Origin of the sequence: Pseudomonas sp. IT-196MI5, assembly GCF_949767415.1 — a bacterium.
In the GTDB taxonomy this organism is placed as follows: domain Bacteria; phylum Pseudomonadota; class Gammaproteobacteria; order Pseudomonadales; family Pseudomonadaceae; genus Aquipseudomonas.
Map to the genome: position 1 here is coordinate 115,343 of NZ_CATKPZ010000003.1, position 57,671 is coordinate 173,013.

The window sequence follows — 57,671 nt, forward strand, 5'->3', positions numbered from 1 at the left end:
CCTGGGCAGCATCGACATCTGCGCCCGGGACTCGATCTGGAACACGCCGATGGTGTCGGCCCGACCGATCATTTCGTAGGTGGCCGCATCTTCGGACGGGATGGTCGCCAGACTCAGGTCCAGGCCCCGGTGTCGGCGCAGCAGATCGAAACATCGGCGAATCGCGCTGAGCATGCCCAGTGCCAGGATATCGACCTTGAGCAGGCCCACGGCATCGAGGTCATCCTTGTCCCACTGGATGATGGTGCGCTCGGCCATGGCGGCGTTTTCCACCGGCACCAGACTGTCCAGCGGCTGCTCGGAAATCACGAAACCGCCGGGGTGCTGGGACAAATGCCGGGGGAAGCCGATCAGTTGCCCCGTCAGGCTCAACACCCGGCGCAGCACCGGGCTTTCAGGGTCGAACCCGCCCTCGCGCAGACGCTCCACGGGCGGTGTCTCATCGCTCCAGTGACCGCAGCAATCGGCCAGGGCGTTGATCTGGTCCGGCGGCAAGCCCAGTGCCTTGGCTACATCCCGTACCGCACCGGCCGCATGATAGGTGCTGACCACTGCCGTCAGCGCGGCGCGGGCCCGGCCATAACGCTGGAACACGTACTGCAAGACTTCCTCGCGACGTTCATGCTCGAAATCGACGTCGATGTCCGGCGGTTCGTTACGCTCCCTGGACAGAAAGCGCTCGAACAGCAACGTGGTGCGATCCGGGTCGATTTCGGTGATGCCCAGGGCAAAACACACCGCCGAGTTGGCGGCAGAACCACGACCCTGACAAAGAATCTGTTGCTGGCGGGCAAAGCGGACGATGTCGTGGACCGTCAGGAAATAGCTTTCATAGCCCAGCTCCGCGATCAGTTGCAGCTCCTTGTCGATCTGCGCCAGCACTTCGCTTTTCGGCCCTTTTGGCCAGCGCCACTCGATGCCCTCCTCGGTCAAATGACGCAGCCACGAGGTGGCCGAGTGCCCTTGCGGCACCAGTTCGCGGGGGTACTGGTAACGCAACTGACCAAGATCAAAGGTGCAGCGCCGGGCGATGTTCAACGTTTCTGCCAGCAAGGCTGGCGGGTACAGCGCCTGCAGCACATCGAGGCTGCGCAGATGGCGTTCGCCGTTGGGGTGCAGGCGCAACCCGGCATCGGCCACCGGCAGGTGATGACGGATCGCGGTCATGGTGTCCTGCAAGGCGCGCCGGCCGCGAGCGTGCATGTGCACATCGCCGCAAGCGACTGCAGGAATACGCAACTCCCTGGCCAGGTTCAGCAGATCGTCCAGGCGCCGCGCATCGTCCTGGCCGCGATGCAACTGCACGGCCAGCCACAGGCGCTCGGCGAAGACCTGCTTGAGCCAGCGGCCCTGTGCAAAGGCATCGACAGCGTCCGGCACCCACAACGCCAACAATCCCGGCAACGGTTCGCTGAAGTCTTCGCGCAACACCTGATACTGGCCTTTCTGCGTGCGACGCCGGGCGCGGGTGATCAATCGGCACAGCGCCTGATAGCCCTCGAGGTTCGCCACCAGCAGCACCAGTTTCGGACCGTTCTCGATGCGTATCTCGCTGCCGATGATCAGCGGCAACTCCAAGGACTTCGCCGCTTGCCAGGCGCGAACGATGCCCGCCAGGGTGCATTCGTCGGTGATCGCCAGGGCTTGATAACCCAGCTTTTTCGCGCGCTGGAACAGCTCGAGGGCACTGGAAGCACCGCGCTGGAAACTGAAGTTCGACAGGCAATGCAGTTCGGCATAGTCGATGCTCATGCGAACCACCCCTGCAACCACAACGGGCCGTCCTCACCGACCGCCCGGTAGGCCCAGCCCTGTTGGCCGGCACGGGTTTCGATCAGGTAATAGTCACGGCGTACGTCGTTGCCGTCCCACCAGCCGGACTCGATACGCTCCGGCCCCATGAGGATGCGCGCCGAGCCCTGATGCACGGCCAGCGGTTCAGTCAGCAGCCAGCCCGGCCGTTTCACCGCGGCCGGCACCGCGCAGGGCTGACTATCGGCACTGGTCTGCCACGCACACTCGGGGCGGTGATCGGCCTGGAAGCGCAGGCCATGCACCGCGTCATCCCCCAGCCGTGCACGCAGGCGTTCACGCAGTTGCTCCCAGGGTAAGGACTGCTGCGGGCGATCGTCGAAAAGCTCCTGATGCTGGGGCACGAAGGTCGGCAAATCCTCGGCGCGCAGACGAAAGCCGCGCACCGGCGCCTCGACCTGGACTTGCTCCAGTCGCCCCCGGGCCAGTTCGAAGAGCATCGCCGGATCGCGCTCGGCGCTGAGCAGGCCGACCTTGATGAGCGTGTCCGGTAACCCGGCGTGCTCCAGATGCAGGTCAAAACGCTGTACGCCGCTGTCGCGACCGCAGAGGAACGCCGACAGGTCGCCGGTCAACCGGCGCAACGGAAACAACAAGGCCTGATGGGATTGCACATCGAAATTGAGCTCGATGCGCACATCGAAGCGGTCCGGCGGCAGGTAAAACGCCAGCGCCAACCGCCGCAAACCCAAGAGGCCATCCAGATGCTTGAGCACCTGGGCCTCGAAACGCCGGGCCAGGCTATGCCGGGGCAGCGCCTGCACCTGGTTCAAGGTGCGCAGGCCCATGCGCGACAAGGCCGTGGCGACCGGTGCTTCGAGGCCGATCCGGTCGACGGGCATTTGCCCCAGGTGATGCTGCAAGGCTTGATCGTCCGGAACCACCAGACCGTCATAGGCGTTGGCCAACACCCGCGCCGCCACCGGGTTGGGTGCGGCCACGATGCGGTGCCGAAACCCCAGTTCGCCGAGCTCACGGCGCAGAAGCGCTTCGAATTGCGCCCAGGCGCCGAACAGACCGAGGCTGGATTCGATCTCGAACACCAGGGCCCGGGGGTAATGCACGCTGACCTGGGAACTGAAGCGATAGGCCCAGGCGGCGAGAAACTGCTGCCAGTGTTCGATTTCAGCGGCGTCGTATTCGGCCGTGACAAAGCCTTTGCTCAAGGCCTGGGCCGCGCTCATGGACTGCCCGGGACGCAAACCCAGCGCCCGCGCCGCACCGTTGACGGCCTGCAGCACCCGGCGCTGAGCCGGGCCGGTCAGCAACGCCAGGGGTTCATCGGGATCGGCGCGCTGACGCAGTACCGCGTCCAGCGCCAATTGCGGGAAAACAATGCAGACCCAGCGCATGGCAACCTCAATGTCCCACGGCAAAGGCAATCGGCGCCGAACGGGCCAGGCCGCCACGGCACTTGAGCACGCGCAGTTGTGCCGGTCGGGCATCGATGGCAATGCGCAGGGCCGCCGGCGAAGGGTTGATCGCTTCACCGAGGGGACGATAGGCGAAGGCCAGGGTCTGGCCGGTTTCCGCCGCCACCTGCAAGCGGCGCAAGGCGCGGTCATCGGCCTTGTGCGGCCAGCACAGCACCGCGCCGCAACTGCCCGAGCGCAGGCATTGTTCCGCGGCCCACAGCGCATCGCGCTCGCCGGCCTGGATGATCGACAACTGTCGCAGATCGACCCCGGCGCCCTGCCACGCCTGGGGGTACGGCACATACGGTGGCGCCACCAGCACGATGCGCTCGCCCGCCGCCGACAGCCGTGCCAGCGTCGGCCACACCAGTTGCAACTCGCCCACACCCTGCCCGGCCAACAGGATTTCCGTCAGCGCCGCCTCCGGCCAGCCACCGCTGGGCAACGCGGCGTCCAGCGCGGCATGCCCGGTGGGCTGCGGGCTGGCGGCCGGTGGCGCAGGCCGGCCCCTCCAGACCTGGCCGCCATTGAACAGCGTATCCAGCGCAACGACGGCACCCATCAGCCTTGCCTCACCAAGCCACAGAACACGCCTTCGATGGCCAGGTCCCGGTCGGCCTCGACAATGATCGGCTGGTAGGCCGGGTTGCGAGGCAGCAGGCGAACAACATCGCCGAGCCGCTCGAAGCGCTTGATGGTGACTTCGCCGTCGAGCCGCGCCACGACGATCTGGCCATTAACGGCCTCGGGGCTGCGGTGCACGCCCACCAGGTCGCCGTCGAAAATGCCGTCCTCGATCATCGAGTCACCGCGCACCCGCAACATGTAGTCCGGTACCCGCGAGAAGATCGACGGGTCGAGCAGCAAGCGGCTATGGATTTGCGCATCGACACCAATCGGCGCACCAGCCGCCACCCGGCCGAGCACCGGGATGTCCAGCAACTCGGGACGCGGCGGCTGCCCGAGCAGGCGAATGCCCCGGGCCTGATGCGGGTTGACCTCGATAAACCCGGCTTCGGTCAACGCCAGCACATGCTTGCGCGCCACGCTGCGGGAGGCAAAACCGAACGCCTCGCTGATTTCAGCGAGGCTCGGAGGCTGACCGTGCTCGGCGATGCGATCGCGAATAAAGGTCAGGATGGCGGTACGGCGGGGAGTCAGAGTCGTCATGGAGTACATTTGTACTCTTTTGGCTTTTTCCTGGCAAGGGCCGTCAATCATCTGCCGGGCAGATTACCTGTGGGAGCGAGCCTGCTCGCGAAGGCGTCATGTCAGTGATGTCAAAGTTGACTGACACACTGCATTCGCGAGCAGGCTCGCCCCCACATTTAGATTGGGGCAACTTCGGGGGTGAGTTGCGCCAGGTAGGCCCACGGATAAATCCCCCGCTCATGCCCATCGCTGAAGACCAGTTGCAGGCCATACCCCGGGCGTGAAACTCGATAGCCCGCTGATGTAAAACCAAGCACTCCTTACTCGAACAAAACGGACGATCAAAAAGCAAGGCCTACCGTTCGTCGCCTTTCTAAAAAAATAAACATCTGAAGAAAATAAAAATTCATAAAAAAAGTACAAAACGCACATTTACTCCTACAGAAATATTTTACTCAACATAGCAAGATCATTTCTACTTGCCGAAAACTAAAATACAGATTCAAAAAGGAATTCCACAGTCCCGCGCTGTAAACCATCCACACTGAAAAAAAACCAAACCGCCAAGGCTCCTAACATCATGTAGGACGCATCTTAAAAAGATGTAGGAACACCCCTACATCACAAAATCCTCTCACTTGCACCCAACACTAAAATCAACTAATCCTTGCAGCACCACTTAATATCAAGTGGCAAACACAACGAGTAAAAACAAAATGAAAAACAACGAACTTGGAAAAGTGCTATTCAATTTTAGAAATGATGTTGGATCGAGCCCCAATCCGCAAGTCGCTGGTGGCTCCGGAAGTGCAGGAGGTTGCGGGGGCAGCGGTGGATGTGGTGGGGGTGGCGGATGCAGCGGTGGTAGTGGTGGGGGAAATGGTGGCTGTGGCGGTGCAGGAGGCACTGGCGGTGGTGGCACCGGTGGCTGTAGAGGTATGTAGTTGAAACAGATAGTAAAACTCTCTGCTAACTTTCAAAGTTAAAAGGATCTTTCAAAGTGAAAGGTCCTTTAGGAGGAGATAAATGCAACTGATATTTTCAGAATTTGACATTATAAACCTACCAAATGAATCACTAATAATATCTACCGATGGAGCATCAAAAACCGATTCAAAAAAACTATTAATCGTACTGCAAGAGCTAAAAAAACAACAATCACCAAAAATATCAAAAGCACTATTCGACAAGGTGGTATCCGCTCAGAAACTACCACTAAAAGAAACTTATTCGTTCTTGAATTTCGCCATTGGACTAAAAAATCAACCATCGGAGATATACTTCAAAAAAGTATTAATAGCACATGACTGGAGCAACCGAGAAGAATTCGAAGCGATCATTGATCAAGAGGTAAAATTCGATCACGAAATAGTGAACGATATAGATTCCTTAATCGACCGAGCCAGAGGCAATGCACTTCTAATTAAAATAATTTGCATGCAATACAACTACTCAAAACTTAAAGATCTATACTTTTGTTTAGCAGACTCGTCTCCGAGCAGTGCCATCTCAATAGCGTACTTAAGCGGAGATGTTTTTCGTATAAGTCAACCATACATCCCAAGCATTGGAAATCCCTGCCATTTTTGCCTTGTAGAAAGGCAATTGAATTATGAAAAAATCAACGAAAGTCGAAATTCCTGGTCTGCCTTATTGAATTTTTGTGTTGACCGAAACATTACGATACCTGCGCCAAACCTAAGCTTGTTGCAGAGAAATCTTGCATTAGGTGCTCTGACAAAAAAAATCAAACTCCATACGGAACATAATCAAGGCTTCAGATACCAAGACAACTCTCTTTCATCAATGACTGTAGATTTAAACAGCGGACTGATTACGGAAGAATTGAGTCCTCACTGGCATTCCTGTACCTGCCTGAGATCTAAGAATGAAAAATATTCCACATGATTACTATCTGAAATTCCTCGATCAGAAAGTCATCGAGGACACCCTGGAATTCCACAACAAAGGCAACTTCACCATCCATGACTGCGTTCAAAACATTTCCTTACTGCACAACCTTCCACCACAGCTACTTTCAGATCTAACAGGTAACGAACTGCAATTATATCCCGATATGGATATCACTACGAAAGGGGTGACACTCGAAGCACTAGAGCCTACAAGCCCTTTACATCGAAATCAATCATGCGATTTCTTCGACGATCGAGACATAACATTCGAGTCAATAAAGCAATTAATCAGCCCACTATTAAGAATTGGCGGAAACACTTATAAAAGAGGATACCCTAGTGCAGGAGCACTATATTCAGTAGAGATATTCTGTTGCTCCCTATCATCTAAAAATACATGGCCATGTCCTGAAAAAATACTACACCTACTACCACATTCAAGAAAATTTGAAATAGTCCAGGGAAGTTACGACGCCAGTTTAATAAAAGAGGCTATTTTGCCCTCAGGGGGCAAAATTGGAAACCCCAGCTTAGCTATAATTTATGTAATGTATATGCCAAAAACGTTAGTCAAATATCGTTATCGTGGGTACAGATTAGCGTTAATGGAAACCGGATCAATATATATGCTAGTAGATCTTCAGTGCAAACATTTAAATATCAAAAGCCGTCAATGGTCTGGGTACACCGACAACATGCTGTGTAAGGCCATCGGGTTGAATCCAACTCTATTTTTTCCTGCATGTGTACACTTGATAGGAGGCTAAATTGAAAATTTCAAGTTACAGCAATGATCCCTCACTACCCGCGGAAATGTGGTGCCAGCCCCCATGTATTTTCGACTTCCCTTTTTGCACGGAGATTGGTGATCAATGGAACTCAATAGGCTCAGGGATTGGCACAAGTTCAACATCAATAAAAACAGCTCTAGGCGAATACTTCGAGAGGCGTCACTTCTATTTAGAAATATTACCCGACAGTTTTTCGACCTTAGAGAATTCTCTCTCGCCAAAAGAGGCCGAAAAATTCATTATAGCTTTCAACCAAACCGCCATAAAAAACATAGACTTAGCGAATCTTTCAAGTCGCAAATTCGACATGAATTCAGCCATACGCATTTCTGATTTTTCATGCTGCTCAATTCCGACTGTATGTATCTCTCTGACCCACCACAACAGCGACGACGACAACATTTATCCAAGCCGCGACACTTGTGGATGCAGCTTTCACTGGAATCCCGAACTCGCCGTACTTGGATCAATTAAAGAATCACTAGAACGCCAATTTCTCACTCGATTCTGGCTAACCAAGCAATGTACAGGAACAATCAAACCGGCCGAGATATCATCTACAATAAAAACACTCCCCTCATATGGTCTATTCAACGCACTTATAAAATCAGGGCAACTAATAACAATTGATATTTCTGATGAAAATTTCCCAGGAGTTTGCCTATTAACAGTTTATGGAAACAATGACCCGGATAGAAATGTTCACTACTGCGCGGGAATGTCTTACTCAGAAAGTCGAGCAGAAGCATTGAACAAGTCTATTCTAGAGCTATGGCAAACATTTCGATTCATGAATTTATTCAGCGTTTTACACGGCAACCCGGATTCTCTTAAGGACCCCTATATCCGCCACTTCGTAAAGTGCAATCACTATAAAACGTTCGAAGAAATCACATCACAATTAAATTACTACCCACATACCTCACGCAACAAAAGCCCACCCTGCAAATTAGATACTGAAAATCTGATTAAATGCTTGAGAAACAAAAACCTCGAAGGATACCTCTATATAAAAACAACGAAAATAGATGGAGCCAACTACACATTCTGCAAATTCACTTCGCCATCATTATTTATGCATATGAATAATTCAGCAGACATAAACCTAATCAACGATTATTCGAACTCCTTTCGCTTCGCAGTAAACAATGAAAGAAAAAAAACAATGGTTCCATTCCCATAGAGAATTCAATCATGCCTAAAAATACTCTGCCCAGGGTTTTCGCCCTAACGTCCATATTCATGAAAGAACAATTAAAAGAACCCATTGCCTTTTTTTGGATCATGATATCACCTTGCGCGATGTTCTATTTTTTTGCAACAACCAGGCAGGATCCGAACTACTTTTCCAGCAATTACATTACGATTTCAGCATGGTTTTATGCCTACATCTCTTCAAGTGTCGCATTATTCGGATTCGCCTTTTATATAATAGGAAGAAGGGAAAGCGGATTCACCCGATCATTTATTTACTCCAGGGAATCGAAACTGATTTTTCTTCTATCGCACTTCATTGCCTACTCGTTAATATCGATATCTTATTGCACAAGCTTTTACTTAACAACCAAACTCCCATTCGGAAACTACGACCTCAATGAACTACTGAATATCGCAATACGCTTTTACATCTGCTTTATCATGTTTTGCACTTTTGGGGCTGCATTCTCATTGCTGCCGATCAACTTTCAGAACTCGAATACTTTGCTTTCCATTTTTTCGTTCTGCATGTTGATCCTCGGAGTTATGAGTGCCAGCAGATCAAACCCCATCACCGACGCTTTGAACCTCGTAAACCCACTGACACTTGCAAGCCAGATAATGGAACAAGGCCTTGAATCCAACAAACTAACAACAACAGCAATAATCCTTTTATTTATTTTAGTACTGCACAGAACATTCAAACACCTAAGAATCAATCCCGTATGGAGCCGATACTGATGAAAAAATTCACGGCGCAGAGCATCGATTTCTCCTATTCAGACAAACCACTCTTGACCCAGGCATCTCTTGAGGTTGCTCAAGGCGACATTGTTGGCATTCTGGGGCCCAACGGGTCTGGAAAAACAACTTTTTTCGATATCGTCTGCGAGCTTAAAAAAGCAAAGTCCGGCTGCATAAAAAACGACTTCAGTCATTTTTTATACCTTTCTCAGATAATCACCACTCCCCCACCGTTGCGCATGCGCGACATTTTCAAGATGGTGGCTGCGCTGTCATCAAGCGAGCCCATGACACAAGATAAAACCCTGAAAAAACTAAGTGTGTGGAGCCCTGCGATAGTTGAGCGATACCAAGACATATGGAACAAAAAATCATCGCTGTGCAGCTACGGAGAGACACGCTGGTTCTTTACTCTCTCTCTTCTTTCAATTTCTGCAGACTTCGTGATTCTTGACGAACCTACCGCCGGTGTAGATCCAGAGTTTCGTAGCTATATTTGGCAATGCCTTCACGGCGCCGCCAGGGAGGGCACCGCCATTCTGGTTTCCTCGCATAATGTTGATGAAGTCATTAACCACTGTGATTATTTTTACATGATTAACCAGCAACGCTTCAATCGCTTTGCCAATGGTAGTGAGTTCATGCATCGGTATGGCGTAACGACTGTGGACGATGCGTTTATCCGAGCCGTTACTGAACCTGTATTCACAGCATAAAGCCGGTCGACTGCTCGCGAAAACCGTCCACGCGCACCGATTCCTCCAACTGTATCGTTTTATCGTTCACGTCCATCGCGAGCAGGCTCGCTCCTACAGGGATCAGGTCAGGCTGGAGAGATACGCCCACGGATAAATCCCCCGCTCATGCCCATCGCTGAAGACCAGTTGCAGGCCATACCCTTGCGGATTCAGTTCGATCACCTGAACCCGCTCATCCACCATCGGCGCCATCCCCCGCAACCGAAACGCCCGGCACTGCGAACACGGACACTGCCGACGCAATTCGGCGTGTCCGAACACCTGTTCGCGACCATCCGGCCAGTTCAGACGCAACTGCCGTTTGCTGCGGGAATTGCCAATCGCCAGCGGGTTCATTGCAGTTGGCTCAAGGCAATGCGCACGGCCTTGCGCACTTCAGGGTCGCCGTCGTCCTGCGCGGCCTGCAATGCCGCAATGGCCCCTGGGTCGTTCAATTCGCCGAGGGCCAACGCGGCTTCCTTGCGCAGGTTGCTGATGCGGTGGCCGAGGGTGTCGATCAGCGCTTCGAGCGCCGGTACAAAACGCAAGCGACCGAGGCTGCGGGTGGCGCGCAGGCGCACTTGCCAGTAATCGTCGTCCAAGGCGTCGATCAAGGCCGGGCCGGCGTCGGGGTGGCCGACCTTGCCCAGGGTGGTGGCGGCTTCTTCGCGGACTTGCCAGGCAGCGTCCCGCAAGGCCTGGCGCAGGGCCGGCAGCACTTGCGCGTCAGACGCCAGGCCCAAGGCCCCGGTGGCGGCACGCCGAACTTCAGTGTCCGGGTCAGCGCTGGCCAGCCGCGCCAGTGCCGGCAAGGCATCGAGCTGTTTGAGCCAGCCGAGTACGCCCACCGCCTCGCGGCGCACGCTGGCGCGTTCATCAATCAGTGCCCGGGCCGCCGCATCGGCGGCATCGGGGCAACGCAACTCGCGCAACGCCCTGAACGCGGCGATGCGCACACCGCTGTCGGCGTGCCCGGTCCACGGCAGAATGACCCGGCCCGCCGCTTCACTCTTGAGCAGGCTGAGGCTTTGCGCAGCGGCTACCTGCACCGCCGGCGATGGATCCGTCAGCGCCTGGCACAACGCTTCGACCACGGGCGCGTCCTCCCAGGCTTCCAGCAACCGCGCGGCTTCGGCGCGAACCTCTGCAATCGGGTCTTCGGCCAGTCGATTGATCAACCACTGCAGGCCTTCCGGCTCCTCGAGATCGGCCAGTTCGATCAGTGCGATCCGGCGCACACCGGGGTCGTCATCGGTCAGGCGTGGTTGCAGGGCCAGAATGTCGTCGTTATCGGTTACATCGAATAGTGAGTTCATAGGGCAAATCGCGGCAGTTTGTTTTCAGGGGGAAGTCCGAGCGGGTTCAGGCGCGGCAGTTGCCGACCGTCTTCGTGCCGCAGGAGTTCGAGGCAATGGCGCTTGAGGTGGGAAAATTCAGGGCGGGTCATCAGTTCCGTGCTGCGCGGCCGGGGGAAATCCAGGCGCAGGTCTTCGATGATTCGCCCGGGGCGCGAGCTCATGACCAGCAAGCGATCGGCGAGGAACAGCGCTTCGTCGATGTCATGGGTGACAAACACCACGGTGGTGCGGATGCGCGTCCAGATGTCCAGCAGCAGTTCCTGCATGTTCAATCGGGTCAGGGCATCGAGGGCCCCGAAGGGTTCGTCCATCAGCAACAGGCGCGGACGGTTGACCAGCACCCGGGCAATTTCCACCCGTTGCTGCATGCCGCCGGAGAGCTGGTCGGGCCAGCGTTCGGCAAAGCCTTCGAGGCCCACCAGGGCGAGGATTTCATCCGCTGCTTTGTGCCGTTCAGCCTTGCCGACGCCCCGCATTTTCAAGCCGAACGCCACGTTGTCGCGCACCGTGCGCCACGGAAACAATGTGTGCTGCTGGAACACCATGCCACGCTGGGGCGATGGGCCCGACACCGCTGCACCATCGACATTCAGCGTGCCGGTGCGCGGTTGCAGGTGGCCGGCCAGTGCGCCGAGCAAGGTGGACTTGCCGCAACCGGACGGCCCGAGGATGCACACGAACTGCCCCGGCTCGATCTGGCAGTCGAGGCCCTGCACCGCTTCGAAAGCCTCGAGACCCTCGCCCAGGCTGATCGACAGCCCGCGAATGTCGATACGGCCTTCCAGGTGTTGAAAAACGCTCATCAGGCTTTTCCTCGCGGTCGATGCCAGGGCGTGAACAGCCCGCCCAGACGCTTGATCAACAGGCTGCTGCCCATCCCGAGTACGCCGATCAGCAACATGCCGACGACGATGTCGGCGTAGTTCTGGATGGTGTAGGACTCCCAGGTGTAATAGCCGATGCCGAATTGGCCGGAGATCATTTCCGCCGTCACCAGACAGAACCACGAGGTGCCCATGCCGATGGCCAGGCCGGTGATGATGCTCGGCGCAGCCCCCGGCAGAACGACCTCCAGCAGGATGGCCCGGCGCCCTGCCCCGAGGCTTTTTGCCGAGGCGATCAGCCGTGGGTCGACGCCTTCGACGCCGTGCACGGTGTTGAGCAGGATCGGGAACAGTGCACCGGTGAAGGTGATGAACACCATCGACAGCTCCGACGAGGGAAACATCAGGATCGCCAGGGGAATCCATGCCACCGCCGGGATCGGCCGCAGCACTTCCAGGGGTGGCAGCAACAGATCTTCGGCCCACTTCGAGCGGCCGATGGCCAAGCCCAGGGCCACACCAATGATCAGCGCCGCGAGGTAACCGGCGAACACCCGGCCGAGGCTGCTGCCCAGGTGCTGCGCGAGCTTGCCCGAGTCACCGAGGCCGAGGGCGGCTTCAATGACCGCCAAGGGGGTCGGGACGTTGGCGAAGGTCACCAGGCCAAGGTTCCAGTGGTGGCTGGCGGCGAGTTGCCAGAATGCGAGGCAGAGCAGCAGTGAGGCGACTCTGGGGATCCAGCGTGAATATGATCGGTACACAATTATTCCTCTCAACCAAGATCCCTGTGGGAGCGAGCCTGCTCGCGATGGCGGCAGGTCAGGCGACTTCAATGTTGAATGTGAAACCGCTATCGCGAGCAAGCTCGCTCCCACAGGGGCTGTGGTGTTTCGGCTGTTAGCGAACGGCCACGGCTTGCGCGGTAGCATCGGTGAAATCCAAGACCTTGCCGCCCTGCGTCGTGGCGAACTGCTGGGCCTGACCTTTGAGCAGGAACGCACTCAGCCGCCCTTTCCCGTCGGTGGCAAACCACGCCTGATCCGCCAGCAACTTGATCCCGCTGTCGCTGGCCTGGGCGTACACCGCGCGGATGTTTTTGCCTTCCTGCTTGAGGGCTGCCAGCGCGGCAAACGCTGCTTGCGCCGAGGCGTACTGGCGAACTTTCGGCTCACCGCGCACCCAGATTTCCGCCACGTGGCTGAAGTCGGTGATGGCTTGGCCGCTGGCGGCATCGACGGCCTTGAGCGGCGCCTGCTGGTAATTCGCAAGCTGCGCGCTGTAGTCCAGGTTCGAGGCCTTGAAGGCGGCGCGGATGTACTGGTCGTCGATGAAGGTGTCGAGATCCAGACCGCGATCGGCCTTCTTCAACAACTTGAGGGTATCGATGGCGGTGCCCACGGCCTGACGGTATTCCGGCTTCCAGCTCAGGTCGCGGGTCTGCACACCGAGGGGGCCATGGAACAGGTAATTGACCTCGGCATCGACCCCGGTGACCTTGGCGATCAGCTCGCTGTATTTCTCCGGTTCAGCCGCCAGCAGCTGGTTGGCTTCGATACTCGCCCGCAGGTAAGCAACGACGATTTCCGGGTACTTCTGCGCATAGGCCTGATCGACCAGCGCACCGTGGAAGGTCGGCGCGCTGGCCTGGGCGCCGTCATAAATCTTGCGCGCGAAGCCACGGCTCGGGAACAGTTCGGCGAAGGGCACGAAGTCAGCGTGAGCATCGATCTTGCCGGCCTGCAAGGCGGAGCCGGCGACCTCCGGCGGCTGGGCGATGATGTTCACGTCCTTGAGCGGGTCCCAGCCCTGGGCCGCGACGGCGCGCAGCAGCATGCCATGGGCGGTGGAAGCGAACGGTACGGAGATGGTCTTGCCTTTCAGCTCTGCCAGCGACTGCACGCCCGATGCGCTGGGCACCACGATGCCGTTGCCGCTGCCCTTGATGCTGCCCGACAGCACGCTGATGAACAGGCTGTGCTTGCCCGCCGTTTCGAACGCCACGCCGTTGAACGCGCCGGGGAAGTCGGCCATGGCGCCGAAGTCGAGTTTGCCGGCCACCATCTCGTTGGTCAGGGGAGCGCCGCTGGTGAAGTTTTTCCACTGCACCTCGTATTGGGCATCTTTGTAGGGGCCATCGTGGGGCAGGTATTTGTCCAGCAGGCCGAGTTCGCGAATCAACAGACCGCCGGCGGCGCAGTTGATGGTGGTGTCCTGGGTGCCGATGGCTATGCGGATGGTTTCGGCCGAGGCCGACAGGGTGAATGAAGCCAGTACCAGACCGGCCAAAGCTGCACGCAACATCATGAGTGTTTCCCCTCGAATCATTTATTGGATGTTCGTCTCCGCCACGATCAGGGCGCGGTGGGAAACGAGGGGTGTCTTGAATCAGGCGTCCGGTGGTGCCGGATGGCGTTTTGGGTTGTCTGTTCTGACGTCTTCGCTGGCAAGCCAGCTCCTACAAAAGCGGTTACCGCAATAAGTAGGGGATCTCGACTTTCACCGCCCCGGTCGGGCAGTCCTTTTCACAGGGCATGCAGTACCAGCATTCATCGAAGGCCATATAGGCCTTTTGCGTGGCCGGGTTGATCGCCAGCAGGTCCATCGGGCAAACGTCGACGCACACGGTGCAGCCTTTGTGGGCGATGCATTTGTCCTCATCAACCGTGACCGGTGCGTTGGAGCGAAAGAAGATTTCCTGGGGTTGGTAAGCCATGTTCGGTCTCTCTTTTGTTGTCGACATCAAGCCGCATCGGCACCGACCCGCAACCGGTCGTAGGCCTGCATCTCGTCGGCATCCAGCGGGATGATGTAAGGCTCGACGGCTTTCCTGAAACTGCTCATCAAACCGTTTTCGTCTTTCTTCAGGTGGCAATGGCAGAACCAGTCGCGGTCGTTGCGTTGCGGGTGATCGACGCGATAGTGGTAAAGCCCCCAGCGGCTTTCGGCGCGGAACAATGAAGCGCGGGCGGCCATTTCGGCGCAGTCGCGGATCATGCTGACTTCCATGGCGCGCATCAGCTCGTGGGCGTTGTGGGCCTTGATCTGGTCGAGATCGCGCTGGATGTCGCTGAAGCGTTGCAGGCCGATTTGCATCTTCCTGGTCACTTTCGGCGGTTGCAGGTAGTCGTTGACGAAGCGCCGCAGCTTGTACTCGACCTGGGCCGGTGGCAGGCCGTGTTCGCGGTCCAGCGGCGCGTAGACCCGTTGTTTTTCGATTTCGATCTGCGCAGCATCCAGCGCAGAAAACTCACGCCCGGCGACAAAATCCGCTGCGTTGTGGCCGGCGAACCAGCCGTAGGTGAACGCGCCGAGCATGTAGTTGTGCGGCACGGCGGCCATGTCACCGGCCGAGTACAAGCCCTTGACCGAGGTCTCGGCCTTCTCGTTGACCCACACCCCCGACGCCGAATGCCCGCTGCAAAAACCGATCTCGGAGATGTGCATCTCGACCATCTGCGTGCGGTAGTCAGTGCCGCGATTGGCATGGAACTGGCCGCGACTCGGACGCTCGTTGCTGTGCAGGATCTGCTCGATGTTCTGGATGGTTTCCTCGGCCAGGTGATCGAGTTTGAGGAACACCGGGCCATTGCCGCTTTCCAGCTCCTGGTGGAATTCCCACATCATCTGCCCGCTCCAGTAGTCGCACTCGATGAAGCGCTCACCCTTGTTGTTGGCGGTGTAGCCGCCCAAGGGACCAGTGACGTAGGCGCAGGCCGGACCGTTGTAATCCTTGATCAGCGGGTTGATCTGGAAGCATTCCAGGTTCGCCAGCTCGGCTCCGGCGTGGTAGGCCATCGAGAAGCCGTCGCCGGCATTGGTCGGATTCTCGTAGGTGCCCATCAGGTAGCCCGAGGATGGCAACCCCAAGCGTCCAGCGGCACCGCAGGCGAGGATCACCGCCTTGGCCTTGATCACATGGAAGTCCGCGGTGCGGCAGTCGAAGCCCATCACGCCGTTGACTGCGCCCTCTTCGTCCGTCAGCAATCGGGTGCAGACCAGGCGATTGGTGATGCTCACCCGCGCGCGCTTCAACTGCCGATACAGGACTTTCTTGATGTCGTGCCCTTCCGGCATCGGCAACACGTAGGCGCCCATGTGGTGAACCTTTTTCACTGCATAGTCGCCGGTTTCGTCCTTCTCGAATTTCACACCCCAGCGGTCCAGTTGCTCGATGGTTTCGAAGCTGTGGGTGGCATAGGCGTACACCGCAGCCTGATTGACGATGCCGTCGTTGGCGATGGTGATTTCCTTGGTGTATTGCTCCGGCGTCGAGTGGCCGGGAATGATCGCGTTGTTCAGGCCGTCCATGCCCATGCTGATCGCGCCGCTGCGCTTGACGTTGGCCTTGTCGATCAACAACACCCGCAGGTCGCGGTTGCGTTCCTTGGCCTTGATCGCCGCCATGGGGCCGGCAGTGCCGCCGCCGATCACGACGATGTCGTATTCCTGCTCCAACGTACTGCGCGTCATGCCTGCTCCCCTTTTTGCCGGTCGATCCGCAGGCGGTACTGGAAGGCATCGCCACGGTAGTAAAGGTGTTCGAAGTCCAGCGGCCAACCTTCGGCATCGTGGGTCAAGCGTTCGATGTGCATGATCGGCGAGCCGGGTTCGACGTTCAGCGCCCGGGTCAGGTCGCTGTTGGCCAGTACTGCATCGATGGCCAGGTCGGCGTGCCCCAGGGTCAGACCGCAGTCGTTTTCCAGAATCTGGAAAATGTCGCGGGTGACCAGGTCGGCTTTTTCCAGGCGCTCGCCAATGGCCTTGGGCAGGTAAGTGATTTCCAGGGAAATCGGCTCTCGATTGATCAGGCGCACCCGTTTGATCTGCGCCACGACCTCGCCTTCGGCCACCTGCAGACGCTCGGCGACGAGCTTGTTGGCGGCAATGAACTTGAAGCTGCGCAGGCGGTTGATCACCTCATAGCCGCGACCGGTCATGGACTCGGCCAGGCCTTGCAGGGTGCTGACGTTCTGGAAGGTTTTCGGTTTGGCGACGAAGGTGCCTTTGCCGTGAATCTTGAAGATCAGCCCTTCCTTCTGCAGGTCACCCAAGGCCTGGCGCACGGTGATGCGGCTGACCTTGAACAACGCGCCAAGCTCGCTTTCGGAAGGCATCTGGCTGTCTTGCGGATATTTACCGTCGAGGATGCGGGTACGCAGCACGTCTCGCAGCTGAGTGTGCAACGGAACGCTGCTCAGGGATAGAACGTTATCGGTCATGGCAGATCACTTGTTATAACGAGTTATGACGTGATCTTAGAGAGGCTATGACACGCTTGAGAAATACCGAATGCGCATAAGGTTAGATTCACCACAGCCCCTGTGGGAGCGAGCTTGCTCCCACAGGGGCTGTGGTCTGAGGGATCAGCCAATGCGCAAAGCGCGCAAGTCCAGTCGACCGTCCTTGAGCGGCGGGCACCAGTAGTAGCCACCGGTGACCGGACGGCTGATGCGGTACAAACCGTCGGTGATGCCGTCTTCCAGGCCACTCATGCGGCGCAGTTGGGCTTCGAAGGCGTCGAGGGAAAAACCGAAGGCCAGGAACATCAGCCCGGCACGGTCGCCTTCGATCCACGGCATCGAACGGCGCACCACGAAGGCTTCAGGCGCAAAGCTTTCCTGGGCGGTGCGTTTGACGTGGGCGCAAACCGGCGCGTCGTCGATCTCTTCGTTATCGCTCAAACGCCGACCTATGATGTTGTCCTTTTCATCCGCCGACAGCCCATGGAAACCTTTCAAGTCATGCTGCCACTGCTGGATCGCGGCAAAGCTGCCACCGACCAGCCCCTCGGCACCTTCACCCACCAGGGCGGCGGCGACAGCGGCTTCGTCTTGGGGATTCTCGGTGCCATCTTCGTAGCCGGTCAGGTCATGACCGGTCATGTGGCGGAAGGTTTCGTTCATCTGCACCAGACGCAACGCCGGGGCCACTGCCGCTTCGATGGCGTTACTGCGATTGAGCAGCTCACCACGGTCTTCACCGTGCAGCCAGCACCAGAGCGCGTGCTGGGTCGACGGATTGTCGACGCCCACACCGGTCAACGCCGGAAAGGTTCGCAGGCCATCGATCTGAGCGTGCAGCGCATTGACCAGCGATTCACCGAAGCCGACGACAGCCGATTTCCCGTCCACCAGTTGCATCAAGTTGTCGAGCGCGACCGGCAATGCCTCGATGGATTCGAGGACGAAGAACATATGGCGGGCTTGAGGCGGAACGGGGGCGGCGAGAATGCCCGGCTGGTAATAGCTCATATGAACTCCTTGAAAAAGAGCATGGAGTTTAACCGCAGTACGAGGATTTGTGTGCCGTCAGAGGCCAGCAACGCCGCAAAGACGCACCCCACCAAGGCCAAACAAAGGCTAGGCTTTTCAGTTGATCGGGTTGAGGGCATCGGGGGCCAACAAGCAGCACTTCCGAGACCATGACTGCAGGGGTCGATGAATCCGCGATCCTTCACGCTGTGCGGCAAACGCTGAAATGAGTCATGACAAGGGTTGCTGAGGTCTGCTAAAACGATTCATCAGTGCATTATCCAATCCAGAGGGGTAGCGACATGACCACAGCCAATATTCTCCAGAACCTGTTCCCGAGCCCCGCCGACATCCCGGAAAAGTACCGCCTTGACGGCCAGTCCGAGCAGCGTGAGTACCTGGTTGATGGCGCACTGAGAATCTGGAACGGGCCACTGGCCCAGGTCCGCAGCCCGGTGTACCTGACCGGCGCCAATGGCGACGAACAAGTGATCCTCGGCAGCACGCCGCTGCTCGATGCCGAGACCGCGCTGACCGCCCTCGACGCTGCCGTCCGTGCTTATGACCGGGGCCAGGGATTGTGGCCGACCATGCGCGTGGCCGAACGCATCCAGCACGTCGAAACCTTCCTGGGGCGCATGCGCGAGCAGCGCGAGGCCGTGGTCAAGTTGCTGATGTGGGAAATCGGCAAGAACCTCAAGGATTCGGAAAAGGAGTTCGACCGCACCTGCGACTACATCGTCGACACCATCAACGCGCTGAAAGAACTCGACCGCCGCTCCAGCCGTTTCGAACTGGAACAGGACACCCTCGGCCAGATCCGTCGCGTGCCGATGGGCGTGGCCCTGTGCATGGGGCCTTACAACTACCCGTTGAACGAAACCTTCACCACGCTGATCCCGGCGCTGATCATGGGCAATACCGTGGTGTTCAAGCCGGCCAAGCTCGGCGTGCTGCTGATTCGTCCGCTGCTGGAAGCCTTCCGCGACAGCTTTCCGGCCGGGGTGATCAACGTCATCTACGGCAGCGGCCGCGAGACGGTCAGTGCGCTGATGGCCAGCGGCAAGATCGACATCTTTGCCTTCATTGGCACCAACAAAGCCGCCAGCGACCTGAAAAAACTCCATCCCAGACCTCACCGCTTGCGCGCAGCGCTGGGCCTGGATGCGAAAAACCCAGGCATCGTCCTGCCGGAAGTGGATCTGGACAATGCGGTCAGTGAGGCGGTGACCGGCTCGCTCTCATTCAATGGTCAGCGCTGCACCGCGCTGAAGATCCTGTTTGTCCACGAAGACGTGGTCGAGTCCTTCATCGACAAATTCAATGCCAGGCTCGCCAACCTCAAACCCGGCATGCCCTGGGAAAATGGCGTAGCCCTGACGCCACTACCGGAGTCGAGCAAGGTCGGCTATCTGCGTGCACTGGTGGCGGACGCCGAGAGCAAAGGCGCCAGGGTGGTCAACCCCAATGGCGGCGAGGTTCGTGCGTCGTTCTTCTACCCGGCGGTGTTGTACCCGGTCACGCCGCAGATGCGCGTTTATCAGGAAGAGCAGTTCGGCCCGGTCATCCCCATCGTGCCGTACCGTCATCTGGATACCGTGATCGACTACGTGCTGGAGTCGGACTTCGGCCAACAGTTGAGCATCTTCGGCACCAACCCGGTGGCGGTCGGCCGGCTGGTGGACACCTTCGCCAATCAGGTCGGGCGCATCAACCTCAACGCCCAATGCCAGCGCGGCCCGGACACCTACCCCTTCAATGGTCGCAAGAACTCCGCCGAAGGCACCTTGTCAGTCCATGACGCACTGCGGGTGTTTTCGATCCGTACCCTGGTCGCCACCAAATTCCAGGAGACCAACAAGGACCTGATCAGCGAGATCATCAGCGGCCGCAGTTCGAGCTTCCTGACCACCGACTACATCTTCTGAGGAGAGCCGGCCTGAATACATCCAGAACCCATCGACTGCCACCGCTGCTGCGCCGACTGCTGCGTCCGTTGCTGGACCCGTACCGGCGCTACCGCCATGCCCGGGTGATCCATGCGGTGCGGGTGTCGCTCGGGTTGCTGGCGACCATCCTGCTGACCACCGGCATCCATCTGCCCCACGGTGAGTGGGCGTCGGTGACGATGCTGGTGGTGATCGGCGGCTTGCAGCATCACGGCAACATCGGCAAAAAAGCCGCCGAGCGTGCCATTGGCACCTTGATTGGCGCCGGTGTCGGCCTGGCGTTGGTGGCACAACAGGCCTGGCTCGGGATGCCGTGGCTGACCTATTTCGCGATGTCGGTGGTCTGCGGTTTTTTCTCGTATCACGCCATCGGCAAGGGTGGTTACACCGCGCTGCTGTCGGCGATCACCGTGTTCATCGTCGCAGGGCACGGCGACAACCCGGTCACCGATGGCCTGTGGCGCGGGGTGGATATCCTGATCGGCATTGCCCTGGCCCTGGCGTTTTCCTTCGCCCTGCCGCTGTACGCGGTGTATTCCTGGCGCTACAACCTGGCCGATGCGCTGCGTGATTGCGCGAAAATCTACGGGCGCATCATTGACGGCCAGGCCATCACTGCCGACGAACACCTCAAGCTCATGACCCGCCTGAACGCGGTGATGGTGCAACTTCGCTCGTTGATGCCATCGGTGTCCAAGGAGGTGAAGATTTCCATGACCGAGCTGGATGCCATCCAGCGCAATCTGCGCATGTGCGTCAGTACCCTGGAAATCCTCGGCAACACCCGCCCGGATGCCAATGATCTCGAGGCGATGTCGCTGATGCAAACGGCATTGAAAGCCGAGCATCGACAGATTCGCGTGCAATTGATCGGCATGGCCCGGGCGTTGAAATCCGGTGCGGTCCAGCGGCTCAGTCGCCCTGTGGATGTACCGCTGGTCAGCCTCGATGCGCCGGTCTACAACACGCTGGACGGTTATCGCCTGCTGACTCAACAACTGGCCGCCAACATCGGCCAGATGCGCCAGCGACTGGCCGGTAATGCGCCGCGCTGGAACATCTGACGCCTGGCCAGCGGGTTACGGCGTCACCGTGCGCCGAAACTTCAACGACCAGCCTTGTTGCATGCCGGCAGCGGCCAGCAGAATCGCCGCGACGCCGATCCATTGCAGCGGTTCCAGGCGATGGCCGAAAGCAAACCAGTCGACGAAAATCGCCGCGATCGGGTAAATGAAGGACAGCGCCCCCGTCAGCGCAGTCGGCAGCTTTTGAATCGCACCGTACAGCAACACGTACATCACACCGGTGTGCAGCATGCCCAGCGTCACCAGGCTGGCCCACGCGCTCGGTGCCTGGGGCAGTGCCGAAAAATGCGCGAATGGCGCGAGCAACAACACGCCAGTGCTGACCTGGATCAGCGCGATCAAATGCGGCGGGGTGCCGGTCAGACGCTTGATGATCAACGCGGCAATCGCATAGAGAAACGCCGCACCCAAGGCCAGGGCAATGCCCAACAAGTAATCGCTGCCGCTCTCGCCCCCGCCGCCATGGGCGCTGACAATCGCCAGCATCCCGAGAAACGACACGCCCAGCCAGGCCAGCTTCTGCGCGGTGATCTTTTCGTTGAGGAACAACGCCGCCAGCCCGACCAACATGAACGGCTGGACGTTATAGACGGCAGTGCCGATGGCAATCGACGCCCGGGAATAGGACGCGAACAACAGCACCCAGTTGCCGACAATCGCCACACCGCTGAGCACCGCCAGCAGGAAGGTCGTACGGGTCAGAATGTCGGGGCGCAGAAAGCCGAAGCCTGCACAAATCAGCAGCAAGGTGCCGGCACCGAACAGGCAGCGCCAGAACACCACATCCAGCACCGGTTGCCCGGACACCAGCACGAACCAGCCGATGGTGCCGGAGATCAGCATGGCGGCCGTCATTTCGAACGAACCGCGGCGTAGGGATTTGTCCATCATCAGACTCCTGTGTTTGTGGCCAAAGTATGCCAATGCACCCTGGGGCTACTCCAGAGCAAAAAGCAGGCTAAACTCGAGATCTGCCTTTTTTATAAAGGCCATTTCGAAAAAATGCCTAACAGAGGATTTCGCCATGACCGATGACATCGACCAGGTGCTGATCACGGCGCTGATGGAAGACTCGCGACGCTCGCTCAAGGCCCTGGCGCAAATCAGCGGCCTGTCCTCCCCCAGCGTCGCCGAGCGTCTGCGCCGCCTGGAAGAGCGTGGCGTGCTCAAGGGCTACACCGTTGAAATCGACCCGAAATGTTTTGGCTATCAGCTCCAGGCCATCGTGCGAATTCGCCCGTTGCCTGGTCAATTGCAGGAAGTGGAACGGCAAATCATGGCCATTCCCGAATTCACCGAGTGCGACAAGGTCACCGGCGACGACTGCTTCATCGCGCGCCTGCATGTGCGCTCGATGGAACAACTGGACACCCTGCTCGACCGCCTCAACACCCACGCTGAAACCAATACGGCGATCGTCAAGAAAACCCCGGTCAAGCGCCGGTTGCCACCCATGGCGTGAGTGATATCTGCTTCAGACTTAAGTAGATTGGCGGTTTCCGGCGAAGGATTGACGGTATGAAAATTCAGGCGATGCTACTCGTGGCGATGCTGCTGGCGGGTTGCGGCACGATTCAAACGGTTGTACGCGGTGACGAAGTGGCTGCAAAAAGCCTCAGGGACCACAAGAGTTATTGCGGCGCGGTACCGCGAATCTACAGCGGCGTGACCTACGACTTCTGCACGCTGAATGCCCCCCTGGAAAAAGGCCGCGATGCGCAGGTGCATGATAGTGCCCCCGCCATTGTGCTGATCGACGTGGTCATCTCCGGCGCGCTCGACACCTTGTTGCTGCCCTACACCATCTACCGCCAGCAAGCCGACGGCAGCATCGTCATTGTGGAGTGACCCTGAATTCCAGATCATAAAAAACCCGCCGAAGCGGGTTTTTCATTTAATGCCGACGATCAATCATCGCGGCCCATGATGCCGAACAGCTGCAACAGGCTGATGAACAGGTTGTAGATCGATACATACAGGCTGATGGTGGCCATGATGTAGTTACGCTCGCCGCCATGAATGATGGCGCTGGTCTGGAACAGAATGCAGACCGAGGAGAACAGCACGAAACCTGCGCTGATCGCCAGTTGCAGGCCGCTGATCTGGAAGAACATGCCCGCCAGCGTCGCACCCAGCAGCACGAAGAAGCCTGCCGTGATGAAGCCGCCGAGGAAGCTCATGTCCTTGCGGGTGATCAGCACATACGCCGACAGACCGCCAAACACCAGCGCAGTCATCGCGAAAGCCGAGCTGACCACTTCAGCGCCGCCCTGCATACCCAGGTAACGGTTGAGGATCGGGCCCAGCAGGAAACCCATGAAACCGGTCAGGGCAAATGCCGACACCAGGCCCCAGGCCGAATCACGGAGTTTGTTGGTGAGGAAGAAAAGACCGTAGAAGCCGATCAGCACCACGAAAATGTTCGGGTAGCCAACACGCATCTGCTGGGCAACGTAGGCCGTCACACCGCTGAATGCCAGGGTCAGGGCGAGCAAGCCGTATGTGTTGCGCAGGACGCGGCTAACCTCTAGCTGCTCAGCCTGCACGCTGTTATTAACTGCGTAATCCTGTTCGCGCATGGCGACACTCCTGTTGGTTTGAAACGTTCAGTCGCAAAGATCATAACAGACGCTCTGTAACAAGCTACGCAGAGAGTTTGACAGTGTGTTTCATTCAGGTATTATGGCGCCCGCAACGCAAACGGAGGTGTGGCCGAGTGGTTTAAGGCAACGGTCTTGAAAACCGTCGACTGTAACAGGTCCATGAGTTCGAATCCCATCGCCTCCGCCATCTTTATACGACAAAGCCCTGATTATTCAGGGCTTTGTCGTTTCTTGGGTTTGGAAAAACCTGCCAGCCCATACCTTGGCTCTTGGCTTTCCATAACTGTACGTGGAGCGCCTTGATACGGGCCAAGTGCGTCGATGGGGAACCCTGCCAGGCGCCGTCGCGACCTATCACCGGCATTTACCAATATCGAGGGGGGCAACAGGCAAGTCCACCCATTGCGCCCCAATCCAGTTCGCCCTGGTTATCTCTACGAGAAGGGCTATGGCGTGCCGGTCAACCAGCAGCCGCAAGGACCCGAATCTGATAGAGGCTTGCGTCTACTACTTCTTCCAGCGTCCTCCCATTGCGCCACGCATATATCCTCGCCGATTGTTCAAGCGGCCTAATTGATACGGCAGCGAACCGGCAACCTGTTCGGGGGGAAAAGCTGTCCATAGCCGACGCCAGCACATCCAGGAAATGGGCACATTTCGGTGCCAGCCATAATTACAATAACGACCGTTGCGTTAAATAAACCTGGCTGCTAGGATCAATCTCACCTTAGTAAAGTTTCGTGGGAGAAAGCCGCTATGCAAGACTCTCTGCGCAAGGCATTCCTGGAAGATGGGGCAGTCCTGATCAAAGGGCTTCTGAACGAGGAGCAACTAGCTCAGTGTCGGACTGCCTATGACTGGGCAGTCGAGAACCACGGCCCCAACGCGTTTCGAATGTTCGACGGGACCTTGCAACAGTCACACGTCGACAACGCTAATCCGCTCGCCAAGGAGCGCTTGGATGAGTTGGTGTCTTCCCTCCCCTTTGGCCAGTTGTTCGCACACCTCTGGGGTTGCGAAAACGTCTGGTATTTCGCCGAGGAAGTGTTCCTCAAGGCCGGCGGACGCGGTTCGCGCACACTCTGGCATCAGGACACCTCTTATTTGCCCTGGGCCGGCATGCATTGGGGCAATGCATGGATCAGCTTCGAATCCGTTCCCAAGCAGAATGCATTGGAGATCATTCGGGGCTCACACCGCGGAACGCGTTTTGATGGCACCACCTTCCTCGACCCGAACGACCCAACCCAACCCTTGCATGGAGGCGGCATTCTGCCTCGCCTTCCCGATATCGAGGCTGAGCGCGAGCAGGCGCCCGATGCGTACGAAATTCTGTCGTGGGCAACGGAGCCCGGGGATGTGGTCGTGCTCCATCCCGGCTCGCTACACGGCGGAGCGCCGGTCGACGAAGCCTTCCCGGATCGACACACCTTTGTTTTCCGCTTCTTTGGTGACGATGCAACCTTCACCCCCCTGCCGGAGCACAGCGACGCGGGTTATCCGAAGGAAGGCGTTCTCTTCACCGAAGAATTGATGACTTTGAAGCCGGGAGAACCCTTCCGTCACCCCACCTTCCGCCAGCTCGTATGATCGGAGATCAAGCAATGAGTACCCAGAACCTGAAACGGCAAACCATCACCCCTCCCCAATCCCAAGTGTTCTACGATAACTATCACTTTCCGCAAGCGACGCGTGTCGGGGACATGATCTGGGTTTCCGGCCAGGTCGGAATCGACGCCACAATGACACCGGGCAATGGTATCGAAGAGCAGGCGCACCTAGCCTTCCAAGGCTTGAAAATCGCCCTTGAGGCGGCGGGCGCGACCCTGGCGGATGTTGTCGAGCTGATGACATTTCATACTGAGCTTCAAGCTGACACGCACGCATTCATCCAGGTCAAGCACCAGTACTTCCCCGACCGGTATCCGTCATGGACCGCCATCGGCATCTCGCAGCTGGCCCTTCCCGGGCTTCGCGTGGAAATTCGCGCCGTTGCGGTCGTGGGTTGCGGCGAAAGCTGATTTCACAAAAACACCGCGCCTCAGGTTGCCGAGGCGCGCGTCATGCCCTCTCTACCCCATCACAACAAGAGCAAGGACTACCCATGGCTACCCTTATCGTGAGCTACCCCCTAACCGAAGATGCGAAATTCGACCGGGAGTACTACCTTTCCACCCACATCCCGCTTGCGCGCTCCGCATGGGGTGAGTTTGGACTGCAATCGGCCGAGATCCTGTTTCCGGCCGTCGGTCCGCAGCCCTTGGCAGGCCTGGTGATTCTGCGCTTCAACAATCAGGCCGCAATCGATGCCGCGCTTACCTCCCCCAGGACGGCTGAGGTTCTCGGCGACGTGGCGAATTTCACCAATATCGCTCCAGTGATCTTCCGTGCGGACGATTGATGCATCGCGCGGCTGCCCGAAGGCCGCTGATGCGCCCTTCGGGAGAGCCCCGGTATCGAGTCTTGCATGGGTGCTTTCTTCAAATAAATTCCATATGCTGAGCCGCTAATAGCAAGTTGCAGCTTTTTCACTGCAACTGTTACTCCGATCAATTGAGCCAGCGAAAATTACCCATTTCCTATGCCTGATTCACGACCCCAGCCTCCCATGAACAAAAGCTCTCAAGCGATTGATAGCGAATCCGAACCGGTCTCCCGCCGGGGTCGGCCCGTAGGCGACCACAAGGCGAAACGGGCCGAGTTGCTGGCGGCGGCGATCGCGGTGATCGCACGCGAGGGCTATGCCGGAGCTTCGATGCGCAAAGTGGCGCAGCACGCCGGGTGCACGACGGGAGCGGTGACCTACTACTTCGCAAACAAGGAGGAGATGATCACCGCTGTCGCACAGAGCCTGTTCGACCAGATCGACACTTTGCTGGAGAACAACCAGGAGCGGATCGATATCAAGGCTCTCATCGAACAATGGCTCGACTGGACGAACACCGACGAGCCGGACGCATGGCTCGCATGGCTCCAATTGCTTGGCTACGCAAGGCACGAACCGGCTTTCGCCGGCGTCATCAAGCAACGATATGCAAGGTTCCGCCAGGTGTTTACATCGGTACTGGAGAGAGGGCAAAACCAAGGCATAATCCGCGACGATATCCCCGCCGAGCTGCTCGCCGATCAGCTCAGCGCGATCAGCGATGGATGGATGATGATGTTGCCGATCGAACCTGAACGGTTCGGTTCGAGCCGAGGTCAATCCCTTCTCGATGCCCTCATGACCTTGATCACTCCACCCCAACCGCAAAAGCCATCTTCCAAGCGAAAGGCTGTCGCCAAGTAAAGCAGTTGACGCGCGCAGCCGAGTTGGCCTTCACGAGCCGCGCGCTTCTCCAGGATTATTAGGTCGGAGCTGCGCACCGCGCTTTCTTGCAATGGCCACTACATGGCACCGGCTGCCTTGTTCTGACCGCTCTATCCAGCAGGACACCTGCCCTTATCATGCCGCGGCCCATCTCACAGGCGCCGGGGCCTGCGTCCTCCTCCCCCCTCAAAACCAAAACGCCCTCCTATTCTGCTTTGCACGCTTTCAAATGTGCTGTATTTTTACATAACAATCGTTATGCAAAACATACAATAGATATGACAGAGGCGAAGATGAATTCAGATAACGATGAATTGTCGCTGCCAGCGCGCCAGCGACGCTTGCTGCTTCAGGCGATTGGAAGCGCCACCTTGATCGGAGGGATCGCGCTGAGCGGGCGGGCCACGGCTCAGGTGCTACATGCTGGCCAGGACGACATCCTTGACGTAGCCATCATCGGGGCAGGACTGGCCGGCCTGACTTCGGCGCGGGACCTGCGCCGCGCTGGCTGCGAGTCCTTCGTCGTACTTGAGGCCCGGGACCGTGTCGGTGGGCGCACCTACAACCACGACCTGGGCAAAGGCGTTGTGTCGGAAGCCGGCGGCGAGTGGATCGGCCCCGGCCAGACGGCCATCTTCGACCTGGCCCGTGAACTCGAGATCGACACCTTCCCGACCTGGTACCAGGGCAAAAACGTCTACCTGGTGGGTGACGCCAAATTCGAGCAGGACCTGACCAAAGGCCAGAACCCCAATGCCTCGATAGTCGAGAAGCTGAATGAACTGGCACGGGGAGTGCCCAGCAAGGAGCCATGGACCGCGACGGATGCGGCCGCCCTGGACAAACTGTCGGTCGGCGAGTGGCTGAAGCAGCAGGGGGTCAGCAATGGGAGCAAGCTCGGCTTCGATACCTCCATAGGCCTGACAACTGGAACCCCTCCCTCAGTCCTGGCGCTGTTGCACTACCTGTCCCTCATCAATTCCGCCGATTGCCGCATGGAAAAACTCGAGGGGTTCAAGGGCGGCGCCCAGGAAACTCGCTTCGTCGGTGGCTCGCAGGTCCTCAGTATCAAGATGGCAGAGGCTCTGGGTGACAAGGTCAAATTGTCCTGCCCGGTACGCAAGATCGTCGGTTGGGACCGAGATGTGGTCGAACTGCATACCGACCAGGGCGTCATTCGCGCCCGGCAGGTCATCGCTGCGCTGCATCCGGCCTTGTGCAATCAGATCAGCTTCGATCCGCCCCTCCCCAGCGGACGCGCGCAATTACAGCACCTCTGGCCGTCCCATGCCCCCATGCGCAAGACCGTGCATGTCTACGAGCGTCCGTTCTGGCGGGACAAGGGCCTGAACGGCCAGATCACGCAAGCCGACGGACCGCTGATCCTGTCCTATGACAACTCGCCCCCGGATGGCAGCGTCGGTGTCCTCAGCGCCTTCGTCAGAAGCGGCCAATTGCCCCACGATGCCAACGCCGCTCAAAGCGCCCTGTCAGCCATCTATGCGCAAGCAATGGGCGATGAAGCGCTGCACCCCATCCAGTTCCACGACCACGACTGGGGCAAGGTCGATCCCTGGACCCTCACCTGCGTCGCGTCGATACCCCCCGGTTTTCTGACCCAATGGGGTCAGTATCTGAAACCGTCGGTTGGCCGCCTGATCTGGTCCGGCACTGAAACAGCCGATCTCTGGGCCAGTTCGATGGATGGTGCTATCCGTGCCGGCCACCGGGCAGCACTCGAGGCGCTCCAGGCGTTGGTTCAACGTCGGAGGAACGTGTGATGAAGCGAGCATTTGTGATGGGGGCGGTCGTAACAGTGGCGGCCTTGGCGGTATCGAGCGCGATATATGGCCCGGAGATGGTGGCTGGCTATCGCTTCATGGACGCCCTCGACCAGCATTATGCCAACTACGAGGCCAATGGCGGCGCCTGGCCACAGGTCCAGGACTCCTGCGCACTCTGCCACGGCGCCAATGGCCAGCCCCGGGACGCGCAGTACGCTTCCCTCGCCGGTCTATCCGCGCCATACATCGAAGCCCAGTTGCACGCCTTCGCCGAAGGGCGTCGACACAGCCCGCAAATGAGCCCGCTCGCGGCACATCTGACTACAGATCAAATCAAGTCCCTGGCGGGCTATTTCGCGCGTCAGCAGCCGGAAAGGACAGAGGCCCCGAGCCGCGATGAAGCGCTGGAACAACGCGGACAAGTCACAATCGCGACTAGAGGATGCACCGCCTGCCATGGCGAGGGTCTGTCGGGTAGCCCGCTCGCTCCCCGCATTGCGGGCCAGGGCGAACGCTATTTGATAAACCAGCTCACCGCCTTCAAGCAGGGGCAACGCAAGGACCCCAGCCAGACCATGAACGCCATCACCAGCACACTCTCGGAGGAGGAGATCAGGGCCACGGCCCACTTCCTGGCCAACCAGACACCAACCTCGAATCCGGTAACCAGGTAATCGGTTATTCGTGGAGGTGGGCATGGAGGCTCACCTACCCCACATCCCCGTGCGAGAGACAGAACTCCCCCGGATCATTGCTGCCAACTCGGGCATTGCTCCGAAACAAGTAAGCCGCCAGAACATGGCGGCTTACTCGATGCAACTCGCAAATCGGTTAGCGGGCCTGCACAAGCAATCGAGATGAACCTCCCATCGCGCGCCCCAGCGCGCCATAGGCGTAATACAGTTGGATCAAAGTGTAAGACCAAGTCGTCAAGGCAAAGGTCATGAACACCATTTTGGTGTCGTCACCCGGGATCGGGAAGAAGTCATAGACGAGCGCCACGACCAGGGCGCCCGCAGCACCCACCGCCGTGGCCAGGGCGTGCAGGTTCTCTCGGGCACAAACCAGTTGCCAGGTGAAATACGCGAGATAAATCGTGTAGCCCGACCACATGATCACATAGAAGTACGGGAGCGGTTCGCGAACGAAGTCAGCCAGGACGAGCACGAAGGTGGCAGCGAATGAAGCCGCGAATATCACGACATCCTTGGAAACCGATGGTTTGTAATTATGGGTGACCGCCATCAGGCCAAGAGTGGCAACAATCGGTATACCGAACCCGCGGGAAAAGGCATCGAGAAAGAATGAGATGCTGTAGTTAAACTTCCACTCAGTGAGGAGGTATATCAGAAGATTCGACCCGGAGAAGGCAACGATCAGCCACTCTAAACCGAGCAGATAATTCTGTTTTTTAAGAAACTTGATCCCGTAAGTCACTCCGCAAAGCACCAACAGAACGCAAGCAAGCAACGCAAAGGTATCCCTGATTTCCATAGTAATAGCCTCGATCAAATACTGAACTCAATACATCACTTCGCCACAGGAGCGAGTGCCGCGAGATAATGGGCAAGTGCTTTGCGATCATCCGCGGACAACGTCGCGACAATGGCCGTCATAGCGCCCGACGAGTCCTTCCGGCGACCCTGCGCAAAGGCATTCAGCTGCGCCAGCAGATAGTCATGTCCTTGCCCGGCCAACCGCGGGAACTGGTCATGCCCCAACAGACCCTCACCATGACAAGCGGCGCAGCCCCCGCTCGCCACCAGCTTCTTGCCCTTCTCCTGCAGCGCGGGATCAGGCTTGAACGACCCGTTTTCAGCAGCAGGGCGCTTGGCGAAGTACTCCGACAGGAGTTGAATGTCAGCCTCGCTCAGGCTCAACGCCAGCGGGCCCATGTTCGGGTTGGCTCGCTCGCCGCTGGCGAAATGGCGCAGCTGAGCCGCCAGGTAGGGCGCCGGCTGGCCCGCGAGACTCGGGTAGCCCTGATGCAGCGAGTTGCCCCGGGCCCCATGACAACCGACACACGCATCGGTCAGGCGTGGCCACGGCCCACCATCAGCCTGCCGCGCCTCGCTGGACGTGCTGATGTGAGTCAGCAGGCGATAGAGATCGAGCAGGTCCCGGCCGTAAACAGCCACCAGGCCGGCAACGACCGTAACAAATCCCAGCAAAATCCACTTCTTCATATTCACCTCCTATGCCCGACGCAGGGCGTTGAGGGCCTGCAGGGCACTCTGGTGGCCCGAGCGCACGGCGCCATCCATGTAGCCGGCCCAGATATCGGCGGTCTCGGTACCGGACCAGATCAGATTGCCGCAGGCCGGCCGTAGCGCCTTGCCATGGGTGGTCCAGAATCCCGGAGGTATGGCCGAAACGCAGGTGATCGACCAAGGATCGTCACGCCCCCAATCCTGATCGTGGTAGGCCACGGGCTGCAGCGCTTTGTCTCCCCAGGCGCGCGCGTAGAGTTCCGTCAGGATGTGCTTCGCCGTTGCAGGGTCCGAGGGCAGATTGGCGTTGGATATGAAGGCGTTGATGACGCCCACGTCCCCATTGGGTGGCGAGTTATCCCAGGCCCAGATAATGGGACCGTTGAGCATGATGATGTGCCCATTCAGGCCCTTGTCGCGCCAGAACGGCCGGGGGTACACCATGGCCGTCTTGCGCGCCGGGGAGTGCGCTGGCCAGGCACGCTGCAGAGCAGCACGCGCTTGCGGCAGGGGCGGATCGAACTGCACCTGGTTGCAGAGGGCAGGATGGATGGCCACGATAACCTTGCGCGCACGCACCAGCCCCTGGTCCGTGTGTAGCGTGACGACCTCGCGATCCCAGTCGGCAATCCTGCGGACCGGGCACTGCAAGCGCACCTTGTCCCCCAGTTGCCCAGCCATTCTGGTGCTGAGAATCTGCGAACCGCCGACAAACCGAGTACCCTGGGCGCTGTCCTTGATCGAGTCGAGCTTTTCGTAATCACAGCTGGCTGAGTTGATCATGGACAGGAAATGCAAGAGCCCCATTTTGGCCGGAGTTACACCACCGCTCAGCGTCATGCTGGCATCCCAACCTGGCTGATCCTCGGGTTTGATGTTTTGCCGGGCCAGCCAATCGCCAACCGAAAGCTTGTCCAGCTCCGCTGCCTTCGGCGAATTCCAGGGCGCCCCCGAGGGCACATCGCGCGAAAGCTCGCTGAGCTTTCCAGCGACGGTCATATCAGTACCGAAGGTTCCCTTGAGATCGACCTCAAGGCGGCCGTCGCCGCCGAGAATGACTGTGCTGCCTTCGTAGAAGCTCGGGAAGGTTCCCACCTCCAGCTGCCGCGCGAGATCCTCGACAGCAGTCTGGCCCGGCCCGATCCACTGGCCACCGACCTCGGAAACATGGCCGTTGCCCATGTCGAAATTGAGGGTTCGACCTCCCACGCGGTCCCGTGCCTCGAGGACCACGAAGGACTGGCTGCCGGCCAGCTGCAGGTCCCGGGCGGCAGTCAATCCAGCCAGGCCAGCGCCTATGATGGCGACATCCAGAACATCGCCCGCCTCGCCAGTGGCTGCACCGGCATGTGCCAGCCCCACGTTCAGGCCGAATCCTCCTACGGCCACGGAGGCACCGGCGAGTTTCAGAAATTGTCTACGTTTTGAATCGAGTCCGGTATCGGAGGTAGGCCTCTTGGCCATGGCTAATGCCTCACGCAGCGGTTAATCGAGATCACTGACCAACAGGTATTTCGCTGCGCAACATTGGCGAAGCGAACATGATCAGTCACATGGGAAACATCAGAACAACGATGATCAACTGCGCCGCTGTAGGGCCCTCCAGTTCGTCCACTCATCAAGTGCTTTGGCCGCCACAAGGCCAACATTCATGGCGCACCACTGCAGGGGCTCGGGAAGCATTGAAGGCGTCTTGTGGTGCAACGCCTCCAATAGCGGATTCTCGACACCACCGATTCGCTCGGCGAGTAGCAGCCCCATGAGCGATTGGGTAGCCACACCGTGCCCCGCACACCCAGCCGTGTAGAGGATGTTTTGCTGCGCCCCGGTTGCGCCCACCACCGGCAGAGCGTCGTACGCCATGCTGACGTAACCGCTCCAGCAGGATTGGATGCCAAGGCCGCGCAGGGTCGGGAAGCGCTCGTGCAGCGCCTGCCCCAATGCGCGATAGGCGCTGGCGTCCGGCACGTTGGGCGTCTTCGAGCCATAGACGTAACTGAGCTGCTTTGTGGTCAGCACCAGCGTATTACGTGCCGTCAGGCGGTGACTCTCCATGGTTATATGCGGCGTCACAATGCCTTCGCGCCCTCGCCAGCCGAGCGATGACAACTGCGTCGCGGACAGCGGCCGGGTTTCGATCGCAGAAACACGGAACGGCGCGACCTTATTGCGCAGCAGGCCCAGCTGTGGGGTAAAGGCATTGGTGGCCAGCACCATGATTGGCGCACTCGCGCTACCGTGCGAGGTCTTGCAGGTGATGGTTCGCCCCTCGCTATAGGACAGCAGCGGAGTTTGCTCGTACAGCTTCACGCCCGCCTGAATCGCTGCACGGCGCAGCCCCAGTACGTATTTGCCCGGATCCAGCGTGCCGCCGTGCTGGGTGCAACCGAACAGGAAGGCTGGCGGAATCCCGCGTGCACGCATCTCGGCCTGGTCCACGAAGCGCGTGACCGAACCCAGATCGAGCCCGACTTCCATGCTCTTGCGCAGTCGCTTTTCCTGCGAGGGATGAACGACGGCGCGGATGAGCCCGGAAGGGTTGTAGTCGCAGTCGATGCCCAGCTCGATCAACCGCTTTTCCACATAGGGGACGCCTGTATCGTAGAAACGGACGATCTGCTTCGCCCGCTCGCGCCCCACTCGACTGACGAACAATTCGAACTCAAGCCCCATGCTGCCGGCAAGGTAGCCCGCATTGCGCCCACTGGCGCCAAAACCGGCAAACTCTTGCTCAAGGACGATGACGTTGGCCCCGCGAGCCGTCAGTTCCAATGCGGTGGACAGGCCAGCGAAGCCGGCACCGACCACTATCACGTCGGCGCTGACATCGTCCTGTAGTTCCGGTTGCAGATCGTCCGGCTTATCCATCCACCCACCAAAGCGTCGAAACTGCCCCGGATCGGTGAGTGTCATGAGGTTTTCGTTGCGATGATGAGTAGACATGACGGGTTCTCCTAACGACTCAGAATATGGACAGCCACAGCGCCTTCTTCGATGCCGATCAGTCCCCCTCCGTTTTCCTGGATCGCATGGCGTGCGCCCTGGACCTGACGAGCCCCTGCTTCGCCCCGCAGTTGGGTGGTCAGCTCGAACAACTGGCCAATGCCCGTTGCGCCGAGCGGGTGACCTTTGGATTCCAGGCCGCCAGAGGGATTGATCGGTATCCGACCGCCCACGGTGAAATCACCGCGCTCGGCACAGATCCCGCCTTGCCCCAGGGGCGCCAGGCCGAGATTTTCCGATTGAATGATCTCGCCCATCGCGCAGGCGTCATGGACCTCGGCGACATGCATGTCCTGCGGACCCAGCCCGGCGATCTCGTAGGCCTGAAGCGCGGCCAGGTGACTGACATGCTTCTCAGGTTCGGCCATGTCGCGCAGGGTGAAACTGCGAATCACGCTGGCGGCGATCCGCACGCAACGTTTGGGGTCGGCACCTATGCGCTTCAGACCCGCCTCGGTGCAGATGATCGCGGCTGCAGCGCCGTCGGTCATCGGGGCGCACATCGGCAGGGTGATCGGATAGGTGATCGGCGGCGCGGCCAGCACCTCTTCGATGGTGAAGGGCTTGCGAAACTGCGAATAGGGGTTGTGCACCGAGTGATTGTGGTTCTTGGCGCACACCGCGGCGATCTGGCGCTGGGTGGTGCCGTAGGTCTTCATGTGCCAACGGCACATGGCCGCGTAGATGGCCATGAACTTGCTGTACGGCCGATCGGACTCGGAGCCCGCCGGAAGGACGATGCCCTCCCCCATCCTCACCAGCGTCGCGTAGTTCTCCTCGGCAGTGGAGACGTCCCAGCCAGCCTCGAACAGGGCAAGGGTTTTCATCTTGTCGGGTACGACCATCTTCTCGGCGCCCAGGGCCAGCGCCACGTCGGTGGCGCCGGCGCGCAGGCTCTGCACTGCCAGATGAACGGCGGTACTGCCCGAGGCGCAAGCGTTTTCGACGTTGTAGATCGGCACCCCTTCAATGCCGATCTTGCTGCACACCACCTGCCCGGGGATCGACAGCTGCCCCTGCAAGTGGCCGTTGGTGATGCCGGCGTAGAAGACGGCACCAATATCGGAGCGTTGGGCGCGGGCATCCGCCAGCGCACCATTGAGTGCCTCCAGGGCCATATCCTGGAGGCTGCGGTCCGGATGGCGCCCGAACTCGGTCATGGCGATGCCGGCAATATAGATTGGTTCCATCAGAGGACTCCTGGACTTCAGATTTGCCGTTTAGCGTCTTGCCAATAACGGGCACGCAGGTCTTTCTTCAGCACCTTGCCGACCGGGCTGCGCGGGAGGGACAGCACTATGTCTACCGTCTTGGGAGCCTTCACCGAGCCCAGCTGTTCCTTGCACAGGGCAATCAGCGCTTGCGCGTCGACGGTTTGACCCTCGTTCAACTCGATGACGGCCTTGACCGCCTCGCCCCACGTCTCGTCCGGCACACCGATCACCGCACAATCGCGCACAGCGGGATGCCCCCAGATCACCTGCTCGACCTCGCTCGGATAGACGTTGAAGCCACCCGAAATGATCATGTCCTTCTTGCGGTCGGTGATATGCAGATAGCCATCGGCGTCGAGATGACCGATATCGCCGGTATGCAGCCAGCCATCGATGATGGCTTCGGCGGTCTTCTGCGGGTCCTTGTAATAGCCCTTCATGATGAGATCGCCGCGTACGCAGATCTCACCGGTTTCTCCTTGCGGCAGAATCACGTTGTCGTCGTTCATGATCTCGACGCGAACCAGGGGATTGGGTCGGCCGACGGAGGACAGCCGCTCATCACCTGCAACATGTCCATCTACAAAGTGCTCGCCCGGCGTCAGATGCGCGATGGCGCCTGGTGCTTCGGTCTGCCCGTAGCCTTCCATCATGACTGGCCCAAAGACCTCGATCGCCTGGCGCAGCTTCTCGACCGACATCGGCGCCGCACCGTAGAGGAAGTAGCGTAGTGACGAGAAGTCGACCGTCTTGTTCAGATCGGGAATGTCGAGCAGCCGATAGATGACGGTCGGCGGCAGGAAGAACTCAGTCACCTTGTACTGCGCGATTGCCGCGAGCAGCAGTTGCGGTTCCGGCTTAGTGATCACGACAACCGTACCGCCCCTGGCCGTGCAGGGCATGGACAGCATCCCGGCGGTGTGGGTCATCGGCGCCGCCGCCAGATTCACCGGCCTGGCGTTGGCCGGATAAGGGGTATTGATCATGAAGTGCGCAAAGCTGGTCTGCACGCTGCGATGTGTGTTCATGACGCCCTTGGGCAAGCCCGTCGTACCGCCTGTGGGACCAACCCAGATTACGTCTTCCGGATCAACGTCCACCTGCGGGTCGGTTGCCGGCTGCTGCGCGACGAAGTGCTGAAGAGACTCGGCACCTTCCACCTCGCCGTCGATGCAGATCCACCGGCGTATCTTGGGCAGCTGCGGCCGCATGGCAACAATCACCTCGGTAAACTCGCGCTGAAAGAACAGGATCTCGCAGTCGAAGGCGTCCAGCACGTAACGGTTTTCCTCGGGCGCGTTGCGCGCGCCCACCGGAATCCAGCACAGATTGGCGCGCCACAGGCCCAGCGCACAGAGCCAGGCCGTCACATCGTTGGCCGCCCAGACCGCGCCCTTGACTCCGGACACGCCCCCCTGCGCGAGGAGCGCGTTGGCGATGCGGCAGGACAGTTCCCCCGCTTCAGTAAAGGTCGTGACCTTGCCGTCCTGGATGTATGCCGCGCCGTGCGGATTGATCCGCCAGCCACGATCGAAAAAATCAATAATCGCCATCTTCGTCACTTCACAGTTGGGTAATGGTGGCGCGTGCCAGGCCGCGCTGCTCGAGGAAGCCGAGCATGTAGCGGTGACCGAAGGCCTTCGAGGACGAGGCGAACCCCACCTTGGCGACGTCGTTGTCCAGCAGCTTGGCCACTGCCGCGGCTTGCAGGGCGCCGGTGGCGATGTAGGGGGTGATGCCGTGCACGGTCGCCCTGACTGCCGCCAGTTGACCGCGGCCGATCGCGAAATCCACTGTGCGCTGCAGGGTGCTGCGCTCACGAGGCGGCATGCTCGGCGTGGTCGAATCCACCAGACTCTGGATCACCTCATCCTGCTGTTCCTTCGGCAGGTGCTTGTATTCGGCTTCCCACTTCTGCCCCAGCGCGTGGACGCTCTTCATCACAGGGTTGTCGTAGAAGCCGACGCAGGACATGCAGCTGCGCACACGCGCATCCTGCTCGAAATACACTGGCAGCGAGGTTCCGCCCCAAGGCAGACAGAACACCGACTCCATCAGATTGGGGCAAACGATGTTGAAGCTGGCGTTGGGCGCATACGGAACCAGCGCCTTGTCCCACAGATAGGAGCCCTGATGGCGAAAGCCTTCGAAGATGGTGGCGGTGGAGCCCACGGTCACACCAGCGGCACCAATACGCGGCCCACGGGTCAAAGTCGCGGTTTCCAGGGAGTCCACGCCAGGGGTTTCCAGGGCCAGCTCGGCAGCGATTTCGGCGAAGGTGTACATGTAGGCGAGCGACGGCGACAGCAGCAGGCCGGCCTGGCGGAACAACTCGCCGAACTCATCACGCAGTGCACGAATGTGCTCCTGCTCACCGGCAGGGTCCAGGTAGTGACAACCCGCCTTGAGCGCAGCCTCGACCGCCACCTTGCCGAAATTGACGAACGGGCCGACGGTGTTGCAGACCACGCGCGCGCCCTTGAACACCTTTACAAGCGCTTCGACCTCGTGCGGGCACTCGATGATTTCATATTTGGCCGACTCCAGGCCGACGACGCGTTGCGCCATCATTGCCTGGGCACGACCGGCGTTGCGCGCCACAGCTGTGAAAGGAATGTTCTGGTCGATCAGCCAGTCCATGGTCAGCATGCCGGTGTAACCACTGGCGCCATAGACAACGACAGGATATTTGGCCATCTCGTGTTCCTCGCTTTCTTATTGGATGATTTTTGTTGGGTGTTTTGGTCGGCTCAGCCCTGGGCCCAACCTTCGGCATAGAGCTGCTGGGCCAGCAACCCCAGACGCATGGTCAGGACACGGTTTTCACCGTCCTCGATCAAAGCGGCCTGTGTGTCTCGCAACAGCTTTTCGATCGGGTATTCGCACGTGGTCCCGTTACCCCCGAACAGGCGGAAGGCTTCCTCGACAACGGTCAACGCCTCTTCAGTCACCGTGACCTTGGCGGAGGCAGTGGCGTAAGGGTGGGTTTGCGGCGACAGACGAGCAAAGCTCAGCGAACGACGAGCCACGGCGCGGGCGATCTCTACGCGGCGCAGCATTTCGCCCAGACGCAGGCGCGTCATCTGGTGGTCAATCAACATCCGACCGCCCTGGCGACGCTCATGGCAGTATTGCAGCGCATACTCGAAGGCTGCCCGAGCGACGCCAGTGAAGACTTGGCTCATGTGAGTACCGGCATAGGACCAGGAAGAGCTGACGGCGCCGTAGTAGGCATCCCGCTCGGCGATGGCAAAGCGCCGAGGTACCCGCACACTGTCAAAATAGATCTCACCCTGAGGCAAGGAACGCTGCCCGATCTTGTCCAGCGGCTTGCCCTTGGAAACCCCCTTGAGGTCCAGCGGGATGACCACGGCGATGCCATGGGGCAGTCCGTTGCTGTCGAAAAAGCCGTCGCCGTAGTCGGCGCACATCAGGCCAAAGGCGACCTGCGCTACAGCGCCATTGGACACCCAGGCCGAGCTCTGTCCGTTGATGATGATCTCGTCGCCGACGACCTTTGCGGTCAGGTTGCCGATGTTAGCCTGCTGTCCCGCTGGCCAATCGCGCGCTATATCGAAGAGTTGATTGTCGCTCCCTCGATCCGGCTGGGTGGCCATCCAGCAACCGATTCGGCCCTGACAAAGCTCCACCAGTTCAGCATTGCCGGCAGCGGTCGCCATCTGTAGCGGGAAACCGGCACAGCCGAGAGAAACCGCCAGACCTGCATCACCCCAGCCAAGCTCTTCACCGATCATGGATTCGATCCGCACCGCCATTTCCGGCGGCAGCTCCGCCAGCAGTGCGGGATCCAGTCCCAGCTTGGCGAACTCACTGAAGAGTGAGTAATAAGGCGAGCCAGGAGCGATGACCTCCTCGGCTTTCATCCGGTCCAGTTCACGACCCAGCGGCCGCAACACCTCCTTAGAGAAACGGTGAACCGAGGCCTGGATCGCTGCTTCCTCTTCGCTCAGTGGGGGCTCGAAACCGGACAACCCGGCAGCCGGCAACGTCATGGTGGATTTGAGCGTAATCATCAGAGCACCCTCGCCGGAACCGGCCCGCAAGTCATTGGCTGGCGACCGCCCAGGCAGTTAAGTTCGATAGTGGATGGGGCCTTTGGCGTTTCGCCCGGAAAGCCTCTGGCGACGGCCAAGCCGTCGTTCGGACAGGAACCAGCCTTGGAAACTTTCATGTTCGACCTCCTGGGGGTCTTTTGTTGTTTTGTCGACTTTAACAAGGAGTTTTATTTTACGCAACGACTGTTATGTTAATAATAATCGCGCACAAGACTTTCCCTGAAAGCGAGCCCTTATGGTTCGCCAGTCGTTCAACCGGGAGATGGAAGACCCAGCGCAGGCACCACCTGACAACAGGCCAAAAATACGAGGTGCCCTGCTCATCGAGCGGGTGACTGACATGCAGGTTGTGGGAGCAACGGACACTTGCGCGCAGATAAATCCGCCATACAGCGGTGCCCCGAAAGGACGCCCTCTCAGATGGCTAAAGCGCCTTTGAAGAGAGCATTTCCTGAATCGTCTGAGTGGCTTCTCGAGTTCTGCCCGCGAGCTTCTTCACTTCATCCGCCACTACGGAAAATCCGCGCCCCGCATCACCGGCTCGTGCCGCTTCGATTGCTGCATTGAGGGCGAGCATGTTGATCTGGTCAGTGATGCTCTTGATCACGTTCACGACCTGCGAAATCTGCTCGTAAGTCGCCTGTATGCCAGCCAACTCGCGCGCACGTAGCGTTTGCGCAAGCTTTTCGTCCGAGATATCACGTACGGCCCCGATGATGCGACGGAGCCTGCCATTGGGATCCATCACGCCCTGGCCCCTTTCGCGGTACCAGATCTCGCCTTTGAATTTGTGCTTCATTCGGTACTCGACCGTATAGCCTGAAGAAGGGTCTGCGGCATTGAGGTATTGCGTCACCACCTTCACGACATGCTTCAGATCATCCGGATGGACGATTGAAAAGTACCCCTCCCAATCATCCTTGAAATCCTGTTCCGAATAGCCCACGAGTTCGCGGAACTGCTTCGACCAGCGAAGCTGGTTTTCAGGGTGATCCGGATTTCCGTCAACAATAAACAGCTCCCAGCAAACCTCTGTGAGCGCATTCTTGGTCACCTCCCAGACCTGTTCCTTTTCCCTGCATGAAACCAACTGTTCATTCAGATCGGACAGCTTCAGGTTGCTCTCCTTGATCTCACATTGAAGCTCGTGCATTTCATCCCGAGCGGCTTGCAGACAATTCTTCAGATCACTGGCCAGGGCACTTTCAGAGTCATCTGATCTCTGACCAGCACTGTCATGCTCCTGATGGTTGAGCCGCCGCTCCAGCCCATCGAAGCTGTCAGCCAACCATGGATATTTGTTGATCAACCCCCCTTGGAAATCGGGGGCTGGCTGTCCACTCAACAGCGACGATATTCGCGAGCTGACCTCTTCAGCCAGACGCTTGAGCTTTCTTCCGGAAAACATGGGTCCTCCTTAAAAACAGTCGAATTCATGATTGGCTGATTTCAAAAAAAAGGGACCGGACGCCGGATCCGACGAGGTCCCTCAAAGGGAGGAATCAAAATCAGCTATGGGTCAAAGAACAGAGTCAACAACTCGCCGTTCCAGCGACGTCTCGAGAGATGCCTTTACTTGTTTTGTACCGGCACCACACCACGTCGAGAAAACAGAACGGGATAGTCATTGCCGCGGAGTAACGCAGCCGTCAACGAAACGCCATTGGGAGTCTTCTGCTCCTGGAAACTCCCTCCTCCATCGCTGCTGCGTACCATCAGCCCATCCAGACCGACCACGACTACCTGCTTTCCTGACACCGCGATGGCCGTGATCGAACTCTTGCTCTCCAGGGGCACGCGTTGCCAAACCTGTCCGTCCGCGGTGCCGTGCAGCAGTGTGCCGCGTTGGCCACCGACCAACAGGGTACCATCGGCCAATACGGCTCCCGACCAAAGCGTGCCCTCATAGCCGGTATCCAGATAGCTCCAGCTTTTCCCAAAGTCATCGGAACGCAACACCTGGCCTCGTTCGGCAGCGGCATACACGCTGCCGCGAGCGTCGACGAAAAGCCCCATCAAGTTGAGATCGGCACGGCTAGATCCTGGTGGGGCTTCAAGCTTCTGCTCATCCCAGGTTTTTCCGCCGTCATCGGTCGTCAACACCAGTGACCAGAGGCCGACGGCGACACCTTGTTCGGCGTTGAAAAAATGCACAGCGAACAGTGGACGATCCTCATTGCTGGACAGTCGTTGAATCTGCCAGGAGTCACCGCCGTCGTTGCTGGCCAGAATTGCCCCCCAGTGACCAACCGCCCAACCTTGCCTGGAATCGACGAATGAAACACCGGTCAGTGGCGTGGACAACGGTACCGAGCTTGCCTGATGGAAGCTTTTCCCTTGATCATCGGAAAGCAACACCATGCCATGATCGCCAACGGCGACCACACGATCCTTTGCCCACGCAGCATCCAGAAAGGTGGCCTGCGTGGCGTTGCTCGAAGGGACTGCCGGCACAGCTTCCAATGCAGACGCCTGCAGTGTGACCAGTGGCAGCACTGCAGCGAGTAAAGTCCCCATGAATGAAATCATGTATCGCATGTTGCTTTTCTCCTCAGTGCGCCAGTGCGCCGACCATGCGCACAGCGCGCTTACGCGGGAACACCCGCTCGAGCCAGACTGCGAAAGCAGGTAGCACGGTCATGGCCATGACCATGTTGACCATGAACATGAAGGCGAGCAGTTTGCCCATATCGGCCTGGAACTTGAGGTCGGAGAACGCCCAGGTGGCGACGCCGACTGCCAGAGTAATCGCGGTAAAGATGGTTGCCACACCGACTTCGAGCAAGGCGTGCTCGACAGCCTTGTCGATCGGTAGGCCTAAAGACTGATGCAGTTGCATGCGGTTGTAGATGTAGAAGGCGTAGTCAACACCGATGCCAACCGCCAATACCATCACCGGCAGCGTCGCGATGGTCAGACCGATCTGTAGTTCCTTCATGAACCAATAGCCGATAAAGGTGCCAATGGTCAGAGGAAGGCAGCACACCAGCACAGCCCGCAGATCCCGATAAACGATAAATACCAGCAGCGCGATTGCGGCATAGACATACAGCATCATGGGTGTCTCACTTTTTTCAACTTCCTCGTTGATGGCAGCGATCACCCCTGCATTGCCCGAGGCCAGTCGCACCGTCACCCCTGGCATCGGGAATTCGCGACGAAAGGCCTTGGCGGCTTCGATTACCTTGTTGATAGTCGTTGCCTTGTGGTCCGCCAGATACAGGTGTACGGCGGCCATGCTGCAATCAGAGCGCATGACCCCCGGAATACGAGCCACTTCGGTAGCCAACGAGGAGTAGTTCGCCGGATCGATGGGCACCGCATTCATTTTCGGATTGCCCTCGTTATAACCCTCGTTGAACTGGCGCATGCTGGTGGAAAACGCGGCAACCGACACCACTCCGGGTACGCCTTCCATTGCCCACACAAAGCGATCCTGGTACTGACCCAAGGCGACCTCTTCACAGGCGACTGAAGCGCCGTCACCAGACTTGCCTGGATTGACCTCGAAGACGACGCTTAGCCAATCCAGGCCAATGTCGTAGCTGCTGGCGATGGCTACTGCATCTCGGTTGAAGCGAGAATCCTCACGCAATTCCGGTGCACCTGCCTGCAGGGAACCAACGACTCGGTCATGGCTTTGCCAGACCGCCGCGAGAAAGACGAGCAAAGCAACACAAAGCACCCATTTGGCATTGCGCCATTCGGTGAGCCTGACCAGTCCATGCAACCAACGGGCACGGCGTTGACGGGAGGTCTCCTCGGTCGCGGCGTAGTCACCGTCGACCCGCAACATCGACGCCACCAACGGCAACATCACCAGATTGGTGATGATCTTGAAGGACACACCGAGCGACGCGGTGATGGCCAACTCGCGTACCATCGGAATCGGGATCAGCACCAACGTTACAAAGGAAACAAAAGCGGTCACGAGTGCCAGCGTGCCGGGGATCAGCAAACCGCTGAAGCTGGAACGCGCCGCCTCCTCGACGCACTTGCCATGGGCGATTTCCCGCACGATGAAATTTATCTGCTGCACGCCATGGGACACGCCGATGGCGAACACCAAAAAGGGCACCAACACGGCAAGCGGGTCGAGGCCATAGCCAAGCAGCCTTAGACTGCCAAACTGCCAGACCAGCGACGCCAATGAACACCCCAGTGCCAGCAGAGTGAAACGTACGGAGTGGCAGTACCAGTACACCGCAGCGGCCGTCAGCAGCAATGCCAGCAGGCAAAACTCCAATACTGCAGACGCGCCATCGGCAATATCGCCGATCTGCTTCGCAAAGCCGATGATCTGAATGTCGAAATCACCGTCCTCGAACTGCTGACGAATTTGTTTTTCCAGGACCTGGTTGTAGGCCACATAGTCCAGGCGCGCGCCAGTGGCGTCAAACTCGTTGAGTTCGACGGTGATCATCGCGCTGCTCTGATCCCGCGAGACCAGCGTGCCGATAAAGCCCCCCTGAGCCGTCGAATCGGCGATCCTGGCAATGGTTTCACCATCGAGGCGTTCGGGGGTTACCGTACCCGGTACAAGTGGATCTGCACGGAAGCCCTCCTCGGTTATCTCGTTGACGAAAGCGTTCGGCGTCCACAACGAACGCACACTGCTACGCGAAACATTGGGCAGAAAGGTGACTGCCTGAGTGACGTCATACAGACGCTTGAGAGCCCTCTCGCTCCAGATCTTGCCTGTGCGAGCCTTGACCACGATGGTCAGGCGATTCGCCCCCAACAGGTCATTGCGGTACGCCTCGAACGTTTCTACATATTCATGGCCGATGGGCAGCTGCTTTTCAAAGCCGGCGTCCATACGCAACTGAACAGCAAACCAGGCCATGATCAGAGTGAAGATGACCAGACTCGCCAGTACTAACCGGCGATGCCCGAAAAGCCAGTTTTCGATGCGAGGCAGCACGCCACGCCCCCGTTTGACGGGCACTTTTACAGAAGTATTCACGACATGCCTCACAGAGTGCGCGAAATCACGAAACCGAGATAGTCGCGATCACCCAACAATTGATCGTAGGGGGTATCGCCGCCCATGAATTTCGCGTAGTTGAAAGAGACCTGCCAACTTGCGGGGTTACGCACGAAGTTCAAATACAGGTTCATGCTGCTGGCACCCTCGGTGAAGGTTGCAGACAGGTTGGGTGTGCGTCCGCCCAGGGAGCGCGAATAGAAGATCCCAGGCGTAACCTGCCAACCTGGAAGCAACGTCCCGTCATAGGTGAGGCTGAAATCCACATTGACGCCCGATGAGGTTTTGTTGCCCTTGGCCGTCGGCGGGGTCGATGGATCCAGCTGCCAGGTGTTCAAACCCGCGGAAATCAGCTCACCGTCGACGCTGTCATGCAGATCGGGATACTTCACGACCACCAACTCAGACAGCAGGGTGCCCGTACTGGCGCCGGTGAAGTCAAGCAGTCCGGGGGAGTTGGAGGGTGTCAGGCTGTATAGGCCGGTCAGGTGCCACTGGAATTTTTTCTGGTCGTCCCAGCATTTGCCGCCATTGTTTGCACAGAGATCGAGAACAGGGTTAAGTGGCACCGCATCCTTGGGACGGTAGGACAACTCCGTGCCGACAGCCCAGTCGCCAATCGGCATGTTGGCGCTGATGCCATAGAGCATACGGTCTTCCGGATATACCCACTTTTGCGAAAGGGCGAAGGTCTCCGGATCGAGCACCTGCACCGTCAGCGACGGCAGCTTTTCGTGATAGCGCATCACGTAAAGGCCGAGATTGAGATCGGTGTCATCCGGTTGCCAACGCAACGAGATGCCCCACTGTCCGCTATCCCGAGCACCCTTATCGTCGAACCCGTAGGATTGCATGCCCTCACCGAGCCCGTGAGTGGTCGACCAGTAACTGCCAACGGGCGGCAACTCGCTCTTGTTCCAGCCGAACTGATAGTAGGCCTCAATGTTCACACCTGAACCCAGACCCGAAGCGAGGCTGAGCATCGGGGCCGGCAGCACGGCTTCCTTGAGTTGGACACCAGGACGCGCGAGAGCCTGGTAATCGTAGGCGTTGGTGTTGTTGATGCCACCCACCACGAACAGGCTTTCGCCCCAGTTGATCACCTGGTTGCCCAAGCGGGCCCGTACGCGCTGATCGCCGACATCGAAGCTCTTGCTCACCCACAGATCGAGCAGGCGAGCCTTGAATTCGAGGTCGTCACGCGCATCATTGGTAAGACCGTCGCTGCCAACGCCCGCAGGTGTGTTGAAAGACAGGGCGCCGGTGGTATCGGTGGCGGCGAAGTCACGAATCCAGCTTCCACGCGCCATGAAGGTGAAGTCCTCCGGTAACTTCAGCAGCAACTCATGGGAGCCTTTGATGTAGTTGGTGAACAGGTCACCCTTGTCGTAGTTCAAGTTGCCCTGATCACCAATGCCAGAAGTTTGTGCCAGGCAACCACTGGGCGGGTTGTGTCCGGTAGCGCCTGTGTTGACCAGATTGCAGGATTGCGAATCGGTGCGCAGGCCCATGCCCAAGGCGATGGTGGAGTCGAATGAACCACGGATGTTCTCGGTTTCAAACGTGAACGCCATTGCCAAAGGGGTTGCACACGCGATGACAAGGCCTGATGCTTTTGTGATTATTTTTTTCATGATGGCTCTCGATCGATCGCTTTTTAGCGTTCACTGATGGCACGCAAGTTGTCGGATGTGTAGAAGTCACGCTTCAGGCGGGGGTTGCCGGTACTCTCGGTGAGCCAGCGGTGATCGTTCTTGCCCACTCCGACAGACGTCATGTCGTACAGGTAGCGACCGTCAACCAGGTTGTACTGCGCCTGTGCCTCCATATCGCAGGTGCCTGTCTCGTAGACCGGGATCGTATAGCCTTCGCGAACCTTCCAGATTTGCCCTTGCTTGTCGTAGTCGACAGCCATCAGCGCGTTCCAGCTATCTTCATCGATGTAGAAGAGTCGCTTCGGAGCCTGGTGGCGCATGCCCTGGCGAACCGTGGCCTCGACGACCCAGACACGATGCAATTCATAACGGCGTGATTCGGGCGCGATGTAATCACGTTTGGCCACACTCTCAATGTTGGCAGAGGCGTCATAGGCCCCGAAGGCGTTGTAGGGCACCAACAACTCCTGCTTGCCGACCAGCTTCCAGTCAAAGCGGTCCATCGGCCCGAAGAACACGTTCGACTCATCGATGGTGTACTGATTGTCGAGACCAATTTGCGGAGAGTCGTAGGAGTACGCGGGCATGCGACGCACACGACGCTGGCCGGGGAAGTAATAGAACGTGGTCGCCTGTTCGCCAGCCTTGGTAGTCACCACACCGGCCTGTCCGGCAAGGGCAGCGGGATCCAGATAGGAGAAATAAGTGGCGACTTCCAGGCGATCGAAGGAAGAGAACAACGCACTGCCCTTTTCTCCCCATGGGGTATACATGAACCAGTCCGTCGAAGTGCGCAGCCAGTCGTTCCCCCCCTTGCGCGGCGATATCCCGGAAACGGTCTTGGACATATCGAAACCAACGCCGCGGTAGCGCATTTTCATGTTCCACATCACCTCGGCACCGGTGCTCGGCATAGGGAATGGAATACCGGGTACGTGAGCTTCTTTCAGGGCCAGACCATCGGCATCCAATGTGGCGAATCCGACGTTCTTCCTGGTGTTATCAGCGACGAAGTCGGGCACACCGCAGCTACGACGGGTCGGATACACGTCCATGCGATAGCCCGGGATTTTCTTGAACAGTTCCACCTGGCCGGGAGAAAGCTTGTCCGCATATTGCGAGACATTGTTGGAGTCGATACTGAAAAGCGGCTTGTCGTTCTTGAATTTCCAGGATTGACCACGCACCTGGCCATAACTCCAGCCACCGCCCTGCGGACCGGGTGGCGTCCAGACCGGGATGACCCCATCAGCACTTGCCGCGACCTCCCCTCCCAGCGGCGTTAGCTTCGTACCGAGCAACGCAGGATCATTCTGTGCAGCTTGAACAGTGCCGATAGCAGCCATTGCTGCCAATGCCACGATCAGATGCCTGACTCCACTTCTGGTGGAGATGCCGGCGCATGGCCGCTCAATAACTTCATTCATTGGAAGATCCTCATGGGGCTGGAACCGGCGGCGCGACCTTCCTGCAGGGAAGACTCGGGCTGTGCCACACTCTATAATCAATTGACTTGATCATCTGACCAAGTCAATTGACCACAAAGCAAACCACATGCCAAACCATGGAGGTAAAATGAATTTGCTTAGTTATCAATGTGTTAGAAATTTGATCAATCGGCCAGGCAACACTGCTTACTCACCGACGCACCCGCTTGTGTCAGCAGGCCGCACCAATCTGGGAATTTACGAAACAGTTGTTACGTATTATCACCGCATTGGAGTGAGCTATTCACGTGTGCCATTGGCAACAAAACCCATGCGCCGCTCCACGCCGGCTCATGACTCGCAGACCAGTCATGCTGTAGCATCCGCCGGCGTTGACGCCGCCCCCCAGGCAGGCGCTACTGCAGTAACAAAGGAGATTGCTTGACTATGGCCAGAGTGGGCGCTGAATTGCGTAGACAGGACTTCGTGGAAGCCACTGTCAAAGTGATTGCTGAACATGGGGTTGCCAATGCAACGACTCGACGTATCGCCGCTGCCGCAGGCTGTCCTCTCGCGTCGCTGCACTACGTGTTTCATACAAAAGACGACCTCCTCTATGCAGTCTATGAGTCTCTTTTCAACTTGCCACACCAGGCCCTGACGAACGTGCCTGCGGGGACTACCGCAGCTGAAACGACAGCGGAAATGCTTCGCCAATTAGTCACGTGGTTCTCCACCAACCCCGACATAGCCAAGGCACAAACCGAGCTTTTCTTCTGGGCCATGCGCAACAACCCCGAGATGGCGACCAGGATCTACGCGGTAGCAATAGAAGCAACGGAACAGGCCATGGAAAAAGCTATCGGTGCGCAATTCGACAAAACCTTCTTGAAGGCCACAAGTCGACTGTTGGTTCACCTTGTAGATGGTCTGATCATCGCCTGGTCCGCTCATGGAGACTTGGCACGGCTGGAGGCAGAAACTGAAACGGCCTGCGAAGCTGTAGCGCTATTAGTGGCCAGCCGCTGAACATTTCGATCCGTATCTATCTGACGATCATCAACCTGTACCCCGGTGGGTGATCGCCGCCGGGGCTATGGCGTTGACGCGAATATTGCAGCGCGCGAGCTCCAGCGCCAGCGCCAGCGACTTGGTCAGTTGCACCACGCCTGCTTTGGCGGCGCAGTAATGGCTATAGCCGGTGCCGACTCGTAGACCAAGTATCGAGGCAATATTGACGATGCTGCCGCTACGTCCTGCTTTAACCAGCCGCTGCGCTGCGACCTGAGCAACGCGCCAGACACCGTCGAGGTTGGTCGCCAGCATTGCACGCCAATCTTCCTCGCCGATTTCCAGCGGGCGTTGGCCATTGCCGATGCCGGCATTGTTGAGCACTACGTCGACTACCCCGAAGTGCGCCTCGGCGGTGTCAAAGGCCACCTCGACGCTGGCCCGGTTGGTGACGTCGAGAGCGACCGACAGCACCTGGCCATTCTCCCACTCGATGTCCTTGGCAACCTGTTCGAGCCGCTCGACGCGCCGCGTAGCGAGCACGACGCGGGCGCCAGCGCGAGTGGCGATCCGCGGACAAGTGCGCGCCGATGCCGCTGGAGGCGCCAGTGATCAGCACCGTTCGGCCGGCCAAGGAAAAGCGCTGGGCGAAGTCGCGATCCATCAATACACCTCGGCTGCGATGCAGATGACGCACAGAGTCAACTGGCTGGTCCAACGCTGCGACATGGCACCATTGACCGCGCCACAAGCGGCCTTGGTAATCAGTTTATGGGCAGTGGAGTGAATCACGGGTTCTTTCATGGTGGTGCCTGGTATGCATATTGGGTTCCCTCTCCCTCTGAGAGAGGGCCAGGATAAGGGAGATGCGTGGTCGCCCTCATGACTCGCCCTGCTCCCGGAGCGAGAGGGAAATTCAGATGATTTCGATGCGAGTATTGCCAGCAGCGACCAGGCGCTTCAGCAACGGTGCCGGCTGGAACCACATCTCACCGTACTCGCCGAGAACGTGACGGTAGTACTCAATACCGGTCAGCACCTTGTCCAGTCCCAACTGCTCGGCATAATGCATCGGGCCGCCGAGATGAGCCGGAAATCCGTAGCCGTTGATCCAGACCAGATCGATGTCGCTGGTGCGCAAAGCGATGCCTTCGTCCAGCAACTGGATGCCTTCATTGATCAGCATGAACATGCAACGGTCATGGATTTCCTGATCGTTGATAGAGCGTCGGGAGACTTCCAACTCATCGGCAAGGCGCTCAGCCAGCACCACCACCTCGTCGTCCTCCTTACAGTTGCGCCCCTCATAAAGGTAGAAGCCTCGCCCGGTTTTCTGGCCGTATCGCCCTAGGGCATAGAGTTCCTCTCCAAGGCGGCAGTAACTTTCGTCATGGGCGATGGCAGCCCGATTCGAATCGCGTATCAGGAAACTCACATCGATACCGGCAAGGTCCAGCATGCTGAATATGCCCATATTCAGGTCCAGGCCGGTGAGCACACCGTCTACCTGCGCTGGTGTCGCTCCCTCCAACACCAGGCGATGGGCTTCGCGGGAATAAGGCTCGAGCATGCGGTTGCCGATGAAACCAAAGCAGACGCCGGAGAGCACCGGGAGCTTGCCGATATGCTTGGCGATCTTCATGGTGGTTGCCAGTACATCCGGTGCGGTGGCCTTGCCGCGTACTACTTCCAGCAGGCGCATGACATTGGCTGGACTGAAGAAGTGCAGACCGATCACGTCCTGCGGGCGGGAGACGGTGGCCGCAATGGCGTCGACATCGAGTGAAGAGGTGTTGGTGGCGAGGATGGCACCTGGCTTACACACCTTTTCAAGGGTGCGGAATACCTGCTGCTTGATTTCCATCTGCTCGAACACAGCTTCGATCACCAAGTCGGCATCGGCCAAATCGTTGTAGTCAAGGGTGCCGAATAGCAGGTCCATGCGCTGCTCCAGTTGTTCGGCGGTCATCTTTCCGCGCTTGACGCTGATCTCGTAGTTTTTGCGGATCTGCATCAGGCCGTTGTCCAGCGCCTCCCCCTTGAGCTCAAGCAGCGCTACAGGGATACCGGCGTTGGCGAAGTTCATGGCAATGCCACCGCCCATGGTGCCAGCTCCGATTACCGCGACCTTATCGACCTTGCGCAGCGCAATGTCCGCCCCGATACCTGGAATGCGTCCGGCCTCGCGCTCAGCGAAGAACACATGACGCAGTGCCTCGGACTGGCGAGAAGCTTCGGCCTGCTTGAATAACGCCAGTTCTCGGGCGAGCCCTTCCTCCAGCGGCAGCAGGCAGGCCGCTTCCAGCGCAGAGAGCACCAGACGCGGGGCCAAACGGCTTTTCCAGCGCGGTTCATGCTCGGTACGGTAGCGGGCGAGGAAATCAGCCGGCAGGTCCTCGGCCGGTTCCGGCCAAGCCTCTGCCGGCCGCGCCGGGGCGCCGTAGTCGATCAGCTCGTTGGCATAAGCGCGCGCCTCATCCAGCAGTTGCTCGGCGCCGGTAGCTATGCGGTCGAGGATGCCCAGCATGCGAGCGCGTTCGGCGTCTATTTGTTGACCTGAAAGAATCAGATTCAGCGCCGATTCAGCGCCGATAAGCCTTGGCAGGCGCTGTGTCCCGCCTGCGCCGGGCAACAGTCCCAGGTTTATTTCCGATAAACCCACTCGGGTGCCCGGCTCACCAATCCGGTACCCACAGGCCAGAGCCAGTTCCATACCACCACCCAAGGCCAACTTGCCAATGGCGGCAACCAGCGGTTTGTGGATCTGGGTCAAGCGAACCAGCGTGCTGGGCAGGTCCGGCTCGGCGAAGGAGGCCTCGGTGCCGAATTCCGTGATATCGGCGCCAGCACTAAACATACCGTGCTCGCCGTAGAGGATGATTGCTTCCACCCTTTCGTCAGCGGCTGCGCGCTCGCAAGCGTCAATGATAGCGGCGCGCAGAGGCTGGCCGAGTGCATTTACCGGTGGACGGGCCAGGCCTATCAGGGCCAGACCGTCTTCGAGACGATAGTGGATGAGGTCGCTCATTGGTGGATCCTTATGTTGCTGCACGACTGCTTTACGCCGGGCACGCGGGAATGCGCTCGTTGGCCGCGGTTGGTCAAAAATGCCTGAAGACTTCGTCGATGTTGGTGATTGGATAGTTCGGGTGAGCGTTGGGGACGCGACTCGAAACTGCCGATCCAAAGGTGTAGATGGCAGCCGAAACCAGTATCGCGGTTATGGTTACAGTCAGGCAGGAGAGCAGAAATCGGCGCATCGAAAACCTCCGTCATTCAGCCCTGAGCCAAACGCAGTGTTTTTTGTTATTGATGGCTTGGATTCTGGTCTCCGGGAAGTGTGCACGCTTTGCAGATCGCGCCACAAAATAGGCAAATCATGACGGTGAACATCGCCAGGCTTACCCTTGGGTTCCAACCGATGAACACATCGCTACAGGCTGCCCATGGTTCCAAATCTTGGTGTAGGATCGTTCGACAACCTGTTCATTGGGCTCTATTGCCCTTCCCTTGAGCAAAGGCCGTAACTCCAGAGCGGACGACATGGGACACGCAGGCATATCGAAATGAGCTCTTCTGTACCGGGCATTGCTCTGCTGGGATTCAACGAATTTGCTATCAGCCAGGGGCTCGATCCACACACCGTTCTGGTTGAACTCGAACTGCCTGACATCGAGCTGGCCAATCTCATTTCCGGTGCGAAGTTCAATGCCTTGCTAGCGCTGTGTGCAAAACGCTCGAAGAATCCACTTTTCGGGCTGCAGTTTGGTCTGCACCAAGGCTCGCGGGGACTAGGCAGCCTGTTGTACGTGATTCGCAGCGCCAGCACGGTCGGTGATGCACTAAAGGCGCTGACACAATATTTCCATGTCCACAGCAGCGGGGCGCAGCTTCATCTCGAACGACTGGGCGGCAACGCACGACTTTTGTACGAAGTGACCGACGGAGATGCCGCCTCGGTACGACAAACTGTGGAGCTGGCCATGGGCGTGGGCGCTCAACTCATACAAAGCCTGCTTGGGCGTCCCTGGAAGCCGAACGGCTTGCTGATGCAACACTCAGCAGGCGAAAAAACCGGCGCATACAGGCGCCTGCTCGGAGTCACGCCTCGCTTTGACAGCCCGGTCAATGCATGGGTCTTCGATGATTCGTTGCTGGAGATACCCCTGAGCGCAACTGATCCACAGTTTCAACAACTGGCCCGGCAACATATTGACGAACTGTCCCGGATTACGCTGCAAGAACTGCCTTCCTTCTTGCAGAAGCTATTACGCGAGCAGCTCCCCAACGGCCATGTCACCATCGAGCAGGTCGCCGAGCACATGAAGATCAGCCCCCGAACCCTGCAGCGATATCTCATGGCAGAAGGTACTGGCTTCCAGGCGCTGCTGGACAAGACGCGACAATCAATTGCCACGCGTTACATCTGCGACTCATCCATCAGCCTGACACAGATTTCCGGGCTGCTGGGTTATGCCGATCTGAGTGCATTCTCCAGGGCCTTCACTCGATGGAACGGTATGAGTCCACAAAAGTGGAAACAACGCTATGAGCAAGCACAGCAACTCGGTACGCCCGCCTCAGGCAGGCCCCCGAGCACCGGCACCAAGCCACCTGTTTGACCTGGTATGACCTTTGGCAAATGATGGGCGGTACGCCCGGCTCCAACTTCAACGTCTCGACGTCAGAATGCAACCAGCAAGTACCGGAATATGTCTCTGAATCCTTTCGTTCGTGCACTCAGTCTTACCGGTTTCGAGGAGTTCGCCACCCGCCAGGGCCTGAACCCAGCGGAAATGCTTCGACGCGTTTCTCTGCCACAGGAGAGCCTGCGGCGGCATGAGGGCATCCTGTCTTACCGGCGGTACTGTGCATTGCTGGAACGGTGCGAGAAGCAATCAGATAACGTCTTGTTTGGTCTTCAGTATGGGCTTTACCAGGGTATCAATGTCTTTGGTGACCTACTCTGTCTGATTCGTAACGCCAGGACGGTCGGTGATGCGCTGAGCGAACTGCGCGCAAATTATTCGCTCTACAACGGGGCGGCGGAGGTCGGGCTCGACGTCGAAGGTGGCCTTGCCGCTCTCAGCTACCGCGTCAACGAAGGCGACATACCTGGATTGCGCCAGGCCGAAGAGCTAGCCTGTGGCGTAGGCGTACAGTTGATGCGCACCCTGGTGGGCAGTGGCTGGCAACCCGGAGCGGTACTGCTTCGGCATCCACCACTCTGTGATGAGTCAAACTATCTGCAAACACTCGGCTTCCTACCGACTTTCGCCTCCTCCTACACGGGCCTTGAGTTCGATTCGGCAGTACTTTCACTGCCGCTGAGTTCGGCCGACGAAACGCTGTTCCGATTGATCTCTGAACACATTGGAAGGATGGAGCGATTGTCGGCCGACGAGATGCCCGGCTACGTAAAGCAATTGCTGCGCGACCTGCTGCCCAGTGGTCGCGCCACCATCGAGAAAGTCGCCGATTGCATGGCCTTCAACTCACGCACGCTGCAACGCCGCCTGGCGCAAGAGGGCACATCCTTCCAGCGGCTATTGGATGAAACCCGCCAAGGGATGGCTCGAAGCTATCTCGAAGACCTTTCAATCAGCATGAAGCAGATGTCGGGGCTACTCGGATACGCTGACTCCAGCGGATTCAGTCGAGCATTCAATCGCTGGTTTGAAAACAGCCCCCTGGAATGGCAAAAGACGCACTGTCCAAACAGACAACCACGCCTCCTGCGTCGTCGCTTAATCCTCCAGCACTAAACACCATCATGAGACTCGATTTACGCGACCGCTTTTTAACTGACTGATGCAGCCAAAAACCGTTTGATCACCTACTAGCACCTCATGTTAGTGCTGGCTGACCGATATCAGTAGGGATTGGTACTAAGCTGTGCCTCCATTGCTATCTTTCCCGCTGTCTTGCGCTTCCTGTATGTCGCACACAAATCGTGACCAGTGATCCAATTAAATTTGCCGCTTGCCGAAAAGGACTCCACGGCGATAAGCCGCCTCAACCGCACTCTCTACTGCATGTGCAAGTGCTTGCTCGCAGACCTCCTGCGTTGGAAGATCACCTATGACCTTGAACGCATAAGTAGCCAAAGTGTTTTCCCACTGCTGTGCATACTTGGCATTTTTCCAGCCCGCCCTGTGGGCAGCAATGTAGTCGAGAACAACGTCTTTGAAGGGGGGTTGCCCTGATCTTTGCAGTGTCCTGAGCTAAACGTTCGGCTTCTTTTTCCAGCTGTTGTCGCTCCAACGCCTCATCCCGATGGGTGAGCGGATCGACGCCTGACTTGCTCAGCTTTCTGGCCTCTGCTGTTTTCTCACGAGCTTTCGCGAGACTGACTTCGGCGCTCCCGCCCAGCCCCATTTCTCGGCTCTTGCCGGCAATCTTGTAGCGAAAAATCCAACTGACGCCACGGGAACGGCCGACTTTCAAGTAGAGGCCGTCGCCATCGTTGGTCATTCCAGCCAACCCAGCTCTGACTATTTTCTCTACGGTTTTTGTCGTCAGAGATGCCATCAGTCACCTCCTGTTTAAAAGGATGATGACTCAATTCAGATGAGTCTCAGCCCATACCTTGGCCCCTGGCTTTCCGTGGTTGCACGCGGAACACAAAAGACATCGCCTCCGCCATCTTTATACGACAAGGCCCTGATTATTCAGGGCTTTGTCGTTTCCGGGGTTTGGCGAAAATCTCGCCGCTCGACAAGCGTTCCATAATTTTCTCAAGAAAATTGTAGCTTCCGCTAAATTGACCAGCCCGACAGCGATCAGCTCATCGTGTCAGCCCTGTCATATCGTCGTCACATCCACCCAGCACAATGGGATCAGCCAAATGGATTTGGCCCATCTACAGAGAGCCCGGCCGACGCCGGGCTTTTTCATTGCTACGACATGCTTTTCACGAAACGCTCACAAGATGGAGCGCAGATTGGATGAACAAAAGGATTTGACCCCAAACAGAAGGCCCGTCATTGAGCGGGCCTTTTGCTGCCTGTTGCGTTTTTCTCTGACGAATATGAGGCGGTCATGCGCCTGCGAGACGATCCCAGCCCCGCCCTACTCAGCCGACTCAATCAGAACATCAATGCTGCGGATGCCAACGGCACTTCGACTTCGCGTTCAGGCCGGTGTTATCGGCCGCCACCCGGAATCACGGTGTGAAAATACTGGACGCCAGAGGCCAGAAGCAAAACTGACAGCGAACCCGGCCATTACGCTGTGGTCATAACAGCTGAAGGCATCGCAAATGATCAATGGCCCCGAGCTAACTTCATTCAAGAGCGATGCCTGCAATTCACACACTTCAGGGTGCGCCGGATAACCTCAGCGGATTCGGTTCCTGCCTGACGCAGGCGCTTGCCACTGCTCTCATCCAATGCTCCCTCGGCGGAGTAGGCAAATGACTCAATCAATGCGGTTCTTCCTGTCGATCTTCCTCGTGACGGCATCATTGGCATCGGCCAGTTTCCTGAACACTGCGGGAGCGGCCACCGCCGAGGACCTGAATGCCGACTCTCGACAAGCGTTGCAAACGCTCTACAAGACCAATCCTTTTTCCGAAACCATCTCACACAAAGCCAAAGCGGCGCTTGTTTTCCCGAACATCATCAAGGCCGGTCTTGTGTTCGGCGGCAGCTATGGCGAAGGCGTACTGATAAAAGGCTCGAAAGTCGAGAGTTACTACAACTCCGTCAGCGGTTCATGGGGGCTGCAAGCCGGCGCCCAGTCGTATGGCTATGTGGTTTTCCTGATGACCGATAAAGCCATGAAATATCTAGCCGACACCAAGGGCTGGGAAATCGGTGTAGGGCCAACGGTTGTTTTAGTGAATGCAGGGGTTGCGAAGAACCTGTCCAGCTCGACGCTCAAAGACGACGCCTACGCGTTCATCTTCGACCAGCAAGGGCTGATGGCGGGGGTCAGCATCGAAGGAACGAAGATTTCTCAGATCAAGCGCTAACGTCAGCCGTTTGATTGACCATCGGGAGCGTGATGGCGGCCTATGCCAATCCGGATGGGTTTTCCCGTTCAGGCCAGGCTGTCCTCACGCTTGGCGCACAAACGCACCTCATGATTAGGAAACCATCTGGACGAGCAAGGCTGTATCGAGCGTTCATTGATACAGGTCTAAACATTGAATCACCGTATCCTGATAATGATTTTTCAGTATTCAGGTAGGCCTTAAATGACTTCACAGCTCTTCCAGGTTCACGGCCTCGTGAGTTTTACACTCGCCATTCTCCTGCTTTTCCTCGGCAAAACCCTCGTCCAGCACAACGCCTTTCTCCGCCACTACTGTATCCCCGAATCGGTCGTCGGCGGCTTCATCTGTGCGGCGGTGACGTCCTTGCTTTACTTCGGTTTGAATATCCATATCGAATTCGATCTGCAAGTTCGCGACACCCTGCTGCTCTATTTCTTTGCCGGCATTGGCTTGAAATCGGACATGCGCCAACTGCTCAGGGGTGGGCGCCCGCTGCTGATCCTGCTGTTACTCGCCGCTGTGTTCATTCTTCTGCAGAACTCGCTGGGCATGGCTGTTGCCGAGGTTTTTGGACTTGATCCCAAAGCCGGCTTGATGGTGGGCTCCATTTCCCTCACGGGTGGGGTGGGCACCACCCTGGCCTGGGCACCGCTGTTCGTCGAAAAACTGGGAATCGGTAACGCGCACGAACTGGGCATCGCCAGTAACACCGTCGGCCTGATTGCCGCGTGCGTCATCGGCGGCCCTATCGCCAACCAACTGATACGTCGCTATCGACTGACGCCGTCCAGGGATGCAGAGCTGGAAGTCGGCATTCTCGAACAACAACCGAGCAAGCCACTGGACTACTACGACGTGCTCTGGGCCTGGATGTGGCTCAACCTGACCCTGATGCTCGGCTATGGACTCAATCTGCTGCTGGTCGATGTCGGCATCACCCTGCCCAAATTTGTCAGTTGCCTGTTCGCGGGCATCGTCATTCATCACCTCGTTCTGGCCTTTGTGGGCGATCAACGACTGAAAACCTGGAGCGGTGCAAGCCTGGGCCTGTCGCTGATCTCCGATATCTGTCTGGGCATGTTTTTGACCATGGCCCTGATGGGGCTTCAGCTATGGCAACTCGACGGCGCGTTGATGTTCATTCTGTGCGCATTGACCCTGCAG

The 57,671-nt window shown here is 58.3% G+C and carries 52 protein-coding genes, 1 tRNA gene and 2 pseudogenes (2 of these 55 running past the window's edge); 21 read left to right on the top strand and 34 right to left on the bottom strand.

Going from position 1 to position 57,671, the window contains the following annotated elements; translation table 11 throughout:
- The 5 genes and pseudogenes from ACM6IK_RS02250 to ACM6IK_RS02270 all read right to left on the bottom strand — a co-directional run.
- A protein-coding gene (locus tag ACM6IK_RS02250; protein ID WP_414872956.1) for an error-prone DNA polymerase crosses the window boundary here: on the bottom strand, positions 1–1,773 show its 5' portion. It extends 1,326 nt beyond the left edge of the window; the window shows 1,773 of its 3,099 coding nt (coding positions 1–1,773); it begins with the start codon at positions 1,771–1,773; its stop codon lies off the left edge, out of view.
- Entirely contained in the window at positions 1,749–3,164 is a 1,416-nt protein-coding gene (locus ACM6IK_RS02255; protein WP_414872957.1) for a Y-family DNA polymerase, read from the bottom strand. The genes ACM6IK_RS02250 and ACM6IK_RS02255 overlap by 25 nt, the downstream gene beginning before the upstream one ends.
- A 7-nt stretch (positions 3,165–3,171) precedes the next feature.
- Positions 3,172–3,789 carry a translesion DNA synthesis-associated protein ImuA gene (gene imuA, locus ACM6IK_RS02260; RefSeq protein WP_115947836.1) on the bottom strand — a complete coding sequence of 206 codons (618 nt, stop codon included), beginning with the start codon at positions 3,787–3,789 and terminating at the stop codon, positions 3,172–3,174.
- Complete coding sequence (gene lexA, locus ACM6IK_RS02265; protein WP_414872958.1) at positions 3,789–4,406, bottom strand: transcriptional repressor LexA; 618 nt, start codon at positions 4,404–4,406, stop codon at positions 3,789–3,791. Before lexA ends, imuA begins: the two co-directional genes overlap by 1 nt.
- A 149-nt stretch (positions 4,407–4,555) precedes the next feature.
- Positions 4,556–4,654 (bottom strand): annotated as a pseudogene (locus tag ACM6IK_RS02270) (gamma-butyrobetaine hydroxylase-like domain-containing protein); the annotation flags it as partial.
- A gap of 490 nt (positions 4,655–5,144) precedes the next feature.
- Here ACM6IK_RS02270 and ACM6IK_RS02275 point away from each other — a divergent pair.
- From ACM6IK_RS02275 to ACM6IK_RS02295, 5 genes are all read left to right on the top strand, one after another.
- The gene (locus tag ACM6IK_RS02275) at positions 5,145–5,327 is read left to right on the top strand and encodes a hypothetical protein (RefSeq protein ID WP_414872959.1); all 183 of its coding nucleotides are present in this window, start codon (positions 5,145–5,147) and stop codon (positions 5,325–5,327) included.
- Between the two features lie 78 nt (positions 5,328–5,405).
- Positions 5,406–6,287 (top strand): McbB family protein, encoded by an 882-nt coding sequence (locus tag ACM6IK_RS02280; protein ID WP_414872960.1) that lies wholly within the window; start codon positions 5,406–5,408, stop codon positions 6,285–6,287.
- 773 nt (positions 6,288–7,060) lie between these two features.
- Positions 7,061–8,266: a YcaO-like family protein gene (locus tag ACM6IK_RS02285; RefSeq protein ID WP_414872961.1), complete on the top strand. Its 1,206-nt coding sequence runs from the start codon at positions 7,061–7,063 to the stop codon at positions 8,264–8,266.
- 11 nt (positions 8,267–8,277) lie between these two features.
- Positions 8,278–9,021 (top strand): ABC transporter permease, encoded by a 744-nt coding sequence (locus ACM6IK_RS02290; protein ID WP_414872962.1) that lies wholly within the window; start codon positions 8,278–8,280, stop codon positions 9,019–9,021.
- A complete protein-coding gene (locus ACM6IK_RS02295) occupies positions 9,021–9,740 on the top strand; it encodes an ATP-binding cassette domain-containing protein (protein WP_414872963.1) in 720 nt (239 codons plus the stop codon). Before ACM6IK_RS02290 ends, ACM6IK_RS02295 begins: the two co-directional genes overlap by 1 nt.
- A 102-nt stretch (positions 9,741–9,842) precedes the next feature.
- Here ACM6IK_RS02295 and ACM6IK_RS02300 read toward each other — a convergent pair whose 3' ends face one another.
- From ACM6IK_RS02300 to ACM6IK_RS02340, 9 genes are all read right to left on the bottom strand, one after another.
- Entirely contained in the window at positions 9,843–10,118 is a 276-nt protein-coding gene (locus ACM6IK_RS02300) for a DUF971 domain-containing protein (RefSeq protein ID WP_414872964.1), read from the bottom strand.
- On the bottom strand, positions 10,115–11,077 hold the full coding sequence (locus tag ACM6IK_RS02305) for a HEAT repeat domain-containing protein (protein ID WP_414872965.1): 963 nt from the start codon (positions 11,075–11,077) through the stop codon (positions 10,115–10,117). Before ACM6IK_RS02305 ends, ACM6IK_RS02300 begins: the two co-directional genes overlap by 4 nt.
- Positions 11,074–11,922 carry an ABC transporter ATP-binding protein gene (locus ACM6IK_RS02310; RefSeq protein ID WP_414872966.1) on the bottom strand — a complete coding sequence of 283 codons (849 nt, stop codon included), beginning with the start codon at positions 11,920–11,922 and terminating at the stop codon, positions 11,074–11,076. Before ACM6IK_RS02310 ends, ACM6IK_RS02305 begins: the two co-directional genes overlap by 4 nt.
- Positions 11,922–12,704 (bottom strand): ABC transporter permease, encoded by a 783-nt coding sequence (locus ACM6IK_RS02315; RefSeq protein ID WP_414872967.1) that lies wholly within the window; start codon positions 12,702–12,704, stop codon positions 11,922–11,924. Before ACM6IK_RS02315 ends, ACM6IK_RS02310 begins: the two co-directional genes overlap by 1 nt.
- Positions 12,705–12,840: 136 nt before the next feature.
- A complete protein-coding gene (locus ACM6IK_RS02320) occupies positions 12,841–14,247 on the bottom strand; it encodes an ABC transporter substrate-binding protein (protein ID WP_414872968.1) in 1,407 nt (468 codons plus the stop codon).
- Between the two features lie 163 nt (positions 14,248–14,410).
- Entirely contained in the window at positions 14,411–14,656 is a 246-nt protein-coding gene (locus ACM6IK_RS02325) for a ferredoxin family protein (RefSeq protein WP_003180418.1), read from the bottom strand.
- A gap of 26 nt (positions 14,657–14,682) precedes the next feature.
- The gene (locus ACM6IK_RS02330) at positions 14,683–16,413 is read right to left on the bottom strand and encodes a fumarate reductase/succinate dehydrogenase flavoprotein subunit (RefSeq protein WP_414872969.1); all 1,731 of its coding nucleotides are present in this window, start codon (positions 16,411–16,413) and stop codon (positions 14,683–14,685) included.
- A complete protein-coding gene (locus ACM6IK_RS02335; RefSeq protein WP_223545105.1) occupies positions 16,410–17,162 on the bottom strand; it encodes a GntR family transcriptional regulator in 753 nt (250 codons plus the stop codon). Before ACM6IK_RS02335 ends, ACM6IK_RS02330 begins: the two co-directional genes overlap by 4 nt.
- Before the next feature lie 144 nt (positions 17,163–17,306).
- Positions 17,307–18,194, bottom strand: a complete 888-nt coding sequence (locus ACM6IK_RS02340; protein ID WP_223545106.1) for a Dyp-type peroxidase — start codon at positions 18,192–18,194, stop codon at positions 17,307–17,309.
- A gap of 302 nt (positions 18,195–18,496) precedes the next feature.
- On the opposite strand from ACM6IK_RS02340, the gene ACM6IK_RS02345 reads away from it, so the two are divergent.
- On the top strand, positions 18,497–20,122 hold the full coding sequence (locus ACM6IK_RS02345; protein ID WP_414872970.1) for an NADP-dependent glyceraldehyde-3-phosphate dehydrogenase: 1,626 nt from the start codon (positions 18,497–18,499) through the stop codon (positions 20,120–20,122).
- A 47-nt stretch (positions 20,123–20,169) separates the two neighbouring features.
- Positions 20,170–21,207: an FUSC family protein gene (locus ACM6IK_RS02350; RefSeq protein ID WP_414873011.1), complete on the top strand. Its 1,038-nt coding sequence runs from the start codon at positions 20,170–20,172 to the stop codon at positions 21,205–21,207.
- 15 nt (positions 21,208–21,222) lie between these two features.
- Here the strand turns inward: ACM6IK_RS02350 and ACM6IK_RS02355 are convergent, their stop codons facing one another.
- Complete coding sequence (locus ACM6IK_RS02355; protein WP_414872971.1) at positions 21,223–22,116, bottom strand: DMT family transporter; 894 nt, start codon at positions 22,114–22,116, stop codon at positions 21,223–21,225.
- A gap of 136 nt (positions 22,117–22,252) precedes the next feature.
- Between ACM6IK_RS02355 and ACM6IK_RS02360 the strand changes: the two genes are divergently transcribed.
- Both ACM6IK_RS02360 and ACM6IK_RS02365 read left to right on the top strand, forming a co-directional pair.
- Complete coding sequence (locus tag ACM6IK_RS02360; RefSeq protein ID WP_007987480.1) at positions 22,253–22,690, top strand: Lrp/AsnC family transcriptional regulator; 438 nt, start codon at positions 22,253–22,255, stop codon at positions 22,688–22,690.
- A gap of 56 nt (positions 22,691–22,746) precedes the next feature.
- Entirely contained in the window at positions 22,747–23,076 is a 330-nt protein-coding gene (locus ACM6IK_RS02365; RefSeq protein ID WP_223545109.1) for a YceK/YidQ family lipoprotein, read from the top strand.
- 59 nt (positions 23,077–23,135) lie between these two features.
- Here ACM6IK_RS02365 and ACM6IK_RS02370 read toward each other — a convergent pair whose 3' ends face one another.
- Positions 23,136–23,807: a Bax inhibitor-1/YccA family protein gene (locus tag ACM6IK_RS02370; protein ID WP_085717671.1), complete on the bottom strand. Its 672-nt coding sequence runs from the start codon at positions 23,805–23,807 to the stop codon at positions 23,136–23,138.
- Between the two features lie 123 nt (positions 23,808–23,930).
- On the opposite strand from ACM6IK_RS02370, the gene ACM6IK_RS02375 reads away from it, so the two are divergent.
- From ACM6IK_RS02375 to ACM6IK_RS02405, 7 genes are all read left to right on the top strand, one after another.
- A tRNA-Ser gene (locus ACM6IK_RS02375) sits at positions 23,931–24,018 on the top strand.
- Positions 24,019–24,587: 569 nt separating this feature from the next.
- Positions 24,588–25,421: a phytanoyl-CoA dioxygenase family protein gene (locus tag ACM6IK_RS02380; RefSeq protein ID WP_414872972.1), complete on the top strand. Its 834-nt coding sequence runs from the start codon at positions 24,588–24,590 to the stop codon at positions 25,419–25,421.
- 14 nt (positions 25,422–25,435) lie between these two features.
- Positions 25,436–25,852, top strand: a complete 417-nt coding sequence (locus tag ACM6IK_RS02385; RefSeq protein WP_108217836.1) for a RidA family protein — start codon at positions 25,436–25,438, stop codon at positions 25,850–25,852.
- A gap of 83 nt (positions 25,853–25,935) precedes the next feature.
- A complete protein-coding gene (locus ACM6IK_RS02390; RefSeq protein WP_414872973.1) occupies positions 25,936–26,232 on the top strand; it encodes an EthD family reductase in 297 nt (98 codons plus the stop codon).
- Positions 26,233–26,439: 207 nt separating this feature from the next.
- A complete protein-coding gene (locus ACM6IK_RS02395) occupies positions 26,440–27,120 on the top strand; it encodes a TetR/AcrR family transcriptional regulator (RefSeq protein WP_414872974.1) in 681 nt (226 codons plus the stop codon).
- A 314-nt stretch (positions 27,121–27,434) separates the two neighbouring features.
- Complete coding sequence (locus ACM6IK_RS02400) at positions 27,435–28,922, top strand: flavin monoamine oxidase family protein (protein WP_414872975.1); 1,488 nt, start codon at positions 27,435–27,437, stop codon at positions 28,920–28,922.
- Complete coding sequence (locus ACM6IK_RS02405; protein WP_414872976.1) at positions 28,922–29,599, top strand: c-type cytochrome; 678 nt, start codon at positions 28,922–28,924, stop codon at positions 29,597–29,599. The genes ACM6IK_RS02400 and ACM6IK_RS02405 overlap by 1 nt, the downstream gene beginning before the upstream one ends.
- Before the next feature lie 157 nt (positions 29,600–29,756).
- Here ACM6IK_RS02405 and ACM6IK_RS02410 read toward each other — a convergent pair whose 3' ends face one another.
- The 13 genes from ACM6IK_RS02410 to ACM6IK_RS02470 form a co-directional block, all read right to left on the bottom strand.
- Entirely contained in the window at positions 29,757–30,419 is a 663-nt protein-coding gene (locus ACM6IK_RS02410; protein WP_414872977.1) for a hypothetical protein, read from the bottom strand.
- Positions 30,420–30,454: 35 nt separating this feature from the next.
- The gene (locus ACM6IK_RS02415; protein ID WP_414872978.1) at positions 30,455–31,111 is read right to left on the bottom strand and encodes a c-type cytochrome; all 657 of its coding nucleotides are present in this window, start codon (positions 31,109–31,111) and stop codon (positions 30,455–30,457) included.
- Positions 31,112–31,120: 9 nt separating this feature from the next.
- The gene (locus ACM6IK_RS02420; protein ID WP_414872979.1) at positions 31,121–32,599 is read right to left on the bottom strand and encodes a flavin monoamine oxidase family protein; all 1,479 of its coding nucleotides are present in this window, start codon (positions 32,597–32,599) and stop codon (positions 31,121–31,123) included.
- Between the two features lie 114 nt (positions 32,600–32,713).
- The gene (locus ACM6IK_RS02425; RefSeq protein ID WP_414872980.1) at positions 32,714–34,078 is read right to left on the bottom strand and encodes an NAD(P)/FAD-dependent oxidoreductase; all 1,365 of its coding nucleotides are present in this window, start codon (positions 34,076–34,078) and stop codon (positions 32,714–32,716) included.
- A gap of 11 nt (positions 34,079–34,089) precedes the next feature.
- Positions 34,090–35,328: a thiolase family protein gene (locus ACM6IK_RS02430; protein WP_414872981.1), complete on the bottom strand. Its 1,239-nt coding sequence runs from the start codon at positions 35,326–35,328 to the stop codon at positions 34,090–34,092.
- Between the two features lie 17 nt (positions 35,329–35,345).
- Positions 35,346–36,905, bottom strand: a complete 1,560-nt coding sequence (locus ACM6IK_RS02435; RefSeq protein ID WP_414872982.1) for an AMP-binding protein — start codon at positions 36,903–36,905, stop codon at positions 35,346–35,348.
- Positions 36,906–36,915: 10 nt separating this feature from the next.
- Positions 36,916–38,049 (bottom strand): saccharopine dehydrogenase family protein, encoded by a 1,134-nt coding sequence (locus tag ACM6IK_RS02440; RefSeq protein WP_414872983.1) that lies wholly within the window; start codon positions 38,047–38,049, stop codon positions 36,916–36,918.
- Between the two features lie 53 nt (positions 38,050–38,102).
- Complete coding sequence (locus ACM6IK_RS02445; RefSeq protein WP_414872984.1) at positions 38,103–39,386, bottom strand: acyl-CoA dehydrogenase family protein; 1,284 nt, start codon at positions 39,384–39,386, stop codon at positions 38,103–38,105.
- Between the two features lie 466 nt (positions 39,387–39,852).
- Positions 39,853–40,836 (bottom strand): PAS domain-containing methyl-accepting chemotaxis protein, encoded by a 984-nt coding sequence (locus ACM6IK_RS02450; RefSeq protein ID WP_414872985.1) that lies wholly within the window; start codon positions 40,834–40,836, stop codon positions 39,853–39,855.
- A 164-nt stretch (positions 40,837–41,000) separates the two neighbouring features.
- A complete protein-coding gene (locus ACM6IK_RS02455) occupies positions 41,001–41,966 on the bottom strand; it encodes a WD40/YVTN/BNR-like repeat-containing protein (RefSeq protein WP_414872986.1) in 966 nt (321 codons plus the stop codon).
- 13 nt (positions 41,967–41,979) lie between these two features.
- Entirely contained in the window at positions 41,980–44,394 is a 2,415-nt protein-coding gene (locus ACM6IK_RS02460; protein ID WP_414872987.1) for an efflux RND transporter permease subunit, read from the bottom strand.
- Between the two features lie 8 nt (positions 44,395–44,402).
- Positions 44,403–46,049, bottom strand: coding sequence for a DUF1302 domain-containing protein (locus ACM6IK_RS02465; protein WP_414872988.1), 1,647 nt, complete (start codon positions 46,047–46,049; stop codon positions 44,403–44,405).
- Between the two features lie 23 nt (positions 46,050–46,072).
- On the bottom strand, positions 46,073–47,497 hold the full coding sequence (locus ACM6IK_RS02470) for a DUF1329 domain-containing protein (protein ID WP_414872989.1): 1,425 nt from the start codon (positions 47,495–47,497) through the stop codon (positions 46,073–46,075).
- A gap of 447 nt (positions 47,498–47,944) precedes the next feature.
- On the opposite strand from ACM6IK_RS02470, the gene ACM6IK_RS02475 reads away from it, so the two are divergent.
- A complete protein-coding gene (locus ACM6IK_RS02475) occupies positions 47,945–48,526 on the top strand; it encodes a TetR/AcrR family transcriptional regulator (RefSeq protein WP_414873012.1) in 582 nt (193 codons plus the stop codon).
- 60 nt (positions 48,527–48,586) lie between these two features.
- On the opposite strand, the pseudogene ACM6IK_RS02480 reads toward ACM6IK_RS02475, so the two are convergent.
- The 3 genes and pseudogenes from ACM6IK_RS02480 to ACM6IK_RS02490 all read right to left on the bottom strand — a co-directional run.
- Positions 48,587–49,172: pseudogene (locus ACM6IK_RS02480) on the bottom strand (SDR family NAD(P)-dependent oxidoreductase); the annotation flags it as partial.
- Positions 49,172–49,312: a hypothetical protein gene (locus tag ACM6IK_RS02485; protein ID WP_414872990.1), complete on the bottom strand. Its 141-nt coding sequence runs from the start codon at positions 49,310–49,312 to the stop codon at positions 49,172–49,174. The gene ACM6IK_RS02485 and the pseudogene ACM6IK_RS02480, both read right to left, overlap by 1 nt.
- A 112-nt stretch (positions 49,313–49,424) precedes the next feature.
- Positions 49,425–51,536: a 3-hydroxyacyl-CoA dehydrogenase NAD-binding domain-containing protein gene (locus ACM6IK_RS02490; RefSeq protein ID WP_414872991.1), complete on the bottom strand. Its 2,112-nt coding sequence runs from the start codon at positions 51,534–51,536 to the stop codon at positions 49,425–49,427.
- A 538-nt stretch (positions 51,537–52,074) separates the two neighbouring features.
- On the opposite strand from ACM6IK_RS02490, the gene ACM6IK_RS02495 reads away from it, so the two are divergent.
- A complete protein-coding gene (locus ACM6IK_RS02495) occupies positions 52,075–53,130 on the top strand; it encodes an AraC family transcriptional regulator (protein WP_414872992.1) in 1,056 nt (351 codons plus the stop codon).
- Positions 53,131–53,220: 90 nt separating this feature from the next.
- Complete coding sequence (locus tag ACM6IK_RS02500; RefSeq protein ID WP_414872993.1) at positions 53,221–54,273, top strand: AraC family transcriptional regulator ligand-binding domain-containing protein; 1,053 nt, start codon at positions 53,221–53,223, stop codon at positions 54,271–54,273.
- 204 nt (positions 54,274–54,477) lie between these two features.
- Here ACM6IK_RS02500 and ACM6IK_RS02505 read toward each other — a convergent pair whose 3' ends face one another.
- Together ACM6IK_RS02505 and ACM6IK_RS02510 are read right to left on the bottom strand one after the other, a co-directional pair.
- Positions 54,478–54,675, bottom strand: coding sequence for a phage integrase central domain-containing protein (locus ACM6IK_RS02505; RefSeq protein ID WP_414873013.1), 198 nt, complete (start codon positions 54,673–54,675; stop codon positions 54,478–54,480).
- Complete coding sequence (locus tag ACM6IK_RS02510) at positions 54,584–55,039, bottom strand: Arm DNA-binding domain-containing protein (protein ID WP_414872994.1); 456 nt, start codon at positions 55,037–55,039, stop codon at positions 54,584–54,586. The genes ACM6IK_RS02505 and ACM6IK_RS02510 overlap by 92 nt, the downstream gene beginning before the upstream one ends.
- An 883-nt stretch (positions 55,040–55,922) precedes the next feature.
- On the opposite strand from ACM6IK_RS02510, the gene ACM6IK_RS02515 reads away from it, so the two are divergent.
- Positions 55,923–56,483: a YSC84-related protein gene (locus ACM6IK_RS02515; RefSeq protein WP_414872995.1), complete on the top strand. Its 561-nt coding sequence runs from the start codon at positions 55,923–55,925 to the stop codon at positions 56,481–56,483.
- Between the two features lie 225 nt (positions 56,484–56,708).
- A protein-coding gene (gltS, locus tag ACM6IK_RS02520; protein ID WP_414872996.1) for a sodium/glutamate symporter crosses the window boundary here: on the top strand, positions 56,709–57,671 show its 5' portion. 252 nt of this gene lie beyond the right edge of the window; only the first 963 of its 1,215 coding nucleotides appear in the window; the start codon lies at positions 56,709–56,711; the stop codon falls past the right edge of the window.

Coding starts and splice junctions, on each gene's coding strand:
- ACM6IK_RS02370 (WP_085717671.1), bottom strand. CDS start 23,807: ATGCGCGAACAGGATTACGCAGTTAATAACAGCGTGCAGGCTGAGCAG.
- ACM6IK_RS02355 (WP_414872971.1), bottom strand. CDS start 22,116: ATGGACAAATCCCTACGCCGCGGTTCGTTCGAAATGACGGCCGCCATG.
- ACM6IK_RS02405 (WP_414872976.1), top strand. CDS start 28,922: ATGAAGCGAGCATTTGTGATGGGGGCGGTCGTAACAGTGGCGGCCTTG.
- ACM6IK_RS02490 (WP_414872991.1), bottom strand. CDS start 51,536: ATGAGCGACCTCATCCACTATCGTCTCGAAGACGGTCTGGCCCTGATA.
- ACM6IK_RS02420 (WP_414872979.1), bottom strand. CDS start 32,599: ATGGCCAAGAGGCCTACCTCCGATACCGGACTCGATTCAAAACGTAGA.
- ACM6IK_RS02320 (WP_414872968.1), bottom strand. CDS start 14,247: ATGATGTTGCGTGCAGCTTTGGCCGGTCTGGTACTGGCTTCATTCACC.
- ACM6IK_RS02440 (WP_414872983.1), bottom strand. CDS start 38,049: ATGGCCAAATATCCTGTCGTTGTCTATGGCGCCAGTGGTTACACCGGC.
- ACM6IK_RS02335 (WP_223545105.1), bottom strand. CDS start 17,162: ATGACCGATAACGTTCTATCCCTGAGCAGCGTTCCGTTGCACACTCAG.
- ACM6IK_RS02400 (WP_414872975.1), top strand. CDS start 27,435: ATGAATTCAGATAACGATGAATTGTCGCTGCCAGCGCGCCAGCGACGC.
- ACM6IK_RS02310 (WP_414872966.1), bottom strand. CDS start 11,922: ATGAGCGTTTTTCAACACCTGGAAGGCCGTATCGACATTCGCGGGCTG.
- ACM6IK_RS02290 (WP_414872962.1), top strand. CDS start 8,278: ATGCCTAAAAATACTCTGCCCAGGGTTTTCGCCCTAACGTCCATATTC.
- ACM6IK_RS02305 (WP_414872965.1), bottom strand. CDS start 11,077: ATGAACTCACTATTCGATGTAACCGATAACGACGACATTCTGGCCCTG.
- ACM6IK_RS02465 (WP_414872988.1), bottom strand. CDS start 46,049: ATGAAAAAAATAATCACAAAAGCATCAGGCCTTGTCATCGCGTGTGCA.
- lexA (WP_414872958.1), bottom strand. CDS start 4,406: ATGTACTCCATGACGACTCTGACTCCCCGCCGTACCGCCATCCTGACC.
- ACM6IK_RS02410 (WP_414872977.1), bottom strand. CDS start 30,419: ATGGAAATCAGGGATACCTTTGCGTTGCTTGCTTGCGTTCTGTTGGTG.
- ACM6IK_RS02395 (WP_414872974.1), top strand. CDS start 26,440: ATGAACAAAAGCTCTCAAGCGATTGATAGCGAATCCGAACCGGTCTCC.
- ACM6IK_RS02450 (WP_414872985.1), bottom strand. CDS start 40,836: ATGTTTTCCGGAAGAAAGCTCAAGCGTCTGGCTGAAGAGGTCAGCTCG.
- ACM6IK_RS02345 (WP_414872970.1), top strand. CDS start 18,497: ATGACCACAGCCAATATTCTCCAGAACCTGTTCCCGAGCCCCGCCGAC.
- ACM6IK_RS02325 (WP_003180418.1), bottom strand. CDS start 14,656: ATGGCTTACCAACCCCAGGAAATCTTCTTTCGCTCCAACGCACCGGTC.
- ACM6IK_RS02280 (WP_414872960.1), top strand. CDS start 5,406: ATGCAACTGATATTTTCAGAATTTGACATTATAAACCTACCAAATGAA.
- ACM6IK_RS02500 (WP_414872993.1), top strand. CDS start 53,221: ATGTCTCTGAATCCTTTCGTTCGTGCACTCAGTCTTACCGGTTTCGAG.
- ACM6IK_RS02300 (WP_414872964.1), bottom strand. CDS start 10,118: ATGAACCCGCTGGCGATTGGCAATTCCCGCAGCAAACGGCAGTTGCGT.
- imuA (WP_115947836.1), bottom strand. CDS start 3,789: ATGGGTGCCGTCGTTGCGCTGGATACGCTGTTCAATGGCGGCCAGGTC.
- ACM6IK_RS02380 (WP_414872972.1), top strand. CDS start 24,588: ATGCAAGACTCTCTGCGCAAGGCATTCCTGGAAGATGGGGCAGTCCTG.
- ACM6IK_RS02255 (WP_414872957.1), bottom strand. CDS start 3,164: ATGCGCTGGGTCTGCATTGTTTTCCCGCAATTGGCGCTGGACGCGGTA.
- ACM6IK_RS02365 (WP_223545109.1), top strand. CDS start 22,747: ATGAAAATTCAGGCGATGCTACTCGTGGCGATGCTGCTGGCGGGTTGC.
- ACM6IK_RS02415 (WP_414872978.1), bottom strand. CDS start 31,111: ATGAAGAAGTGGATTTTGCTGGGATTTGTTACGGTCGTTGCCGGCCTG.
- ACM6IK_RS02390 (WP_414872973.1), top strand. CDS start 25,936: ATGGCTACCCTTATCGTGAGCTACCCCCTAACCGAAGATGCGAAATTC.
- ACM6IK_RS02435 (WP_414872982.1), bottom strand. CDS start 36,905: ATGGCGATTATTGATTTTTTCGATCGTGGCTGGCGGATCAATCCGCAC.
- ACM6IK_RS02295 (WP_414872963.1), top strand. CDS start 9,021: ATGAAAAAATTCACGGCGCAGAGCATCGATTTCTCCTATTCAGACAAA.
- ACM6IK_RS02470 (WP_414872989.1), bottom strand. CDS start 47,497: ATGAATGAAGTTATTGAGCGGCCATGCGCCGGCATCTCCACCAGAAGT.
- ACM6IK_RS02510 (WP_414872994.1), bottom strand. CDS start 55,039: ATGGCATCTCTGACGACAAAAACCGTAGAGAAAATAGTCAGAGCTGGG.
- ACM6IK_RS02515 (WP_414872995.1), top strand. CDS start 55,923: ATGACTCAATCAATGCGGTTCTTCCTGTCGATCTTCCTCGTGACGGCA.
- ACM6IK_RS02425 (WP_414872980.1), bottom strand. CDS start 34,078: ATGTCTACTCATCATCGCAACGAAAACCTCATGACACTCACCGATCCG.
- ACM6IK_RS02430 (WP_414872981.1), bottom strand. CDS start 35,328: ATGGAACCAATCTATATTGCCGGCATCGCCATGACCGAGTTCGGGCGC.
- ACM6IK_RS02360 (WP_007987480.1), top strand. CDS start 22,253: ATGACCGATGACATCGACCAGGTGCTGATCACGGCGCTGATGGAAGAC.
- ACM6IK_RS02330 (WP_414872969.1), bottom strand. CDS start 16,413: ATGACGCGCAGTACGTTGGAGCAGGAATACGACATCGTCGTGATCGGC.
- ACM6IK_RS02455 (WP_414872986.1), bottom strand. CDS start 41,966: ATGCGATACATGATTTCATTCATGGGGACTTTACTCGCTGCAGTGCTG.
- ACM6IK_RS02475 (WP_414873012.1), top strand. CDS start 47,945: ATGGCCAGAGTGGGCGCTGAATTGCGTAGACAGGACTTCGTGGAAGCC.
- ACM6IK_RS02385 (WP_108217836.1), top strand. CDS start 25,436: ATGAGTACCCAGAACCTGAAACGGCAAACCATCACCCCTCCCCAATCC.
- ACM6IK_RS02445 (WP_414872984.1), bottom strand. CDS start 39,386: ATGATTACGCTCAAATCCACCATGACGTTGCCGGCTGCCGGGTTGTCC.
- ACM6IK_RS02340 (WP_223545106.1), bottom strand. CDS start 18,194: ATGAGCTATTACCAGCCGGGCATTCTCGCCGCCCCCGTTCCGCCTCAA.
- ACM6IK_RS02485 (WP_414872990.1), bottom strand. CDS start 49,312: ATGAAAGAACCCGTGATTCACTCCACTGCCCATAAACTGATTACCAAG.
- ACM6IK_RS02495 (WP_414872992.1), top strand. CDS start 52,075: ATGAGCTCTTCTGTACCGGGCATTGCTCTGCTGGGATTCAACGAATTT.